Source organism: Carboxylicivirga caseinilyticus (genome assembly GCF_050589785.1).
GTDB classification, from domain to species: Bacteria; Bacteroidota; Bacteroidia; order Bacteroidales; family Marinilabiliaceae; genus Carboxylicivirga; species Carboxylicivirga caseinilyticus.
The window spans coordinates 1-57,671 of record NZ_JBNGOX010000030.1; the positions used below are offsets into that span (position 1 = coordinate 1).

The following is a 57,671-nucleotide window of genomic DNA, read 5'->3' on the forward strand; positions in this document are numbered from 1 at the left end:
TCTTACCGAAAAAACCTTCAATTAAATATGAAACAGAGCCAACTTATGGGCAATTAGCTCTGTTTTAAGAATTCTCTTATATCGAACTCAGGTTAATAATATTTATACAAAGGGATAAAAAGATTTGAGTTTAGAATAATCTGTATTGATTTAACAAAATTTTTGCTGGTAGTATTTTTATTCCTTATTTCAACGATTTGATACTCATTTGAATTCTCATTCTCGCTTGTGATTTCTATATTTGCATTTTATTTAACGGAACTGTTAAGACAAACGCGACCCAAATATTACTCCGTAAAACCAAGAACAAAAATTATAAACATGTTACCAAGTATTAATCCAACTACTACTAAAGCGTGGAAAGCGCTTGAAGAGTATTATGCTGAGTTCAAAGACACTCAGATGAAAGATTTGTTTGCTGCAGATGGTCAACGTTTCGACAAATACTCATTGCGTTTTGAAGATATTTTGCTTGACTTTTCAAAAAACCGTATTGATGATAAGGTTTTGAGTCTTTTGATTCAACTGGCCGAAGAATGTGGTTTAAAAAGTGCTATCGATGCTGAATTTGGTGGAGACAAAATTAATGTAACCGAAGATCGTGCTGTATTACATGTGGCTTTACGTAATAGAAGCAATACACCTATTATGGTGGACGGCGAAGATGTGATGCCAAAGGTAAACGCTGTTTTAGATCAGATGAAAGCTTTTTCTGAGAAGCTTATCTCAGGTGAGTGGAAAGGTTACAGTGGAAAAGCTATTACTGATATTGTGAACATTGGTATTGGTGGTTCCGATTTGGGTCCTTTAATGGTTACTGAGGCCTTAAAGCCTTTCAAAAAGGAAAACATCAACCTTCATTTTGTATCCAATGTTGATGGTACTCATATTGCTGAAGCATTGAAAAAAGTGAATCCTGAAACAACGCTTTTCATCATTGCTTCTAAAACATTTACAACACAGGAAACAATGACCAATGCCAACTCAGCTAAATCATGGTTCCTAGAAGCAGCTAAAGATGAAGCTGCCGTTGCAAAACATTTCGTGGCTTTATCAACTAATGCCAAGGCTGTTTCTGCTTTCGGTATCGACACTGCTAATATGTTCGAATTCTGGGATTGGGTAGGCGGTCGATATTCGTTATGGTCGGCTATCGGATTAAGCATTGCTTGTGGTATCGGTTTCGATAATTACCAGGCTTTATTAGAAGGAGCTCATGCAATGGATCAACACTTCAGTACTGCATCTTTCGACAAAAACCTTCCGGTTATTTTGGCTATGATTGGAGTTTGGTACAATAACTTCTATGGAGCTGAAACTGAAGCTATCTTACCTTACGATCAGTATATGCACCGGTTCTCTGCTTATTTCCAACAAGGCAACATGGAAAGTAACGGTAAATACGTTGATCGCAACGGTGAAAAAGTTACTTATCAAACAGGTCCTATTCTTTGGGGTGAACCTGGAACTAATGGTCAGCATGCGTTCTATCAGTTGATTCACCAGGGAACAAAACTGATTCCTTGTGATTTTATGGCAACTGCAAAGTCTCATAACCCATTAAGTGATCATCATCCAAAGTTGTTGGCTAACTTCTTTGCTCAAACCGAAGCAATGATGGTTGGTAAAACTGAGGAGCAGGTTACAGCTGAATTAAAAGCTGCCGGAAAATCTGACAAAGAAGTTGCTGCTTTATTACCATATAAAGTATTCCTTGGTAACATTCCAACCAACTCAATTCTAATGCAACAGTTGGATCCACGCACTTTAGGTGCATTGATAGCCATGTACGAACACAAAATTTTTGTACAGGGTATCATCTGGAATATTTACAGTTTCGATCAATGGGGTGTAGAATTGGGTAAACAATTAGCAAATGCAATTTTACCTGAGCTAGTTAATGATCAGGTTGTTACTTCACACGATGCTTCAACCAATGGATTGATTAATGCATACAAAGCAATGAAGTAATTTATTCATTAATGATATTTTTAAAAGGCTGCTCGTTGGAGTGGCCTTTTTATTTATTTTTAATGTCTGTTGTACTAACCTTATTTTCATTCTGATGAAAACATTTGAAAGATTGGCTTTTGTTTCATTCTGGATTCACATTATATATGTTCCTTTGATAATGATAGGATTTCCTGTTTCTGTTGTTTTAGTGGCAAAAGGCTTGATTATAGAAAGCTTTTTTGAGAAGGGTTGGTTTCCTGTTATACATTCTGTAATGGCAATCTTCATTTTCTATTTTGTCTTATATTGTTTTTGGTTCTGGTACAAATTTGATAGATATTCTCACGCCATTTTACTTCTGTTTTTTCTAAATACATTTTATGCCCCATATTATTTCTATCAGGTAAAGATTAAAAAGAGACCACTAAAAAATAAAAAGCCTAAAGAAGAGTATGTGCCATTTATAAAGATTGAAAAAGGAGAAGAAATTGAGGAGAGTGATTATGGAGAATTAACCAGAAAAAGTTTAATTGGAATTGTTGAGCTTTGGTCAAACAAGGATGAGCAATTAAACTATCAGAAAGAGAATCCGGATTTCAATATTACTGAGGAGCTTTTTGTTCAGTGGGAAGATTTATTTTCTCAGTGGGAAAATATTTCTATGTTTTTTACCAAAGAGGAACAAGACCAACTTGTAGAATTTGACATAGCCATTAAGAGTAGTCAGGCTAGTTTAAAGCCATTGTATCCACCTTGGGATATATTTATGAAACAATCAGAATGGAATACTATTAACAAAATAGCTATCAGAATTAGTGCACATTTGAATTTTGAAGGTCAAAAGGATTAAATTAAACAAAGTTTCATATGCCATTATTTCCATGATTCGGTATAATTTTTGTAATATCTTTGATTTTATTAAAAGGTAAAAGTATGTTGAGATTACAATTATTCCTTTTTGCATTATTAGTTGGATTTGTTTCCAAAGCACAGGAAACATCTATGATTGCGATTACCTCCGATTCAACTAAGTTTTCTTCAATAGACTCTTTACTTTATAACCGATTTGTACTCGGACATAATCAATCAATGGACACTTTGCCGAATCCATTTCACATGGGTGTTGAAGTTGGTACCAGTGTTTCAACAGATTTTAATGGTGGATTTGGAACAAACCTGTATGTTGCTCCGCAATTTTGGTATGTACCCAATGAGAAATGGCAATTTAATATTGCACCTGTGTTAAGCAGAAGTACTTTTCATGATATGCCGGTCTGGATTGCCCCGGGTTATGTTGCATCTTTTGATGGAACAGCAACTCATATCGGGCTTTATGCGCAAGGTTCATACAATATTAACGAAAAGCTTTATGTAGGAAGTTCTGTAATGGGGAATATCCAGATATTTGAGCAAAACTTATCAGGTCAGTCAATCCCTGATTTAAACAGTATTGCTACATCGGCATTTGTAGGATATAAATTCTCCAATGGTTTCAGGGTAGAAGCTGAATTTGGCATTGGACGAAATTTGTATGGTTTCTATAATAGCTGGTCATCACCCATGACCCCTTACATGATCACTCCACGAACACGTAATCCGTACGATAGATTTTAGATCAGGAGTTCTTACTGATCATCTTTAATGAATCCATTTTAAGGATCGAAATCTGGCGGCCATCAAGCTGAATAATATTATCCTTTTCAAATTCTTTCAAAAATTTAATGGCACTTTCACTGGTGATTGAGGCAAAATCAGCAATATCCTGTCGCGACATGTGTTCAAAAACATTAACCCCTTCAGCCTCAAATTTCGATAAGTAAATAAGGGTTGATGCTAATTTACCGCGCATTTGCTTGTATGAAATATTGCTTATGATTTCAAGATAGCGATTCTCAATTTCATAGTTACGTGAGGTAATTTTTAAACCAAATTCAGGATTGGAAACAAGCAATTCTTTTAACGCTTCCTTATCGACCATACAAATGATTGAATCTTTTAAAGCTACAGCTGAGTAGGGGTATACTTCATCACCAAAAACAGCTGAGAATGCCATGAAGTCGCCCTGTTTTTTAAGCTGTAGGTTGATCTGTTTGGTTCCTGTCGTTTGCAAATAAACACGAACCAATCCATCCACAACAAATAAAACATGAGTTGCGAATGCTCCTTGTTTCATTACATTTTCACCTTTCAGGTAGGTAATACGGGCTTTTTTGTCCTGTAAAAGTTTTAATTCTTCATCAGAAAGAAATTTAAAACACTCTGTAGTTTCTTCTATGCTTTTTCCCAGCTCCATATTATTGCTACTTTATTAAGTCTACAAAAATAAAGGAAAGATTTAGTTGATGATGAATGATTTTAAGTTAATTGAAAGGTTATTCTCAATTCTAAGAACAATTGAACTACTTATTTTAGACGATAGATTATTTTAACCTAAATAAAAATCCCGCCGAACTTCGACGGGATTCCATATTGTAATGATTAACGATTCTATCCAAAAATTGAGTAAGCAACAGTTAAACCGGCCATCACAACCGATACCATTGTCATTAATTTAATTAAAATATTTAAAGAAGGTCCAGAAGTATCTTTAAATGGATCTCCCACTGTATCGCCGGTTACACCAGCTTTGTGAGCCTCACTTCCTTTGCCGCCATGATGTCCTTTTTCGATGTATTTTTTAGCATTATCCCATGCTCCACCGGCATTGTTTAACATTACAGCCAATGTAAATCCGGCTGTTAATCCTCCGGCCAATAAACCTACAACACCGGCAACACCCAAAACAAGTCCTACCAAAATAGGAACGATGATGGCCAGTAACGAAGGTACAATCATTTCACGTTGTGCTCCTTTGGTTGAAATAGCAACACACTTGGCATATTCTGGAGTACCTGTTCCATCCATGATTCCAACAATTTCTTTGAACTGACGACGAACTTCTTCAACCATTGAGCCAGCTGCACGTCCAACAGCTTTCATGGTCATTGCACAAAAAACAAATGCCATCATAGCTCCCAGGAATAAACCACCCAGCAACATTGGATTGAATAATGAAAGATCGTAGAATGAAACAAAATCTTTAATGTTGGCATCTGCATAAGATGTTAAGCCTGTTGCTTCCAAAAAAGCTTGTCCTTTTTCCGGCACTTTACCAAGCCATAATCTGATTTCTTCCATATAAGCTGCTAAAAGAGCCATGGCAGTAAGAGCTGCAGAACCGATGGCAAAACCTTTACCCGTTGCAGCAGTAGTATTACCTAACATATCCAATGCGTCGGTACGTTCACGAACCTCTTTTGGAAGATGTGACATTTCAGCGTTACCACCCGCATTATCAGCAATCGGGCCAAAAGCATCGGTTGCCAATGTGATTCCTAATGTTGATAACATACCAACAGCAGCAAAACCAATACCATAAACACCTTCTGAGAAATTAGTAAAACCACCTGCAAAGCCAAATGCAGCAATAATACCAGCCACGATGGTAACAACCGGAATCCAGGTACTGAACATACCTACAGCAATACCATCGATAATGGTAGTAGCATGGCCTTGTACAGCCTGTCCGGCAATACCTTGTGTTGGTTTGTACTCATCAGAAGTGTAATATTCTGTTCCCTGACCAATGATAACACCTGCTGCCAAACCAGCAATTACAGATCCGAAAATACCCCAGGTAATCCAGTCCATATATGCCAAAATGGCTATTGCAATCAGAATAAGCACAGAACTTCCTCCTGTACCAATCAATAGGGCGTTCAATAGATTCTTCTGAGTTGCCGATTCTTTGGTACGTACCATAAAAACCCCAACGATAGATAGAAGAATACCTATGGCAGCTACAATCATAGGAGCCATCACCGCTTTTAACTGTAAATCACCTGTTAAACCAGGTAGTGCTGCTCCCAGAGCAGCAGTTGCTAATATCGAACCACAATACGATTCATATAAGTCGGCACCCATACCAGCCACATCACCCACGTTATCGCCAACATTATCAGCAATGGTTGCAGGGTTACGAGGATCATCTTCAGGTATTCCGGCTTCTACTTTACCTACAAGATCGGCACCAACGTCGGCAGCTTTTGTGTAAATACCTCCACCAACACGTGCAAATAATGCCTGAGTAGAAGCACCCATTCCAAATGTCAGCATGGTGGCAGTAATTTCCACCATTTTATGATGTTCCGTTGTGCCGGCATGAACGAAGTCTAATCCCAGAAAACTGAATCCATTCACAAGATGATCAGGGGTAAACACAATCTCGTTCAGGAAATAAAACCATAATGCAATATCTAATAATCCAAAACCTACAACTACCATTCCCATTACAGCACCACTTCGGAATGCAACTTTTAATCCTCTGTTAAGAGAGTTGGATGCACCGTGAGCAGCACGGGCAGAAGCGTAAGTGGCAGTTTTCATGCCCAGATAACCACATAAACCTGAGAAGAAACCTCCTGTTAAAAAGGCAATGGGTACAAACGGATTTTGCACACCCATGTATGCCAACACACCTAAAAGAACTACCAATACAATAAAAACTTTTCCAACCACCTTGTATTGGCTCGAAAGGTACGCCATCGCTCCGTCACGCACATGTTGTGCAATTTCTTTCATTTTATCGGTACCCTCGGACTCTTTCATCATTGATTTGAAGAATATCCAGGCAAAAATCAAAGCTATCAGCGATGATACTGGAATCAACCAAAAAATTGAACTCATAATAAACTTGGTATTTTAGTTAGTAAATGATTTAGCCAAATTTCGTTTACTAAACGACGATGAAGAACCGTTATCACACGAAAGAAATGGTTTTCTTTAACTGTGATAAAAAGTAGATCTGACAAAGAAACTGAGTAGTTAAGAAGTTTCATAAGGATCGTTTAGCGAATCACATCTCCTGTCCCTTAAGCATCTGTCCCACACTACCAAGATAACAAATTTGATAAGAATTCCGAGTGGTGAAGCATTATTTATTACCTGTATAAATTACCATCCGGCCAGAATATTCAGTCCAAACTGGCCTGGTTTGAACTCTCCCTGATGGTAAGGAAATGCGTAATAAGGTTCAATAACCATTGCTCCGAAAAGATTTATCCGATATGCCAGTCCACTGCTGAAAACAGGGATTCTTTCACTGACAGAATGAGTAGTTAAGCTTAAAACAGGGTGACTTTCCTGGTTCCAACTCACACCTGCATCGATAAATAATGCCAACTCGCTAAATAAAATACCGGAAGAGATCATAGCCAGTTCTCGTGGTCCGGTAAAGGGAACACGCCACTCAACATTAGATACGAGCAGTCGGGTACCAATGAGTTGGTTTAAACTGATGGTGTTTCCATCTTCTGTTTCGTTGCCATAGAACTCGCCGGTATCATAACCTCTCACATACCACGGTGAACCCAGAAATAATTCAGTCATCCGATCGCTGTCAGAATCGTTTCCGTATCTTCCGTAGTGGTATATTCTGAAAGCCAGACTGTAAGGTTTGATAAAAAAATATTTTCTATAATCAACTAATAATGTTTGCATCTTCATATGATGCAGATAATGTTCTGCCTGTATTCGTAACCGCTTTCCTTCAACGGGTGAAGCCAATCCCATTTTTGCATTGTCAATTACAAAGGCAAAATCAAGGATAGCAGTTCCAAATCCCGATGGGGCTGGCATTTTTTCTTTCTCAGAAGCATAAAACTGGTTGTATGAACTCAGGTTTTTAAATTTCTCTATTCGATAATTATAAAGAGCATATGAAGCTCCTAACTCAAACCGTCGTGTTTTATTGATGGGAATAAAGGTGAAAACAGATACTTTATCCTCAAAAGTGCGTCTGAAGAGATAACTAAGGCTTTTACTGGTTGATCCGTCTTCGTTTTCAATAATATCATAAGTAAAACTGCCATATCGGTATGGAATATGTGATAAACTGGTACCAACCTTTATCCTTTTTTGCTGATTGATATAGGCAACCTGTCCGCCAAAGTCATATACCTCACCATTAATGCTTATTGCCGTGTAAAGCATGTTCTGTCCCAAAATATCACTAAACAGTGCTTCCATACTGCCGGCCATTCCGGCGCCAAACCTTCCTGCCATAACTCCTCCCTGGATATTGCCAAGGTAATCGAGTTTAAATTTTCTCTTTATCTGATCATTAAAGAAGCTATCAACAGAAAGGGTATAAGGTTGGCGATTAAAGTATAAGTTGGTTTCCACCTGCGATGGGATGGGAGAGAAAGGAACCAGGCGTGAGGAGGCCAGATTCATCTGTTTCTCTTGAACCTCTTTTTTATTTCGGTTGATAAACTTTGTGTTGGTTTTATAAATAGAAAACTCACCGTCCCAAAGCATGGTATAATATAAACATTGTCCTGATACGGCAAGAGCGGGAGAGTATTCTGTCATACCAATGATACCTGTTGGATATTCGGTAATTCTGAATATTTGATTATTGGTTGTATTCAGAAGGTACAAATTTCGCCGACCGTCAAAATCGGATAAAAAGAATACTTCATCAGGAGACCCTAACTCAACAGGATTCAGGTTTTTTGCTCCTTCAAAAGTGTTAAAAACCTTATGCTTGCCTTCCTTGTCTGTATAGGCAATATTGAAAAATCCCCTTGAATTGGGTATGTGTTTCTCCGAAGGCTCATCGGTGCTATAATAAATATGTTGTCCGTTTTTCGACCACGAAGGTTGCATGCAGGCAAATTTGTTATTAGTCAAATTGCGTAATTCTTTCGATTTAAGATGAAAGATGTATATGTCTGATTGAGCCTCTTTCAAGCCTGCAAAGGCAATCTCATCACCATCGGGCGACCATGCCGGCCAGTTAATATCATCCACCTCTTCGAAACTTATTTCATTGATAATTTGCTTTTTCTTTGTGTCAAAAACCATACAGGTGGCTTTACCTTTTGCAAATGCTATAAATGCAAAATACCGACTATCTGGCGACCAGCTTCCCGATGTTTCAAGATAATTAAGTGCATCAATCTCATCATGACTGGTGGCTGTATATAAACGCGACTCAACATCGCCGGTATTTGCATTGGCCAAAAATAAATCGATGGCATACAGATCTCTCTCCGATAAAAACACGATGTGTTTGCCATCAGGACTCACTGCAGGATTCAGATTGTAACGTCCGCTGTTTTTTTTGGATAATATTCGTTCTCCAATGATGGTAAAGGTTGAATCAATTGAAGCATTTATTAAATGATCCTTTATTGTTTTCTTCCACAACACCGATAGTGAATCGGTTGAAAGCATCAAAACGTCACCTATTGCTTTTTCGTAACCTTCTCTGGCAGTGGCTTTGAATAATCGGGGTACATATTGTTCTCCGAATTTATAAGAAATAAATGCCCAGAATGAATGACCGAAGCGGTATGGTGAGTAACGATAATCGTAGGTCATTTCTTTTAATGAAGGGAAATGATTATTTATCAATGCATCGCGCATCCATAAGTTTGTTTGGCTGTTAACACTACCTATTGAGAGGTATTCAGCCATTCCTTCCACCATCCACAAGGGGATATTGCCAATGGACATCAGACTTATCTCCGGGTCAACTTCCAGCATGTGATACTGAAAAGCATGTACCAGTTCATGCCCCATTACATGATCGGTCTGATGCTGGCTATAGGTTACAGGTAATACCACCCTATTTTTCATTCCTTCGGTTACACCTCCGGTGCCTACGTCAATGCGACTGCCAATTGCTGTGGTTTGCTGAAAATCGGCATGATTGGAATACAGGATAATTGGGTTTCTTGTATAAAAAGTGTCGATTAAAACCTGCTGATGATAGTAATACCATTTCTCTGCCAGTTCACCTAAGTCCTTAACTAATTCAGGATTTTTGAAGTAATGGTATAATTCAAAATGAGGTGTTTTAAAGAGTTGGTAGTTTAACTCTTTATAGGCTGGCTTATTTTGACCAAAATATTGTGCATATCCATTTATCATGAATACCAAAAGCATGGATGATATGATAAGCAATCTTTTCATTCACCTATTTTTAGTCGTCAGAAGAATTAATAATATACGACTATTTAAGATGAATGATGCAGAATTTTTTGATTTTAAGATTAATAGAAACAAAAAAAGCGGCCATTGGCCGCTCTGTATTATTATTTTTGAACTTTCTAACTTGCCTTAAGACGGGCAATGTTGGCACGTTCTATTTTCTTTTTAGCATAGTCGAGGTTAATGATTAGCTCTTTGTCTTTGCCTGAAGGTGCATTAAACATTGAATCAATCATGATCGTTTCGCAAATGGAGCGTAATCCTCGTGCACCTAATTTAAATTCTACTGCCTTGTCAACGATATAGTCCAGAACTTCATCTGAAAATACCAACTTAATCTTATCAATTTCAAACAGCTTCTCGTACTGTTTGATTATCGAATTTTTAGGTTCGGTAAGAATACGTCTTAGAATATCACGGTTTAAAGGTTGCAGATAAGTTAATACAGGTAAACGACCAATAATCTCAGGAATCAAACCAAATGACTTCAAATCCTGTGGAGCGATGTATTGCAGCAGGTTATCTTTATCAATCTTCTCGTTTGATTTACTGGCTGTATATCCAACCACCTTTGTATTTAAGCGCTGTCCTATTTTGCGGGTAATACCATCAAAGGCACCACCACATACAAACAGAATGTTTTTAGTATCAACCGGAATCATTTTTTGTTCAGGATGCTTACGACCGCCTTGAGGTGGAACATTAACAATTGAACCTTCCAGTAATTTTAAAAGACCTTGTTGCACACCTTCTCCGGATACATCGCGTGTGATTGATGGATTATCGCTTTTACGGGCAATTTTGTCGATCTCATCAATAAATACAATACCTTTTTCCGCTGCTTCCACATTGTAATCGGCTGCCTGCAATAAACGAGTTAAGATACTTTCAATATCTTCCCCAACATAACCGGCCTCAGTAAGTACAGTTGCATCAACAATGGTGAACGGAACATGCAACATACGGGCAATAGTGCGGGCAAGTAAAGTCTTACCAGTTCCTGTTTCACCAACCAGAATGATATTAGATTTTTCAATCTCTACCTCATCGTTGGTGTTTTTTTGCATCAAACGCTTGTAGTGATTGTATACTGCAACGGAAAGATACTTCTTCGCTTCATCCTGTCCGATCACATACTGATCAAGAAATTTTTTTATTTCAAGCGGTTTGAGAAGAGTGATCTCATCAACGTTAAATGAGTTTTTCTTCTTGAACTCTTCATCCAGAATTGAATGAGCCTGTTCGATACAATTATCACAAATATGTCCTGAAACTCCAGCAATTAACAGGTTTGTATCTTTTCTTTCTCTACCACAAAAAGAACACTTATCCATACAGTTGTTTTAAACACGAATGCAGAGTCAACCTCAAAGGCTGATTCTGCATCGCTATATTTTAAGTCAATATTTACTTAGGATTACGAACCAATACTTCATCAATCATTCCGTATTCTTTCGCTTCCTCAGCTGTCATCCAATAATCACGGTCAGAATCTTTTTCAACCTTTTTGTAGGTATTACCCGAGTGATCGGCGATAATGGTATACAATTCTTTCTTCAGCTTTAAAATTTCTCTTGCAGTAATTTCAATATCCGAAGCCTGTCCTTGTGCACCTCCCATTGGCTGATGAATCATTACTCGTGAATGCTTCAGTGCAGAGCGTTTCCCCTTGGTTCCTGCTGTCAATAATACAGCTCCCATTGATGCTGCCATACCTGTACAAATGGTAGCTACATCTGATGAGATATATTGCATGGTATCGTAAATACCTAAACCGGCATGTACCGAACCTCCAGGTGTGTTAAAATAGATAGAGATGTCCTTTGAAGGATCAGCTGACTCTAAATACAGTAACTGTGCCTGAATAACATTGGCCACATAATCATCAATAGGTAAGCCAAGAAAAATAATGCGGTCCATCATCAAACGTGAGAAAACGTCCATGCTGGCCACATTTAACTGACGCTCTTCAATAATAGTTGGTGAAATGTAACTATTTGTAATTGAAGTATATTGGTCAAGAACCAGGCTGTTTATACCTAAATGCTTTGTAGCGTATTTTTTAAAATCTTTTGGATCAATCATCTTCAAAAATTTTTATTTGATATGCTAAATTAGTAATTAAACAGCCCGATCGGCATGTCTGTTCTATTATTTTTCGAATAATTTATTAAAATCTTCTCTTGAGATTTCTTTATCTTCGATTTTAACTGACTCTTTGATGAAGTCCATCACCTTGTCATTGATAGCTCCTTCAGCCATTTGACGACGTTGTTCTTCTTTCTGAATCATTTCTTTAGCATAGTTCTCTAGGTGCTCATCAGGCACATTGTTCAAACCATACTGCATAAACTGAATACGAGCTGATTTTTTTGCGTATTCAACTACGTCAGCTTCTTCAATTTTAATTTCATTAGCTTTAATAATTGAATTACGGATCAACTGCCATTTCAGATCCTCTAAGAAACGAGGCATTTCATTCTCCAAAGTTTGCTCATCCAACTGCTCGTTTTCACGATTAGTAGCTAACAACCATCTCTTTAAAAATGCTTCAGGAAACTCAACGTCAACTTTACTCATTAATTTTTCTTTGGCATCAACAGTGAAACGATAATCAGTTTCCATAGCCAACATATTAGCAAAGTCACTTTTAACTTTTTCTTTGAATTCTTCTTCTGTTTTTACTTCACCTTCACCGAAAGCTTTGTCAAACAATTCCTGATTCATTTCAGGTTGTTTAAACTCTGTTACTTCTGTAATGGTAAATTGAAAATCACTTGTCAATGTCTCAGCAGCTTCCTTTTCAATTCCTAACATGTAAGTAATCTCAGTTTCGTTAGGGAAAGCTTTTTTAGGATTGAAAGTGATTACATCACCTGCTTTAGCTCCAACTAATTTTGCTTTTTCTGCATCGTCTTTGATGATTTGTAGTGAGATAACAGCATTTTCTTTAGTTATGCCTTCTTCAACTACTTCACCATTTTCGTTTAATTCAGCAAAGCTACCTTTCACCATTGATTTCTCGGTTACTTCATCAACTTTTTCAGTTGTACCGAAACGACCTGCGATAGAATCAACTTGGGTAGCAAGCATCTCGTCAGTTATCTCAATGCTATATAGTGGTAATTTTTCACGCTTGGTTAATTTCACTTCCACCTCTGGAGCAATGGCTACATCAAATGCAAACTCGAAGCTGTCAGCAGTATCAAAGTCAATTAACTCTTGTGATTCAGATGGAAGTGGTTCGCCCAACAAATCTAAGTTGTTTTCAACAATGTATTGGTGAATGCTTTCTGATACAAGTTTGTTAACCTCATCAGCAATAACAGCTTTACCATACATTTTTTTTACCACTCCGGCAGGTACCTTACCCGGACGGAAACCAGGCATATTCACGCGCTTACGATAATCTTTCAAGACATCGTCCACCTTTTTTGCATAGTCCTCTTTCTCAACAGTTAGTTTAATAACCGCGTTTAATGCATCAATGTTTTCCTTTGAAATGTTCATCTGCTTTGATTTAAAGTGAACTCACCTCTTCTATAAAAGCGAATTTGTATCCGAGGGAAAGAAATATTAAAAATTACAATTTGTTTTAACTAAAAAAAACCGCCTCATCGTCGATTTGACTCGATCTATGAGGCGGTATTCTGTGCGGATGAAGGGACTCGAACCCCCACGCCTCTCGGCACTAGATCCTAAGTCTAGCGCGGCTACCAATTACGCCACATCCGCATTTTCGTGTTTCGCGGTGCAAAGATAATAGCTTTTTTATTACCGCAAAATATTTTTTTCAAAAAAAATCTACTTGGCAAAGTCGCGACGCTTCAGCTCAAAGTCATCACCAAGGTACAGACGTTTCACATCTTCGTCTAAGGCAAGGTCTTCCGCTGTTCCGGCTTTTAAAATTTTACCTTCGAATAATAAATAGGCCCTGTCGCAAATCGCTAAAGTTTCATGAACATTATGGTCTGTGATAAGGATTCCAATGTTTTTAAATTTAAGTTTTGCAACAATTTCCTGGATATCTCTCACCGCAATTGGATCGACACCTGCAAAAGGTTCGTCGAGCAAGATAAATTTGGGGTTAATGGCCAATGCACGGGCAATCTCTGTTCTACGGCGCTCTCCTCCTGATAACTGAATGCCCTGACTTTTTCTGATGTGGGTTAATGAGAATTCCTCAAGCAATTCTTCCATTCGTTCTTTCTGATATTGCTTACTGTAATTGGTCATTTCCAATACCGATCTGATATTATCCTCAACACTTAGCTTACGAAATACACTGGCCTCCTGTGCCAGATAGCCAATGCCTTTTTGTGCTCTTCTGAAAACAGCATCGTTAGTTATTTCTTCATCATTCAGGTAGATCTTACCACTATTTGGTTTAATAAGACCTACAGTCATATAGAAGGTAGTTGTTTTACCCGCACCGTTAGGGCCAAGCAATCCAACAATCTCGCCCTGTTCCAAACTAACCGAAACTCCCTTTACTACAGTTCGGTTCTTATATTTCTTAATGAGGTTATCGGTATGAAGCTTTAATTTCTCTTCCATGTTGCATTAATTATTTGCCATTTGTTTTGCTCGCTTGGCTTCAATTCTTCGGGCTATCACAATCCCTGACTCGTACAATATAATCAAAGGAATACATACTAACAATTGACTGATCACATCCGGAGGAGTTATCACGGCAGCTAAGATCAAAGCCAGTACAATTGAGTGTTTCCTGTATTTTCGCAAAAACTCAGAGCTTACAATTCCTACTTTAGCAAGGAAATATATGAAGATGGGTAATTCAAAAATAATACCTCCGGCCAATACGATTGATGTAATGGTACCTATATATGAACCCAGATTAACAATGTTCTCAACTTTTTCACTTACTTGGTAGGTTCCCAGAAAATGAACCGACAGAGGACATATTATATAGTAAGCGAATAATATTCCAACAGTGAAAAGGATTGAAGTAAAGAAAATTGCTCCTCTTGAATGCTTAACTTCTTTAGAATACAATGCAGGCTTAATAAAACGCCAGAATTCCCAAAATACATAAGGAAAGGCTACAACAATACCGGCAACAAAAGAAACCCAGATGTGAGTTGTAAACTGACCTGACATTTTGATATTCTGAAAACTTAGCGGTTCCTGGTTGATGCAAAGTAATGGCATATCCAATTCGGTGGATAACCAACACAAAAGCCTGTTAGTAAAGAAATCAGGATCGGATGGGGCTAATATAACGGTGTCAAACACAAAGCCTTTGAATATAAAGGCCAGCACAGCGAAAATGAAAACACCAGCAAAAGCCCTTACCAGATGCCAACGAAGCACCTCCAAATGGTCCAGAAACGACATTTCACCGGAAGAATTATTGCTCATCTCTTTTAAGATTGAATTTTTATTGATTCAGCGCCGACAAATTTAGTTATTCAAATTGTTAAAAATACTTAAACGAATTAGTCAGGATTACTATAATCATGCGCATTGCGAAGATAATATTCACAATCTGTTTTGCAAACTTCTTGTTATTGAGAAAGATTATGCATAACTTCAATTTATAAGATTTTATTTAGCTAATTATTAATTGATTAATAGTGCAATTGGTAAACTGGCTTCTAAACTAAAGACATTAAACAAAACATACCTTCGAATTGATATTGACAAAACTGTTTCATTATCTTTCTAATAGGTTGAACAATTATTTAAGATAGATTAAGATTTCAGGGTTGATAAAAACACGGATTTTAAATCTTTAAAAGTTATTTTTGTTTAAAGTCTTGAATTGAGGAAAACATTTCGGGCGGGAACTACCGCCGGAAAGAAATTTAAAAATTGTTATGGCAAAGCAGGTTGATCTAAATGCTCAGTTAAAAAAGCATTTTGGGTTTGATACCTTTAAAGGGAATCAAGAGGACGTCATTAACAATGTATTAAAGGGAAATGATACATTTGTTTTGATGCCAACAGGAGGAGGTAAATCTCTGTGTTACCAACTTCCGGCACTCATTCTACCCGGAACGGCAATTATTATATCGCCATTGATTGCTTTGATGAAGAATCAGGTTGATGCAATGAGAAACTTCAGTGAAGATAACGGTATTGCACACTTTTTAAATTCGTCACTTACCAAAACTGCAATAAATCAGGTTAAAGAAGATATTCTTCAGGGCAAAACCAAGTTGTTATATGTAGCTCCCGAATCATTGACAAAAGAAGAAAATATTGAGTTTCTGAAGCAGATTGATATTTCGTTCTATGCGGTTGATGAAGCCCATTGTATCTCAGAATGGGGTCATGATTTCCGACCTGAATATAGACGTATTCGTCCAATTATAAGTGAAATAGGCAACTCGCCACTTATGGCTCTGACAGCTACTGCAACACCTAAGGTGCAGAATGATATTCAGAAAAACCTGGGTATGCTTGATGCGATGGTTTTCAAATCATCCTTTAACAGACCCAATCTGTATTATGAGGTGAGACCTAAACTTCATCCATCAAAAGAAATTATTAAGATTCTGAAGAATAATGTTGGAAAGTCGGCCATTATCTATTGTTTAAGCAGGAAGAAGGTGGAAGAACTGGCTGAGACATTAGTTGTTAATGGTATAAAAGCGCTTGCGTATCATGCCGGAATGGATGCTTCAACCAGGGCTAAGAATCAGGATATGTTTTTGATGGAGGAAACGGATGTAATAGTTGCGACTATTGCTTTTGGAATGGGTATCGACAAACCCGATGTACGGATTGTGATGCACTATGATATTCCTAAAAGTCTGGAAGGTTATTACCAGGAAACAGGTCGTGCCGGACGTGATGGAGGTGAAGGAAGGTGTATTGCATTTTACAGCTATAAGGATATTCAGAAGCTGGAGAAATTTATGCAGGGAAAACCACTGGCAGAGCAGGAAATTGGTAAACAGTTATTGCTCGAAACAGTTTCTTATGCCGAATCATCTATCTGTCGTCGAAAAACACTCCTTCATTATTTTGGTGAGAAGTATCACGAAGAAAACTGTGAGACCTGTGATAATTGTGTCAATCCTAAAGAGGAGTTTGAGGCTAAAGACAGTGTTGTAAAAGTTCTGAATACCATTGTTGAATTTAAAGAACGCTTTAAATCAGATCATATTATTAATATACTGATTGGAAATAATAATACAGCCGTAAAATCATATAAACACAACGAACATTCTTTGTTTGGTTCTGGTGATGAATTTGATGACAAGCACTGGAATGCTGTTATTCGACAATCGTTGGTGCGTGGTTTTATCATAAAAGATATCGAGACTTACGGTCTGTTACATGTGAGTAAAAAAGGTCATGAGTTTCTGAAAAGTCCGGAATCAATCATGATGACAAAAGATCATGATTTTGATACCATTGAAGAAGAAACCAATACAGGTGGAACAGCAGCCGTTGATGATGCGTTGTTCTCAATGCTGAAGGATTTGAGAAAAAAGATCTCAAAGAAATTGAATCTTCCTCCTTTTGTCATCTTTCAGGATCCTTCATTGGAAGCAATGTCGACCTATTATCCGGTAAGTATTGAAGAATTACAGAATATTCCGGGTGTAGGAACCGGTAAGGCTAATCGATTTGGTAAAGACTTTGTAAAACTGATTGCCGACCATGTTGATGAAAACGAAATTGATCGTCCAATGGATATGGTGGTAAAATCGGTTGCTAACAAATCGAAAATGAAGATTAGCATTATTCAAAGTATCGACCGCCAAATGCCACTTGACGAAATTGCCTCGTCAAAGGGTATGGAGATGGATGAATTAATTAAGGAATTAGAATCAATTGTTTATTCAGGAACCCGTGTCAATATCGATTACTACATTGATCAGGTAATGGACGAAGACATTAGCGATGATATATTTTACTACTTTAAAGAAGAGGCTGAAACAGATGAAATAGATGCGGCTCTTGAGGAATTAGGTGAAGACGCATATTCGGAAGAGAATATTCGATTAGTGCGAATAAAATTTATTTCTGAAGTTGGAAATTAATATATTTGAATGCTTCATAAAATTATTAGGATGAATTTGCGGTGCGAATTTTCCTAATAATTTGAAATCATACATAACGCATAGTCACAAAGCATATTAATCCAAATCTATCCGTGTGATTATGTAAATACTCTTTGAGTCTGTGCAATAATTTAGAATTATTAACAAAGCAATTCTAACAATTTGTTATTAAAAGCTGCAATATTTATTTAAATTTGCAGCTCATTCATAACTTAAATCGTGTACCAATTATGAAAGATGATGTGCTTTTAAAGCAAAAACCCAGCAAGAAGGATAGGAAGGACATGATACAATACATCAACCTTCAGTTAGCATCGTTGGGGCAGCCCTTGTTTTACGACGAATCTGACGCTAAAACAAAATTCTCCAACGCCAAGTTTCTATCACTTACTGAAGGGCTTATCAACAGTTTTAGAGAAAAATCACGTTTGTTATCAGACCACCTTTCCCCTGTTGATACACGCATTCAGAATTTTCTTGATTCTTATCTGGCAGATGTCGAGTTTGATAATTCATTCCGACTACCAAACAAAACATTTGTATTAAACCAAAAAGGTTTGGCTCGCGAGGTGAGTTTACCTCCTAACAAAAATAGTTTTGAAAGTGAATTGGTTAAATCATACCGTGTAAAACAAGGTATCTTAAATAATCCGTTCAATGATAAAAGAACCACAAAAGGTACTTTTCATATTGTAGAAGGAGGATTGCCTGTTCCACTTGATAAAAAAGAAGTGCCAAAAATAGCTTTTGCACACATGTTGCATGCAGCTATGAATCCTTCAGAGGAGATGAATGTCCTGCCTTTTACAGCAATGCAGGAAGACAAAGCCAAAATAATGGTTTCTCTTTTGCTTCGTCCGGTTGTGTGCCCCGAAGTTAAAGGTGTAATCAGCGAAAAAAGTATGGAAGTACGCTTTTTCGCTCCTGGTAGTTTGGTGAGTAATCTTGATTTTGTTGAAAATATCTTCGGAAACGCAGGTGACCACAACTTAGCAGAAAATGACTCAGCTTTAGATATTGAACACTGGACAGGTACTACAGGATGTATCATTCTTGCACCTCAGTTAACGAAGCTGAAGAAAAAAGATATGGGTCTTCCACACTACGATGACGCTACAGAAAGACAGCGTAAAGATGGAATGTGTTGGAAAGATGCCGATGAATTATATAACGAAGGAGGTGCTTTTAAAGTAACTTGTCGTGATGAACGTGGAGTTGTTGTAACGCTTATTGCAGATAACTACTACGGATATTCTAAAAAGGAAATTAAAACCCAGATTGGTTATTCTGCCAATATTTATGGTTTGGTAGAAGAAGAGCATGCGGGTGGTGCCATTGCTTTTCCTCGTGGGATCATGGGTGAAAGTGTTTATGGAGAATTATTCTCATCCAAATTAGGCCGGACTTATACATTCGAAGAGGCAAAAGCATTATTAGGCGATCGCATTGAGGTTAACACCGAAATGAACTATGCGATTGATAAAAAATATCAGGATATTATCTACATACCTGAAAATGCTGATATTGATATTAATGCCAATAAAGTAAGTTGGGAATATAACGGAAAAGAGCAAAAGTTGAAATTGTCACCGGATAAATTTTATATCCATCCTTCAGGAAACAAATTTCAATTAGCAAAACATCCGGCTCAACCTTTGTGGAGAATTATCAATACTGCTCCTGAAGGTATGTTCTGTCATAAACCATGTACTGTATCAGGTGGTGGTAAATCAGAAATCTCTAAATCAATGCAGAATGCCATTAAATATGGTACCTACAATATCGTTGATTTGGAAGAAGATTTTAAATTGGCCGACATGGTTATCGACTATGATTATTCGACCCGTTGGAAGGATATCAGACCTGATGCCAGTCCGTCTCGTCCATTATTAAGCCCTAAGCGTACATTGGGTTCTGCTGTTAAATTGTTAACTCCATCAGATCAATATAATGATGAATACAATAAATGGTTGACAGAGATTCCTGATCACATTCGTTCATTGGTACTGTTTCTTAAGAGATTGTACCGTAATGATCGTGAGCAAGGAAACTGGAAAGATTATATGTCAGTAGAGTTTATCAATGGCCGTAAAGGAACAACTTTATTGTACAAGCATAATAATGTATTAGCCAGCTATGTTCGTATTGGATTTGATCAGGAAGGAAACTGGTTATTACATAAATTGAGATCTGACTTTGTGCCTAGTCACAAGATACAGATGGAAGATGATATCTCTGCCTCAATTACATTGCCATCAAAGAGTCTGAAAGATTTGAATCCGGAGTATTCAAACAAGAGTTTGAAAATGGTAGCCAACTGTGAGGCTCATCTTTTCCAACGTCCTGATGAGGCAATTCACAGAGGTTATGATGTTGAAGCTGAAGCAGATATTGTTCAGGCCAACACGTTTCTAACCAATTATGAACCTTTAACTTATGAGGATGCGAAAGACTTATTAGAGGATGCGATTAGTTTTGAGCAATATACTCAGCCTGTTAAAGATCTGATTAAAGAGGTAGTTGAGTCTGGGAAAGATGGTTATTTTGTGGTTCCTTCACATCCTCGTATTGTAGATGGTGAGCCAACAAAAAATCCTCGTTACCTGCAAAGGAATATCTATACTGAGGAAACATTGGATAGCTATATGGCTGAAATAGGAATTCGTATGCATCGCAAGATCAAGAACGAAGATCCGGTTATTTATCCTGTAAATGCTGTGCTTCCGGGTAGACGAAACAATCCGGCTGATCGTGCAGCAGGAATCAGACCTTTGGCTGTTTACAATCCAATTCACTACCAGGAGCTTCCTGAGTTGTTTATGGATTTCATCTGTAGCTTAACAGGTAAATCTCCTTCAACTACAGGAGCTGGATCAGAAGGTGCATTGACAAAAGGTCCGTTTAACATGTTGGTTCCAACATCTGACCTTAATAATGCATTGCTTTCTTATATTCTTACCGAATATCAGGGCTTCAGCTCTGCAGCAGGTTATGTGGGTGGCGAAAACAGATTTGACCATGACATCAGTATCCTGATTCCTGAAATCTGGGCACGTTTGGTACCGGAAGACAGAGATCCTAAGACACTGATTGAAAATAAATGTCTTGAGAAACTGGAAGATTTCGAATACAATGGCGAGAAAGTATACGCAAGCCGTTTAGGTTACCGTATTACCAAAAACTTTGCTTTCCGTTGTATGAACCGTTTGTTCGATGAACCTCTGGCTGTATTTAACGAGCATATGTTGAAACCAGAGAAGCAAAATATGGAAGATTTTGTGGATGGTATCAATAATATTGTTGAGGCTCAGAAGAAGGTTGCTCTAAGTTATTTTGAAGATGGAAGTGTTGATGGAGCCATTCCTCCGTTGAAGATTTTGCTTCACATTATGGCTTATGGCGAATATGAAGGAAAAGATATCAGTGATCCTGAATTGAGAAAGTATTTCGAACGTGATTATGTAATCAATAGTGATTGGTATAAAGCTCGTTTGAAGCACAAACAAGAGAAGGATGTGAAGTTCCATGCTGATCAGATTGCTTATCTTGAAGCTTTCAAAGCTAATCCGGATAACAGTGCAATCATAGACGAAATGGATATTGAAACCCGTTTGAAACGTGCAAAAGAATTATTGGCACATGCATCATCTGATGCTTACCTTTCAGAATTGGAAGGAACTATTGGAGCTGATATTTTGTATACGAAATAATTTACAATTGTTGAATAAAAACGAAGGCTACTCATTTTGAGTGGCCTTTTGTTTTTTAAAGGGGTAATGAAATTCGAACGGTTGTGCCCATGCCCAATTCAGATTCAAAGAGTAACTGACCATTGTGTTCCTCAATAATCTTTTGAGTTATTGATAATCCTAAACCTGTTCCTTCACCCGATGGTTTGGTTGTGAAGAATGGCTCTGTTAATCGGTTAATATCCTCAGGGCTTATGCCTTTACCGCTATCAATAAAAACAAGCTGAACGTTATCATTATCAACTAATGTTTTAATAATAATCTTACCTTCTTTAGTAATAGCCTGAGCGGCATTATTTAGAATGTTGATTATAACCTGGTGCAGTTGCCCTTCGTTACCCGAAATAATAATAGGCTCATAATAGAATTGTCTTTCAATTTCAATTCTATGTTTTATTTTATTCGAAAGGATATTTAAACAGTTATCAATGATAGTATGAATATTGAAATGTTCTGTTTTCTCATTTTTTTGTCTGCTGAATTGATTTAAACTGGCTACAATATCTGCCGATCGGCTTACACCTTCATTAATTGAATTCAGAAGAATGTTAATTTCTTCAGGTATGTCATTGTAATTGTCTTCAAAATAGGCTTCTAAACCTAATGAGCCGGCCTGTATGTATTGTAAAGGACTGTTTACTTCGTGGGCTATGCCTGCTGACAAAACACCTAAGGTTGCCATTTTCTCCGACCTTAACAGTTTTTCATGAGCACTCTTTAACTCTTCAAGAGTCGTTCTTAATTCCTCTTTTTGGTAAATCAGATCCCCGTTGATTCTCGTTAGTTCATCATTTGCCCGGTGCAAGGCAACAGTTCTTTCTTGTACTAAATCTTCCAGGCGGTTTCTGTAATTATCTAACTGTATTTGTATTTTTTTCTTTTCATCAATATCTCTAACAACAGCCAATAATTTGTTTTGACCAAGAATTCTGGCTTTTTTCATTGATACCTCTATCCAGAATGTTTCCCCATTTCTTTTGGTTGAAAGCCATTCGAAAACGGTACTTCCGTGTTCTATTACTTCCGTGAAATATTTTTTAACTTCCTCATAACCATATCCTTCTTTATTCTTATTCAGTTCTTTCCATTCTATAAACTGTATCTCTTCCCTTATATAACCATACATCTCTAGCATGGCATCGTTTACATCTTCAATATTTCCCTGGTAGTCCATTTTGAAGATAGCATCGGTTGATGAATTAAATATCTCGCGATAACTCTGTTCGCTAAATGTCAGGCTTCTGTTTTTTTGTTTCAGGTCTTGAAGCAGACGAAAAAAGGAAGTATTAAATTGCGTAAGGATAATTAAAATAGAAATGGACACAAATCCTAAAATCAAAAGGGCCAGAATCCATGTCTGTATATGAGAGTATCGTTCAAGGTCGATATCTCTTACGGAGAGATAACCACTAACGTGTAACAGACCCAATAAAACGATGGCGGCAATGGTACTTAAAAAGATAATAACAGAATGTTTAAGGCTAAATGCCATGGTTGAAAAGAAGGGTACCATGATAATCAATGGCAGATACTCTGAATAAATTCCTAGCCAGGCAACATGAAGTATAACAACTGTTATCAGTGCAAATATCAGAATGGACGATTTAATTTTCAGGCTGAGCCTTTTCCTAAATATGGCTACTGATATTGCAAGAGATAACGTAAATGTATTTACTATGTAATTCAGTTTATTAAAATAGTTTGGCACATCGCTAAAGCTAAGCGCAAAAGCGGTAGCATACATCAATCCCCCAACAACCAATGAAATGTTTACAATTCGGTTTTTAAGAGAATCAATCCCGATATTTGATTCTTGTCTCCCCATTTGGTATATCTTCCAACTCCCCCAAAATGCTTTCTGATAATACAGAATAGCATTAGTTATTTAATAATACCTGTTGTTATTTTCCCTTACTAAACACAAAGTTAGTTATTTTGATTCAAACAGTAATCAACTAACTATATATCAACAGTCAGAATTCGATACGTGCGCCACTATTAAAGGTTATAACCTTATGATGAAAAAATTGTTCAAATAATGTAATGGCCTCATCACCTGTGCAGTGATTCAAACCCCATTGATCAACGCGAATGGTTTTTAATCCTTCAATTACATTTTTGATTTCTTCTTCTGATCTTCCGTTTAAGTGTAATCCGCCACCTATAAAACTATATTGATCAATGCCTAGTTGAGATTTAATGGTTTCAGTAATATTTACAATGCCGTTGTGTGCACAACCGCTTAATAAAGCCGTGTGGTCATTTTCTTTTGCAACCACCACCACTTCATCTTCGAACGGATCAGGCATATACTCATTTTCATTTTTATATACCAAGCGCTGGTTTAATATGGGGGTTTGTCCTGCGCTGGTTAAGTTGGTAACTACCCAGAAATCAGTAAATAGTTCCACTGTTTTGTCAATAAATTGAATGCGATCAGCAAAAGTCTTCCATTCTTCTTTCCAGGGAATTCCATTTGACTTAATCATATTGGCTGACCGTGAGAATCGCTCTTTAAAAGCATCGGTATGCATTATTACCTTTGCTTTTGAATTGATTTTTAAGAAGGAGGGCAAGCCGCCGGTATGATCATAATGGCCATGACTAAGAATGACGTAATCAATGTTTTTTAAATCAATTCCTAAAGCGTGAGCATTGTGAATAAACTTATCAGACTGACCTACATCAAACAGCACAGCTTTGTTATTCACTTCCAGATAGGTTGATAATCCGTGTTCGCAGAGGATCTGTTGATCGTGACTTTTGTTTTCGATGACATTTATTATTTTCACTACCTTTCAATTCAATTTTAGAGATAAATCAAGAACTAAATTATGAAGAAATTACTAGCATTAACCCTTTTTGTATTTTTAATTAGCCTTTCGTACGGGCAAAATTCATTGTTGTGGGAGATTAGTGGGAATGGACTTGAAAAACCTTCGTATCTTTTTGGTACTATTCATGTTATTTGTCCCGATGATTTTTTTATGCCGGAGCAGACATCCGAAAAGCTGAACAGCTGTGAGCAACTGATGCTGGAGATGGATATAACTGATCCTACCGTATTGCAAACAGTTCAGCAAGGAATGATGAATCCCCAGATGAAGAATATAAAGAGTGACCTATCGGAAGAAGATCAGGAATTACTTAATAAAGTACTTACTCAAACCCTGGGTGTTGGAATTGATCAGCTGGGAATACTTAAGCCCTGGGCTTTATCAACCATGTTAAGTGTAAAGCTGGCATTAAATTGCGAACAACCTGCTCAATATGAGATGGAGTTTTCTAAAATGGCCGGTGAAGCCAAACTTCCTGTTGTGAGCCTTGAAACCGCCACAGAGCAAATAGCCATTTTTGAAAATATACCCTACGAAAAACAGCTTGAACTACTAATGGATGGTATTATAAATAAGGATGAAGACAAGGCTTTATTTGTTGAGATGGTAGCAGTTTATAAAAAGCAAGATATTAATGCTCTGTACCAATATATTCTGGAAGAAGGTGAGATGGAGGACTTTAGTGAATTTTTGCTGGATAACAGAAATGTGAAATGGGTGCCTGTTATTGCAAAAACAATCAATGCCAAACCAAGTTTTATAGCTGTGGGTGCCGGGCATCTTGCAGGAGAGAATGGACTGATAAAACTTCTAAGAAAAGAAGGATACAAGGTTGAACCTGTTCAATAAATATGAAAAAGCGGAAGACCGGTCTTCCGCTTTATTAAAGTAATCAGAGCTATGTTAAGGCTCAACATAGTGTTGTTAATCTTCCGAAGCAACTACTCTAATAGAGCTTAGCAACTTCATGTCATTTATATTAGTATAGTCGTATTGATAAAAGCCATCTTCTCCAATGGTGAGTAAAATATCGCCCAGTGGAATCACATCAAAAGCATGGATATCATTAAACTGCTTTAGCTGATTGGAAATATCCATTTGTTCGGGCAATGATGCATCAAACACGCGTAAACCGTCATCACCGTCACATACAAATAAGTAATCACCATCAATGCCTAATCCATGCGGATTTGTTAGTACTACAGAATTTTTAAGCAATGGTGTTTCTATATTCCTTATATCAATAACATCCAACTGATTGGTGTTGCCTCCGCAAAAGTTATTTGCACGAAGGGTAACAAAAGCATACTCGTCGTTTACCACAACCGGATCGCAGGCTGTTATGTGGCTGTAACCTGATATATATTCAGGTACTTCAGGATTGCTAAGACTAAAAATCTGCATTCCACTTTGTCCACCAATAAACAACTTATCGTTTTTGATAAATAATGTTTCCGCATTGTTATTGGTATAAAAACCATTTTTTGAGATTGGTGTATCCGGTGATGTTATGTCGAAAACATCAACATACCACCCTTGCTGAATCACGTATAAATAATTCTGATACAACATAAAACGGGCAAGCGATCCAGCTGTTCCTTGTGTGTCTGAACTTTGACCCGATGCTTCAGCTCCAGCCGAATTAAACATGGCATAATCGGCTGTATAAAGGATGTCGTAATAAATGGGGTAATCATTTTCAATTACTTCTTCGCGCACTTCTTTAACAGTCCAATCAACCACTACCCCTTTTGAGTAGTCAATTGAACCTACCCTGTAATCATTCTTTGTTTCAGGTACTGTGTAATTAAAAACACTTTTTATCCGATGTTTTTCAACTGGATTATCGAGAGTTGAAATATCAATAGCCACCAAATCAATATAACTGTCGGCATAAAGCAAATCACCTTTGATAGCAATATCTACATTACCAGGTATTTCAATAAATGTTTTATAAACAGGAGTCTCTGGGTTTGAATTGTCATAAACATGTACGCCCTTCATCAATTCATTGATAAAAATGAAATTGTCTTTAAAATAAATCTTACCCGGCACTTCCAATGGTTGCTCATCAGTTTCTTTGATGCTTTTCCGCAAATCTTCGTACGACATGTAAACAGGTTCGTTTACCAGATATTCTTCATAGGTTTTATCCTGGCATCCACTCAGTGCGATAAGCGATATCAGAAATAAAATGTAGCTGTACTTGATATTCATAGTCAGGTTTTAAATCAGTTTATTATTAGATGGCATTTTATGGTAAAGGTTGCTTTTGAATAAAAATTCCGAAAGGACTATGTATCTTTAAAGCCATAAATGCATTCTTTAATGAGTTCACAAAACCGCTTTGCTGATATTATCCTGCCGGTACCCTTACCCAGGCTCTTCACCTATAGTATTCCTGATGAAATGAATTCTATGGTTGAAGTTGGTAAACGCGTGGTGGTATCATTTGGTAAGAAGAAATCGTATTCGGGTATTGTTTATAAGATCCACAGTGATGAACCCAAAGAGTACGAAACAAAACCCATTGTTAGTCTGCTTGATTCGGAACCCATTGTCAATAAAGAACAACTCCGGTTCTGGGAATGGCTGGCCGAATATTATCAGTGTACCTTAGGTGAGATTTACAAAGCAGCACTTCCTTCGGGGTTGAAGATGGAGAGTGAAACCAATGTAATTTACAATGCCGAGTTTGTAGCTGAGAAACCACTTACGGCTAACGAAGACAAGATTCTTGATATCGTATCTGCTAAAAAAGTTTGCACTATCAATGAGTTGAATCAATTGAGCGGGTTAAAGAATTGTCTGCCAATTATAAAACGTCTGCTTGAATTCAATGCCTTATTTGTAAACGAAAAATTAAAAGAAAGCTACAAAGCCAAAACAGAGAGAGTGCTGTCGTTGCATCACTCACGCCGGGATGAGCAAAGCATGCATTTGGCTTTTGATAATTTATCACGTGCTCCCAAACAACTCGAATTACTGATGTCGTTTCTTTCGCTCTGTGGAGGGATGAATAAAGCCAATAATGGTGCGGTTGTTACCCGCCAGGAGTTATTGAAGAAGAATAATGCATCTCCTGCTGTGCTAAAGGAACTCATCAACAAAAATATACTGGAGGAAACAGAGCGGAGCATCGACCGTTTAGATCTTTCAGAAAAAGAGAAGCATGAAGCACATCCTTTAAATGATGCCCAGGTCGAGGCTCATGAGCAAATTAGAAGAGCATTTGAAGAAAAGGATGTATGTCTGCTGCATGGAGTTACATCGGGTGGTAAAACCGAAATTTATATTCACCTTATAGAGGAACAGCTTCAAAAAGGCAAACAGGTTTTATATCTGCTTCCTGAGATAGCACTGACAACCCAGATTACAACACGACTAAAGAAGCATTTTGGCAATCTGTTGGGTATTTACCACAGTAAGTTTGCCGATGCCGAAAGGGTTGAGGTATGGCATAACCTTTTGGAACAAAAAAATTATCAGATCATACTTGGTGTTCGTTCATCCATATTCTTGCCATTCAAAAATCTTGGGCTAATCATTGTTGACGAAGAACACGAAAATACATACAAGCAGTTCGATCCTGCTCCGCGTTACCATGCCCGGGATGCAGCTATCGTGTTGGCAAGTTTGTTTGGAGCTAAAACCTTATTAGGAACAGCTACACCTTCACTTGAATCGTATTACAATGCGCAAAAAGGTAAATTTGCACTGGTTGAACTAACTCAGCGTTTTGAAGGTATTCAGATGCCGGAGATAATTGCCGTTGACACCCGCGAAGCCCGAAGGAAAAAGAAAATGAATTCACATTTTTCACCCGTATTGCTTGAACATATGGATAAGGCATTGAATAATGGTGAGCAGGTTATTCTTTTTCAGAACCGAAGAGGATTCAGTCCTTTTATTGAGTGTGGACAGTGTGCCTGGGTGGCTAAATGTGTCAACTGCGATGTTAGCATGACGTACCATAAGCACTTTAACCAGTTGGTATGCCATTATTGTAATCATACCCAGAAACTACCAGATGTTTGTCCGGCATGTCATAGTCCTGCCATTGAAACCCGGGGATTTGGAACCGAAAAGATTGAAGAAGAAATGTCGATTTTGTATCCGGATTACAAAGTGGCTCGAATGGATTTGGATACCACCCGGAGTAAAACAGCCTATGATAAAATAATTGGTAGTTTTGAAGAGGGTAAAATTCAGATACTGATTGGAACACAAATGATTTCGAAAGGGTTGGATTTTGAAAATGTGAGTGTTGTTGGAATTTTAAATGCCGACAATATGCTTAATTATCCCGACTTCAGAGCTTTTGAACGAAGTTACCAGTTGATGACACAGGTAAGCGGTCGTGCCGGAAGAAAGCACAGGCGAGGGCTGGTTATACTTCAGACATCTAATCCTCAGCACCCGGTTATAATGGATGTGATCAATCACAATTTTAAAAATCATTTTGAAGGACAGATACAGGAACGGCACCATTTTAAATATCCACCATTCTATCGTTTGATTAATATCACCATCAAGCATAAAGAGCAGCAAACAACCAAACAGGCTGCCTACTTTGTAGCGAAGCAATTGGGAATTGTTTTAGGAAATCGTGTGCTCGGACCACAGGCACCGGTCATTAACCGAATACAAAATCAGTTTATTCAAAAGGTTCTGATCAAGGTAGAAAAGAAAGCCTCACCTGTGAAAGTGAAACAGTTAATTCAGGAAGTAATTTTTTCGATACAAGCCCAACAAGCTTATCGCTATGTTACCTTTCAGATTGATGTAGACCCTGCATAAACTATGAAAGGATGATAACCGTTGCTATCATCCTTTCATTATTAACCTAACCCAAATCTATGAAAAAAAATCTGATAGGATTATTGCAAGACTTGTGCCAAAAGAGGTGATAATAATCTTAATTAATGTTAGAGGTTCTTAAATAATCTCATCCAAAAATTAATGTAAGTATTTGTTTAGTATGCGATTGTCAGTGTGTCTTTGAGAATTCAATCGCAATGTTATTATTGTTTTTTCAATTGTGATAAAATGGGTTTGGGCATAATTCCGGCCTTAAATCATCACTTATCCTTTTTTTTTATCTTTACGCAAATTTTTTTGGTATGACACGGAACGAATTTTCGCAAATATTTGATGGATTTGATAATATGCACATCCTTGTGATAGGAGATGTAATGATTGATTCCTACCTGTGGGGAAACGTTACGAGGATATCACCTGAAGCACCGGTACCCATAATTGCAACTACTCAGCGGGAAGATCGACTGGGGGGAGCCGCCAACGTTGCTTTAAATATTCAGTCATTAGGTGCCACACCCATTCTTTGTTCTGTGGTGGGGAAAGATGATGCCGGGACTATTTTAAGGGATTTGCTAAAGGAAAGAAATTTGCCATCCGATGGCATTATTGCATCCAGTAAGCGCAAAACAACGGTTAAAACACGCATAATTAGTCAGAATCAGCATCTGCTGCGGGTAGATGAAGAAGAAGATAAAGCCCTCTCTACTGATTTAGAACAGAAACTACAGCAGCATATAGCTGATTTATTGGAAAAGTTCAAAATTGATGCCATCATCTTTGAGGATTATGACAAGGGCACACTAACGCCGGCATCAATCAGTTATGCTGTAAACCTGGCTAATGATAAAGGCATACCGGTTTTGGTTGATCCTAAAAAGAGAAATTATAACGATTATCGGCAGGTTACTTTCTTTAAGCCCAACCTGAAGGAATTTTTTGAAGGCTGTAAGCTGGAAATTAATGCTGATGATCAAACAGAAATGTTAAAAGCAGGTAAAGCCTTTTTGATGGAACAGGAGTTTGATCAGTTGATGGTTACAATGGCCCGCAGGGGTGTGATGATTATTGATAAGCAATCACATCATTTTATTCCGGCCGAGATAAGAAATATTGCCGATGTATCGGGTGCAGGAGATACCGTGATTAGCGTAAGTGCCTTGTGTCTGGCTTCCGGTTTGGAACCTTTTTACATTGCATCAATTGCAAACATGGCAGGTGGATTGGTATGCGAATATCCGGGTGTTGTACCCATTGATAAACAGGAGCTTCTTAACGAATGTCTCATTAAATTAGCAAAATAGCAGGTTACGATTGTTCGTAACTTAATGCGAAAAATAATCGTACTCTGCCTAAATGTTTAAGAAAAGTTTAACTTTGGCTTTCGGAAAAAAATTTCCATTTTGCAAGCCTTAACTTCATCACAAAAAAACACCAAAAATATGGGTAAGATAATTGCTCTGGCAAACCAAAAAGGAGGAGTTGGAAAAACAACAACAGCTATTAATCTGGCAGCTAGCTTGGCTGTACTTGAATACAGGGTGCTGATTGTTGATGCCGATCCACAGGCTAACTCAACCTCGGGATTAGGCTTTGATTTGAAGGAGATTGATAATAGTATATATGAGTGTATTGTAGATGGCATCGAACCTAAAGAAGCTATTCTTCAAACCGAAATTGATCATCTTAGTGTAATGCCTTCACACATTGATTTGGTTGGTGCTGAAATTGAAATGCTAAACCTTCCTAATCGTGAGAAAGTACTTAGCGGTGTTTTGGAAAAACTTCGCGATCAGTATGATTTTATTTTAATCGACTGTTCTCCTTCATTGGGATTAATTACCGTTAATGCGCTTACGGCTGCTGATTCAGTGATTATTCCGGTACAATGCGAATATTTTGCTTTGGAAGGATTGGGTAAACTTTTAAATACCATTAAAATCATTCAAAGTCGCCTGAATCCGGAACTGGAGATTGAAGGCTTCCTTTTAACCATGTATGACTCGCGTTTGAATCTATCAAATCAGGTTGTGGAAGAAGTTCAACGTCACTTCCAGGATATGGTGTTCGAAACATTAATATCACGTAATATTAAATTAAGTGAGGCACCTAGTTACGGAAAAGCTGTTGTAATGTATGATGCTACTTCGAAAGGTGCAGTTAACTATTTAAATTTGGCAAAAGAATTGCTGAAGAAAAATAATTTAGCAGTTAAGAAATAAGAACTAATTTAATCAATTGATAAAATAATATGGCGAAAAAAAGTGCTTTAGGACGTGGTTTGGGAGCATTGATTGACAATGCAGATGAGGTAACGCAGGGTAGACCGGCAGCTTCATCTATAAACGAAATTGAAGTTACAAAAATTGAAGCCAACCCATGGCAACCACGAACTAAATTTGATGAAGAACGCCTGCAGGAGCTGGCTGCATCCATCAAAGAAATTGGCATTATTCAGCCATTAACACTTCGCAAAATTGGAAAAGACCGTTATCAGCTGATTGCTGGTGAACGTCGTTTCAGAGCCTCTAAAATTGCCGGATTAGAAAAAGTACCGGCTTATATCAGAACGGCTGATGATGATACCATGCTTGAAATGGCCCTGGTTGAGAATATTCAGCGTGAGGACCTGGATCCGATTGAAGTAGCCATCAGTTATCAACGATTGATTGAAGAATGTAAATTAACACAGGAAAGCATGTCGGAACGTGTTGGTAAAAAACGTTCTACTATAACCAATTATCTCCGATTGTTAAAGTTACCGGCCGAAGTACAGTTAGGATTGGTATCAAAACAAATTGGAATGGGACATGCCCGTGCTATCGTTAGTGTTGAAGATCCTAATGCTCAGTTGAATATTTATGAGCAAACCATTAAAGACGACCTATCGGTAAGAAAGGTTGAGGAAATGGTTAGGGAGCTTAATTCTGGTAAGTCATCCAAAAAAGAGAAGAAAACCAATGCTGGCGATCCTGAAGAATACAGAGAGCTCAAGTCACAACTTTCTACTTTCTTCCAAACCAATATTCAATTCTCACGTACTGAAAATGGAAAAGGAAAGATTGTTATTCCATTTAAATCGGATGATGAATTGGAAAAAATCATTGGGATATTGGATAAAGCCAAGTAGGAATAATAGCTTTACCGAAAAATAATAGCATTGACCTTAACATTTTCTCATCATAGATGGCTGATTTGCCTGATGTTTCTGCTTGGATTCCGGATTTTAGCCGGGGCACAATCCGACACATTGGTGTTACGTAACGACACATCTTATCTGGAAGGAACATCTCTGGAACTGGTGAAAGCCAAAAAGATCCATTCGCCGCATAAAGCATCTTTCTACGCGGCTATTTTACCGGGTATGGGTCAGATTTACAATAAGAAATACTGGAAACTGCCACTTGTCTATGGAGGAATTGTGGCAACAGGATATGCTATTCATTTCAATTCGAAGTATTACAGTAAATACAAATCAGCTTATCGCGATTGGATCATTCAAGACCCGGGAAACAAAAGTTATTTAGAGTTTTTACCGCCAGGCTGGACAGAAGCCAAGCTTTATCAGAACGCTTCTTGGTTTGAATCAGCCTTGGATGACAAAAAACAATATTACCGCAGATATCGCGACCTAAGTTATTTTATCATGGCTGGGGTTTATATGCTTCAGATTGTTGATGCAGCAGTAGATGCTCACTTTTATAATTTTAGTATTAGTGATGATTTAAGTATGCGAATCAGTCCAACTATAATGGAGCCATCACCTGTTGTAGAAACCGTAGGTGTTGGAATGCAGTTGAATTTTAAGTTTTAATATACTATGTGGTTAAAGAAAGGATTACTATCGCTTTCAATAGTGATGATAGGATTAAGTGCAAAAGGACAAACTACAGTTATTGATACAATACCGGATTACAATCCTGAATATCTGGATGAATGCCTCGACAGTTTAGTCAATCAATGGTATGTTAGCAAATCAGCTACCAACCTCGTTCTTGACAGTATACCTGTTAATGATAGTATCTCAAAGTATTCGTTACCTGATTCGGTTTACATTAATCGATTGTCTGAAATCAGCTCTCCGATTAATTACACTTTCAATTCTAAGGTTAAGTCATACATTGAGTTGTATACAATAAAACGTCGCGAACAGGTACAGACCATGTTGGGATTATCGCAATATTATTTCCCAATGTTTGAAGAAGTACTGGATTCGAGACAAATGCCGATTGAACTAAAGTATTTGCCAATTATAGAGTCAGCGTTAAATCCACGAGCCTACTCAAGAGCTGGAGCTTCTGGTTTATGGCAGTTTATGTACTATACAGGTAAGCAGTATGGGTTAAGAATTGATTCGTATGTTGATGAGAGACGCGATCCCTATCGTTCGTCGGTTGCTGCGGCTGATTTCCTTCAGGATCTTTATGACATTTATAAAGACTGGCTTTTGGTAATCGCAGCATATAACTGTGGACCCGGTAATGTCAATAAGGCCATTCGTCGTTCAGGTGGTCACCGCGATTTCTGGAAAATCTATTACCATCTTCCAAAAGAGACCAGAGGTTATGTGCCTGCTTTTATTGCTGCAACCTATACATTTACTTATGCACAAGAGCATAACCTATACGCTGTTGCCTCAGGACTTCCGATTGCAACAGATACCATAATGGTTCAGCAGCCATTACATTTAAAGCAGGTTTCAGAAATGCTAAATGTTAACCTTGATTACCTGCGTGAGTTAAATCCTCAATATCGACGTGACGTTGTACCTGCAAAGAAATATGCATTCCCGTTAAGATTATCATTTAACCTGGCAACTGAATTTGCAGCTTACGAGGATACAATTTATGCTCATAAACGTAATAATTACTTTCCTGGTGGAGCGCTTGTTTCCAATCCTGAATACACTCAATATACACCCTCAGTGCCAAAAGATAAGACTACCGTTTGGTACACTGTTAAATCGGGTGATGCAGTGGGATTAATCGCCGATTGGTATGATGTAAGAACATCAGACCTTCGTTATTGGAATAATGTTCGTGGTAATCTTATTAAGGTTGGACAAAAACTGGCTGTTTATGTTCCAAAGCACAAAGTAGACTACTATAAGAAGATTAACCAAATGAGTTATGCTGAAAAGCAACGTTTAAATGGTCGCTCTTCAGGTTCAACAACAACGGCATCAAAAACTCAGCCGGTTAAAGAGGACAGTAATTACATCTATTATACAGTTCGTTCGGGAGATAGTTTATGGAGTATTGCTCAAAAATACAATGGAGTGAGCAACTCCGATATTATGCGGTTGAATAATTTGTCTTCAGGGGCTAAAATTAAACCCGGGCAAAAACTAAAGATCAAACCTAAGGCATAATTATAGTTCACAGGTCTTTATATAAAAATGTAATTTCTCCCTAATTCTTTTAGTGGAGAAATTTTCTTTTTATTTTGGCATTAAATATTGCAATGAAACAGGCCCTTCGTATACTATTTATTTATTTGATCGTATTAGGTCTGGCTTTTGCTATGGTGCATTTTATACCGTTTCAATTTAATCCCGAGATTTTAAACAAGGCTTCTGTTGAAAACCTGATAATCAATGAAACTGATAGTGCTGAAATCATAACGGCTTTTGATATAGATACTCTTTTAACAGATAGTCTTCTGTTGGGTAAAACGACAGAAATAGAGAAGGATACTGTAATAACAGATCTGTTTCTGAGTTGTCCTACGACCTTTCTAACCAAGCTTCAAAATTTAAATGATCGTTTAAGAAAAGTACATGAGCAAAATGAGGTAATCAGAATATTACATTTTGGGGATTCGCAGATTGAAGGAGACAGAATAACAGCTAATCTGCGTGAAGGTTTTCAAATGCGTTTTGGAGGAAGTGGTCCGGGATTGAATTGTATTCTCGATCCTCAACGGATGAATCCATCTGTCTGGTTGGATAATAATGAAAATTGGGAACTGCAAACCATCTATGACCGAAAAAGAGATCGTAACAGAGATACATATGGTTTATTGGGACAATATGCATTTTTGGAAGCTACTAACATTGGCGAATTTAAGATCTCCCGGTCACCATGGGCTGAGGATCATTCTAAAAATTATCAAAGCATACGACTTTTTATTGCACCTCATAAAGGATCCGTTTTTATTAAAGGATCTATAAAAGATACAGAAGTTATTAACGACACCTTAAATGCTTCGGTAAACCTAACAGAAATTAACTGGTCATTCCCGCAGATATCTCCTTCTTTAGCTTTTCAGGTTAAGAGTGACAGCGCAATTGCAGTATTAGGAGTTGCCTTAGACAGTTTATCTGGTGTAGCAGTTGATAATATTGCCTTAAGAGGACAAAGTTCACCACTCCTGCATCGTACTGATGCTGATTTATTTAAGGCAATGGGCGAACATCTGAATATTGGGATGGTTATTCTTCAATACGGAACCAATATCATACCTTTAGAACGTACTAATTATAATTTTTATAAAAAAATACTCTCCAGACAATTTGATTTGCTGAGTGAATACCTGCCTGATGTTCCCGTTTTATTTGTGGGCATAGCCGATGCAGCAAAAAGTGAGAATGGTGAAACGAATTCATACTCTCATTTGCAAGCACTAAGAAACGCCCAGAAGGAATTAGCTCTTCAATATGGATTTGCCTATTTTGATTTGTATGAGGCGATGGGTGGAGAGGGATCCATCATTAAATGGACTCAATCTGAACCTCCATTGGCATTGACTGATTTTGTACATTTATCAAGATATGGTGGGAAAAGAGCTGCAGATTATATAACCAAGGCACTTTGGCAGCAGATGGATAGATTTGATAGCCTTGCAGATTCATTAACTATATTATCAGATAGTTTACAGGTATGCAACAATTAATAACATGGATAGAAAGCCAATCTGATCTTTTCTTGTTTACTCAAACAGGATTTTGGATTTTCTATGCCATTGTTTTGTTGATCAATGCCGTGGTTTGTAAAAACAGAATCCTGCGAAGTAGTTTTCTGTTTGTAGCAAGTCTGTATTTCTATTACAAAACGGGAGGGTACTTTTTTACCTTACTTATCATCTCTACCATTGTTGATTATAGTATTGGTTTATTTCTGGGGAAAGCACAGAATAAATATCTAAGGAAACTGTTGGTGTTTTTTAGCCTGCTCATTAATCTGGGTGTGCTTGCCTATTTTAAGTATACCTACTTCATTTTAGACCTTTACTCTTCTGTCAGTCATCAACCGATTAAGGTTTTCGATTTTTTGGCAAATGAGATGAATAAACTGGCTGGCACAAGTTTTAATATAGATTCAATAACGCTGCCCGTTGGTATTTCCTTCTTTACTTTTCAAACAATTAGTTATACCATAGATGTTTATCGTAAAGAACTAAAGCCTGTTCGTAATATTATTGATTTTGGATTTTATGTTTCTTTTTTCCCTCAACTAATTGCTGGTCCCATTGTAAGGGCAAGAACTTTTATACCGCAAATTTATAAACGTTTTGTTGTATCAAACAAATGGATGTGGTGGAGTTTTCTATGGATTCTTGGTGGTTTATTTAAAAAGATGGTCATCTCAGATTATATCTCTGTTAATTTTGTTGATCGTGTTTTTGAACATCCGATAGCATACTCAGGCTTTGAGGTTTTGATGGCGGTTTATGGTTATGCTCTTCAGATCTACTGCGATTTTTCGGGTTATACCGATATTGCAATGGGGGTTGCCTTATTACTTGGCTTTCGCTTACCAGTAAATTTTAATTATCCTTATAAGGCCACTTCAATCAGAGATTTCTGGAGACGCTGGCATATCAGTTTATCATCGTGGTTACGCGATTATCTGTACATCCCGCTTGGCGGTAATAAAGGTAATTCAATTCGTACAGGTTTTAACCTGATGCTAACAATGTTGCTTGGAGGATTATGGCATGGAGCTGCCTTGAAATTTGTTGTTTGGGGCGGTTTACATGGCCTGGGTCTGGTTTTCAATCGCATTGTTAATGGTATCTGGAAAATAAATGGCAATAAAATCACACGCTTGATAAGCTGGTTCTTTACTTTTCATTTTGTTGTATTTACATGGATTGTGTTTCGGGTTGAGTCAATTGAAAGTGCTGAGATTTTAATCACCCGACTTTTCAGAGCTTTTATGCCGAATCATGTAATGGATGTTGTTTTATCACAGACCTATTTATTTTTATTGATTTTATTTGGTTTTATCATCCATTTTATCCCTTCAGTGTGGCATCATCGAGGCAAACTATTTTTCTTAAAACTTCCACTTATTGTAAAATTGATTGTCTCTGCAAGTATGATATATATCATTATTCAGCTGCATCAGTCCGATATTTTGCCTTTTATCTATTTCAGATTCTAAAAAGAGCTTTAAAAAGTTAAGGTACATCGTCAAGTGTCTTGTGAAGCTTTCACGAAAAGATTATATTTATCTTGTAATTGACAACCCATGAGAAAATATTTGCTATCAACCATAGTAACGATTTGGTTTAGCTTACAATTTGTTAGTGCGCAGCATTATCATTTTAAACAATACTCCCTCGAAGAAGGTCTTCCTCAATCCGAAATTAACGGGTTAACGGAGGATCAATTTGGATATCTATGGGTTGGAACGAATGGTGGAGGCCTTTGCAGGTTTAATGGAATGGGATTTGAGGTTTTTACCCGTAAGGATGGATTGATGGATAATATTATCCTTGGAATACATCACGATGAAAACTATAATCTTTGGATTGGTACCCCTAAAGGAATTCAGAAGTTTGATGGTAGAGAGTTCAAAAATATTCTTGTGTCGGATTCTACTATCTTTGCTGATCGACTGACATTTTGCGAAATTGGAGCTAATAATCTTTGGTGTCTGACCAGGGATATCTCCGGACTTCAGACTTTATACAAAATTGAGAATGATAGCTTAATAAATTTCTCTGAGCATCTGAAGGAACAAATTACAGAGGATAATTTTATTCTGAGAATTGTTGCCGATGGCGAATCAAATCTTCTTATTTCAACCCTTCATAACTTATTTCGATATGATGGAAGTAAGCTTGAGATTGTTGAGACCCAAGAGTTGGGAATTGACGATGAGGCCGTAAAATACCCATTATTGGTTGACAGAAGTAATCTCATGTGGTGCATGCTTTTTTATCGTAATGAAAAGAGTGAGTTGATTGTGCACAAACCCGGAGGAAAGATTAAAACTATAAGCCTTCCTGAGAAAATTAAAAATAAAGCAATCTTTGATGCCTTTGAAGACCGAAGCGGATCACTTTGGTTTTTAATTGAGAATGGTGGTGTTTTAAACTACAGCAAAAAAGGCTGGCGTATTTTCGATAAGAGCAATGGACTACCAACCGAATTGGTTTTTAAGATTCATGAGGATGCCGAAGGTAATATTTGGTTAGGAACTTTGGGAAGTGGACTTGTGAGATATAGTGGAGATCTGTTCACCTCTTTGAATCATACCAATGGCTTAACCGATGATTTAACCAGAACCATTTTTCAGGATAAAAAAGGAACCTATTATTTTGCCGATGGAGATGGTGGTTTCAGTACTTTAAAAGATGGAGTAATTAAGCAATTTAGAGATGGTGAGATTGCTGATTTTACTGTGATTAGTGCATTCGATGATTTACCGGATGGAAAAACGATGATCTGTTCTCGAAATGGATTGTTTTCTTTTGATGGTAAAAAAGCTTCTCTTATTAACACGCAATATGGCTGGAAAAGCAGAATCCATATTAATGGTGTTGCCCATATTAATGACACTACTTTCTTTGCAACCATTGGTTTTGGACTTATCAAAAGCGTGAAAGGGAAGGCTACCTTTTATAATTCGTATAATTCAAATTTGATAGATAATAATATTACACATTTGTTGGTCGACAGTAAAAGCAGGCTTTGGATTACAACTCCCCGAGGTATTTCGCTTTATGAGAATGGAGCAGTAATAAATTTTGCAGATCAGAAATTACTTTCATCTTCTTATTTCTTGCAAGCGGCAGAAGATGGTGCAGGACAGATATGGTTTGCCAGCTACACTAAAGGATTGGTTCGTTTTAATCAATCTCATTGGTCTACTTTTGACACAAGTAATGGTTTATCTTCTGATAATATATATTCAATTATTGCTGATGATAAAGGAGACATTTGGGCAGGTGCGCAAAACGGAGTGGATAAATTGCTTATCAATAGTGAAGGGGAAGTTAAAGATATTGAATACTTTGATCGACATGATGGGTTTGTAGGGATTGAAAATAACAGTGCTGCCAATTTTAAGGATAAGGATGGGAACTTATGGTTTGGTACTGTTAAAGGAGTAATGCGATATAACCCTAGTGAACGAAGAATCAATTACCTTCCTCCTCCGGTCTATATCAGAAATATAGAACTGTCATATAAAAAGCCTGTTTGGCAAAGTGATGAGTATTTGGCTCGTTATGATTCGTTGGTTCCCTGGTTTGGAATACCAAATCAGTTGTCGCTTCCCAAAGAACAAAATAACATATCGTTTACTTTTGATGCTTTATGTTATACTATTCCTGAGAAGATTCAATACAAATGGCGTCTTGAACCAATAGAGACAGAATGGGTTTATGGTAAAAATAACGAAATAGCTTATCCTTCACTGCCGCCAGGTGATTATACCTTTAGAGTAACTGCCGCTAATAATAACGGTATCTGGAATGATGAAGGTGCTTTTTATAGTTTTAGCATTAATCCGGCATGGTATCAAACATTTGCATTTAAGGTTTTATTGGCCGCATTTGTTATAATCATCATATTAACATTTGTCTTTATCTGGAATCAGAAAATTAGAAGGCTACGTTTTGAGATGGAAACACTGGTGGTTGCTAAAACAAAAGAAATCAGGCTTCAGAAAACTCAAATTGAAGCAAAAAATGAAGAGCTTCAAAAACAGAAAGAACAGATTACAAAGCAAGCCGAATCTATTTCTTCTTCATATAAAGACCTTGAAAAACTGACAGAGATTGGTAAGACACTCACTGCCAACCTGTCAATAAGTCGTATTTTCGATCTTGTTTATAATGCAACCAGTGAAATAATGGACACTTATTTGTTTGGTTTCGGACTTTATAATAAGGAGACTAATTCATTGGATTTTCAGAATATTAATCTTCTGGGAGAAAGAATGCCATTCCTTACTTTCACAATGGATGATACAGAAAGATTATCAATCCATTGCCTGTTAAATGATAAGGAAATTTATATCCGTGATTTTGATAAGGAGTACACCAATTATGTGAATGAAATCAGACCAGTTCCTGGTGATATCAATAGTAAATCAATTATATATATTCCAATTAAAGTAAACTCTGCTCCTTTTGGTGTGATCACAGTGCAAAGTGCTGATATTAATGCCTATTCAAATTATCACTTGAACTTTATGCGGAATATTGGTATTTATACCAGCATTGCTTTGGAAAATGCAAGTACATTCCAGCAATTAAAACAGCAGCAAAGTGATTTGGAGGTTGCAAGTCAAACAGCCATAAGTCAGAAAGAACAGATGCAACAACAGCGAGATGCGCTGGACAGACTTTACGAAGAAAATAACCATCTGATTCGCTTATTTACTACAGAACTCGAACGACCAATTACGTCCTCATTATCCATTGCCAATGCTTTACAAAGTCAGAAAGATGTGAGTGTTGAGGAAATGAATAATGCCTTGGTGAAGATTCTGGAATCATTGTGGCAAATTAAAGATATGCTCAATCAGGTAAGTGAAATAAAGCGATTAGAACAGGATGAATTTCAAATACATGAAAGTAAAGTGCCACTCACATCATTATTGAAAGAAGTGGTAGGGCAATACGAAGAATACCTGAAAAATAAGAACATTGAGGTGCTTTGGGATTTAAGTGACTCTGTTGTTATGTCAGACTATACATTACTCGAAAAGATATTCTCCAATCTTATTTCAAACGCCATTAAATTCTCTGAACCAAATACGAATATAACTGTTAACTCATATGAAGAAGAGAGCAAAGTTACGGTAGGTATCCGTGATGAGGGGCCGGGAATGTCGGAAGAAGATCAGCAAAGGTTATTTACGAAATTCAACAAATTAAGTAATCATACCAATAAGAGCGAAGTTTCTTCGGGGTTAGGACTTTACATTGTGAAGAGATACATAGATGGACTAAAGGGTGAAATAACCTGTACGAGCCATTTGGGTATTGGTACTACCTTTTATGTGCGTCTGCCAAAATAAAAATTGGCAACATTTTTGTAATTCTTTCTTCATAACATTTAAACATTACAACTATGTTCACAAGTCCGTTATTATTTATATTTCTGTTTTTCGTAATTGTGAGCTGGATTGTTAGCTCTAGATTGAAAAGTAAGTTCAAAGCATATTCGAAAGTGCCTATCGATTATGGGATGACAGGTGCAGAAGTGGCTCAAAAGATGCTTCGAGACAATGGTCTGATGAATATTCAGATTAACGCTGTTAAAGGTACCTTGAGTGATCATTATAATCCAACTAACCGAACCATCAATTTAAGTCCGGATGTATATCATGGACGAAGCGTGGCTGCAGCTGCAGTGGCGGCTCATGAAACAGGTCATGCTATTCAGCATGCAAACAGTTACAGTCTGCTTAGCTTCAGGTCCGCGTTAGTGCCGTTGCAAAATGTAAGTGCGCGAATTCTTAATTTTATATTTATAGCCATGTTTTTTGGTGCATTTGCATTGCCAGGCTTATTACCTTTTGATTTGGCTTTACAAATCATCATCGTGTGTTACGGTATCTTTACTTTAGCTGCTTTTGTTACTTTGCCAGTTGAAATTGATGCAAGCAGGAGAGCGTTAGCCTGGTTAAACAATGCAGGAATTACTTCGCACGACACATATGGTAAAGCTAAAGATGCTTTGAAATGGGCTGCATATACTTATGTTGTTGCTGCACTTTCGGCTTTGGCTACATTACTTTACTACGTAATGATCTTTTTAGGAAACAGAGATTAAGAAATATGTTTATTTAATTAGAAGGGCAGCTTACGCTGCCCTTTTTTATTGGTGATAGTAGTTATAATCTTTTAAGATGGTTTTTAGAAATTCCATTGCAGGTTGTTTGGTTTCTATATTCATTTTTTTAATAACTACTTCTTTTGTTTTTAATGCCAAAGGATGAGGTGCACCAATACTATTATATGAGTTATTTTTTTGCGACAGATTTAAAACCTCTTTTATGGTTTGCATGTCCTTCTCATGTAATTTAATAACTTCGGGGTACACAGGTTCATAACCTTGTTCTACTTCAACATAAACGGTGTCATTAAGGTCTCCCTGAGCATCAATTTTTAATACCGCTGTGCCGGCAGCCAAATCGCCTATACGTTTGCCTTTACCATTAATGATGATTGTTAAAAGTGCTCCCAGGCCATAGGTTAAATGAAAATCAACCAACCGAAATATCCATCGAATAAAGCAAGCGCCAAAGTTAAGCTCACCACCGTCAAGTTTAACTACCCTCATCTTCATAATCATTTTACCAAAGGTTTGACCATTCAGAAACAGGTCGCACAACAGATTATAAAATATAATGGGTAAACTTAAAAGACTAACCCACCAGTCAGGTGTTTCAACTATATTGAATATAATTACCCCAAGAATTAAGGCGTAACTAAGCTTAATAAATCCATCGATTAGATGGCCGAGAAGGCGATCACCCACACTGGCAAGTTGAAACTCTATATCAACATTTTGAGTGGTTGAAATTTGTAAATGTTCCATTCGGGTTAAGGAAAATGAATACGTGAATTAACTTTATAAAAGTAGCAAAATAAATTTTTTATGTGTGAAATTTTGAGTTTATTCGTACTGCTCATGACCAAACCTAATGAAAGAGGTAACATTTATTAACCGAAATAAAAAGCGTTGGGAGAAATTTGAAGCGCAATTACAAAAGTCTTCATTGGTTACTCCGGATGAGTTGGCTGATCAGTTTATTCAGCTAACAGATGATTTGGCATATGCACGAACCTATTATCCCAATACACGCACACTAAGTTACTTAAACAGTCTTTCTCAGAAAACGCATCAGGAGATTTACAGGAACAAAAGAGAAAAAGGAAGCCGAATTCCAACTTTCTTTGCGTTCGAACTTCCGTTGATTCTTAATTATGCCCGGCCATATTTTTTTCTTTCATTAGTTGTATTTATAGCTGCCTGGGCTCTGGGAGCAATATCGGCTTATGTTGATCATGATTTTTTGAGAGTGATTGCAGGCGATCAATATGTGAATATGACACTGGATAACATTGAAAAAGGTGATCCGATGGCAGTTTATTCTCAGGTTGGCGAAATGCCTATGTTTATTGGTATTACATTTAATAATGTATTTGTATCGTTTTATGTTTTCGTCATGGGATTACTAACTCCCATCGGTACAATCATCCAGATATTCAGGAATGGCATTATGGTAGGTGCTTTTCAGGCATTTTTTTATCATAAGAATCTGTTAGGCGTTTCAACCTATGCAATAATGATTCATGGAACACTGGAATTATCAGCCATTGTGCTGGCAGGAGGTGCAGGCATAATAATGGGCAAATATTTGTTATTTCCGGGAACATATCCCCGTAAAGATTCCTTCGTTTATGGGGTGAAGAAGAGTATAAAAATAATGATAGGTTTGGTACCTGTTTTTATTGTGGCAGGTTTTCTGGAGGGTTTTGTAACCCGTTATTACAATAGTATGGAAACCTGGATGAATATTTTAATTATTGCCATTTCATTAACTTTTATTGTTTGGTATTTTTTCCTTTATCCGGTAAAAGTGCATAAACGATATTTACAACAAACAGATAGAAATGAATAATACCGATGTTGATTTTAATCTGAAGAGGGATTTCAGTGATGTGATTAACGTTACATTCAGTTTTATAAAACAGGAGTTTAAAACATTAATAAGCACCGTGGCCTTGTATACTATTATTCCCTTATTAGGCTCAGCTGTCTTAAGTGTTTTTTACACCAAGGATACCTGGACAGCCTATTTTCAAGGTATTTTTACGAATGCTCCTGTTGTAGAAACTCCCAATTTTACCGTTCTGATTTTAATGATTGTCATTAATTTTATCTCAACTCTGATGATAATGGGATTAACCTACGAATACATTAATCTTTATAATACGCGTGGTAAAGGGAATTTTACAAGAGCAGACGTGGCTAATGCTTTCGTTAAGGATTTTCTTAAGATATTAGGATATAATATTATTGTATTTATTGTAGTAACACTTGCTTCTCTTTTAATAATACCCGGAATATATTTAGCTGTTCCTCTGACATTTATTACCATTGTTTTAATTGTAGAGAATAGAGGCTTTTCCGGTTCCTGGAGACGTTGTTTTGAGATTATTAAGAATAATTGGTGGCTTACTTTAGCATTGATAATAGTTACCTATATTATTATTTACATGCTCGGAATGGTATTTAATCTACCCTTAGGAATTTATTCAGGTATAAAAGGTTTTACTGCAGCCACAGGAGGTAATTTTGAAATGGATTATGTGGTATTGACATTATTTACAATCCTATCAACTGTTGGATCCTCGTTGCTGATGGTTCTTTTTTACACAATGTTGGCAGCACAGTATTACAGTTTGAACTCAGATAAAACAAAAGCCAGTTCCATTCTGGATCGAATTAATGAAATAGAAGATCGCCCTGTTGAAGATTCATTTTAAATATATATTAGTTTTTGTATTGTTACTTAGTGGGTTTCAGTTAAAGGCTGAGACCGACTCTTTGGCTCTTAATGATAGCATTGAGGCATGGGATAATACTGCTGTTGATTACAGATACCCGTCTCAGGATACAATTGCATACTATAAACAGCACCCAGATTATAATTATATTGAAAAGGAAACTACTGAAAGTCTGCTGGATCGATTTTGGAGGTGGCTGTTATCACTTTTTGTAAATAAAGGAACAACAACTGTATTAGGTTGGGCAATATTGATCTTGTCTATCTTTGCTTTACTGGCAATAGTAATCCGTTTATTTGGTATTCCTATTAAAGGATTATTTGTTTTTGCCCGTTCTACCAAGGTAACTGATTTAACATTCACATCGGTGAATGGAGATCTTGAAAGTGATAACCTTGAAAAGATACTTGAAAGTTACATTAGTAGTGGTGCCTACAGAGAAGCCACACGGATCCTTTTTATGATGACTTTGCGACAGCTTAATCGTAATAAACTGATTAAATGGAGTATTTGGAAAACAGACCGTGAATATTATTACGAATTAAAGGATCAGGATCTTAAAGCTGAATTTTTGGATATTATGCGTCAGTACGAATATGTCTGGTATGGCAAATTTATGCCCGAAGTAGAATATTTCCGAAAGCTTGAAAATCAGTTTAATCAACTAATACATAATATTCAATCACATAAAAACTAAAATGAATAAACAGAAGCCAAATAACATTTTACTTTTTGGGATACCGTCATTGGTTATTATCCTGGCTTTTGTTATTGCCTATGCCCCTAAACCTGTTGATTGGACTCTTAGCTACTCAAATAGAGATGTTAAGCCATTCGGAAGTAAAATGCTTTTCGAACTATTACCGGTATTGATGGGGGATAGTTCCATCATAGCATCGCATAGTAACTTATCAGTTTTTATTGGTGATGATAATCCAATTGGTGAAAACTTTATCTTTTTAAACAACAATGTTGATTTTAATGCAGAGGACCAGTTTAAAATAGAAGAGCTCTTACTAAATGGGAATAATGTATTTATTGCTGCCGAAAACTATGAAGAAGGATTTCTGGATTCGTTAAAAGTTGGAGTAGAAATTACTACGATACCACAATTTGCAAAAGTTGATTCAATCAGTCTTAATCTGGCCAACAGAAGTCTTAAAAAAGGATTGGGTTATTGGTATGAAAAAGGTATTAACGACAATTATTTTACTTCTTATGATACCCTTCATACTTCTGTTTTGGGTATTAACAGTAAAGGGAAGACTAATTTTATAAGGATTAAAAAAGGTGCAGGTTGGTTGTATCTTCATTTAAACCCTATTGTATTCACCAATTATAATTTGTTGGATAAAGATAATGCTGATTATGCATTTAAATGTCTGTCATACCTGCCTCAAGCCAGAACCCTTTGGGATGAGCATTATAAAGTAGGAATGAATCGTCAGAAAACACCGTTAAGTTATATATTCGATAATCCTCCGTTACGACTGGCATATTATCTAACCTGGATTGGAGCGATTTTATTTTTGATTTTCGAATCTGCCCGTCGACAAAGGATGATACCAATAGTGAGACCGCCGGAAAACAGTACTGTTAATTTTGTCGAAACCATTGGCAGGTTGTATTTTAGTAAGAAAAACCATTTGGATATAGCCATTAAAAAATATACCTATTTCAAAGAGTTTGTGCGTTCGCGCTATTATGTCAGTACCTCACCAATCAACGAAGAGTTGTATCAACAAATTGCTGAAAAATCCAATATCCCTATTCGAAGTATAAAACAGCTGTTTGAAATGGGTGAAAGCCTGAAGAAAATTCAACGACTCTCAGAAGCTGATTTGGAACAATTCAACCGTAAGATTGAATTCTTTTATGAACATTGCCAATAAAAAACAACGATATGAATGAAAATGCTCCTTTTGAAAACAGATTGCCGCTTGATGAATTAAATCATGCGGCTTATCGTATCCGGAATGAGATAAACAAAGTAATTGTCGGTCAGGAAAAAGTGCTCGATCTTCTCTTAACGGCAGTAATTGCTAACGGACATGTGTTGCTTGAGGGGGTTCCCGGAATAGCCAAAACCATGATGGCAAAACTTATTTCTAAATCTGTGGCAGCTGACTTTTCACGTATTCAGTTTACTCCCGATCTAATGCCAACAGATGTATTAGGAACCATGGTTTTTAATGCAGGTAATTCGACGTTTGAGTTTAATAAAGGACCGGTTTTCTCAAATCTGGTATTAATTGACGAGATAAACCGTGCTCCAGCCAAAACGCAATCGGCATTGTTTGAAGTAATGGAGGAGCGCCAGGTTACCATTGATGGAGTAACACGGGCAATGGAAAGTCCGTTTCTTGTGTTTGCTACACAAAATCCGGTGGAACATGAAGGAACCTATCGTTTGCCGGAGGCTCAGCTGGATCGCTTTCTGTTTAAAATACAGATAGATTATCCATCACTGGAGCAAGAAGTGAATATCTTATCAAATGCTCAAAAGAGGGAGTCTCTGGATCCTTTGTCGTTGATTTCGGCAGTAATAAGTAAGGAAGAACTGGTAAAATATCAGCAATTAGCAACAAGAGTTGTGGTGGAAGATGATCTGTTGAGATACATTGCTCAGATAGTTGATAAAACCAGAAACAGCAATTCTTTTTATCTGGGTGGAAGTCCGCGTGCTTCATTAGCTATACTGAATGCTTCAAAAGCTTTTGCTGCTTTGGAAGGTAGGGATTTTGTTACACCTGATGATATTAAAACAGTACTGATACCTGTTCTTTGTCACAGAGTTATTTTAACTCCCGAAAAAGAAATGGAAGGAGTAAAACCTGAAGTGATAATTCAACAAATCATCGATACAGTAGAAGTTCCACGTTAACAAAAAAAGTAAATGGCAAAACTCAGGGTCAGAGGTCGCATTTTCTTTTCCAGGCTTTTTTATTATTGTTTGGCAGCAATTATACTAACCATTGCTTTCGGACAGTTTAATGAGTTGTTTTTTATATTGGGTACATTAGGGCTTGGATTATTAGGTGCTGTCATCATTCTGGATATCATTTTACTTTTTTATGTGCAAAGAGATGCCATTGAAGCAAACCGCGAGATTGATGAGAAGTTTTCAAACGGAGATTTAAATAAGATACAGCTGTTTTTTGCCAATAACTATCGCTTTCCGGTTAGATTAAGCATTATTGATGAAATTCCGGTTCAGTTTCAACAGCGTAATTTTAATCTTAAGTTGATGCTGACTCCTGGTCAATCGGAAAGAATCAGTTATGACCTTCGTCCGGTTGAAAGAGGAGAATATCATTTTGGGGCATTAAATATTCTGGTACAGTCACCCCTTCGCATAATTGTTCGTCGCTGGACAAAGGCAGAGAATCAAATGGCAAAAGTATATCCGTCATTCAAAGAAATGAAACAATTTGAAATGATGGCTATTTCTAATCGTTTAACCGAATTTGGAATTAAAAAGGTGCGTAAACTTGGCCATCAGATGGAGTTTGATCAAATCAGAGATTATATCAAAGGCGATGATATAAGAACCATTAACTGGAAAGCTACAGCTCGCAGAAATCATCTAATGGTCAATCAGTACCGGGAGGAGAAATCGCAACAGGTGATCTCAATAATTGATCTGGGACGTGCCATGAAGATGCCTTTTGAAGGGATGACCTTACTTGATTATGCGATCAATACCTCATTGGTAATGTCAAAAATTGCGATGTTAAAAGAAGATAAAGCGGGTCTTATTACTTTTAATAACGAAATACGAACTGTTGTACCACCGCAACGAAGTGGCAAGCAGATGCAAATAATAATGGAGGCTCTTTATAATCAATTAACAGGTTTTCAGGAGCCAAATTTAAGGGCTTTGTATACTACTATTCGCCGACAGGTTCACCACCGGAGTTTACTGATCATTTATACCAACTTCGAAAGTTTAAGTTCTGCTAAACGCCAGATTCCAATGCTTCAGAAAATGGCAAAAGATCATTTGGTGATGGTAGTGTTTTTCGAAAATACTGAACTACGTAAACTAACTGAGGATAAAGCAACAGACATGGAAGGTATCTATGTTAAGACGATCGCAGAAAAGTTTGCTTATGATAAAAAGTTGGTTGTTCATGAGCTTGAAAGGCATGGAGTGCATACTATCCTTACTGAGCCTGGAAAGCTTACTGTTGAAACAATTAACAAATATCTGGAACTTAAAGCAAGGGGTTTGATATAAACTGGTCAAAATCCACTTTTTTAAAATTGACCCCTGAAAATTCAACTTTGTTTACTCCTATTTTTCAAAATCGATCAAAATTACCCTGTTAAATGGATCGTTTTTGGTTAATATTTTAAAAATAGTGACGATCTTACCTCTTTTAACGATCTAAAAATCACCATTATCGACTTTTTTACAAAAAAATTCTGTTTCTTGTATACGTGAACCCGTGCGGCTGTTTGTCTTAGTAATGAAAGATTAACAATAGCCTAAACTGAAATTAATTTAAATGAAATCCCATTAATTTAGTTTTGTAATGATCTAGTATTAACTGTTTAAAGTGTTGTAGCCATGATGACCTTAACCAATTTATCTGAAAAGATAGAGTTAGATGATGTTTTTGATAGTGGTATAATTTCAATAATGACCAAGTCATCAGTTTCTCCTGAAAATTTTTATTTGACAGGATATGAAACCATCAGCTTTAAACGAACACGTGAATTTGCACTTGAAACAGTTTTAGCATCTGTCGTTCCCTTTGAAAAGGATCTTTTAATCATCAGTAATAACATTGATGATCTTCGACTTAAACGACTTTGTTCTTATCATGGTATAAGCAGCCTGATCATTAAAAAGCCAGAAACTCTTGCTGATTGGGAAGAATTCGGTTTAACCGTAGCAAATTACCGTCGTTACTCACATATTCTGGTATCATGTGATGTAAACGATGAATCTGACATGAATCAGTTGAAGAAAATCTCAACTCTTATAGACAATATGAAGATTGGTTTGATTGTTCATTGTCGAAGAAAGCCTATGGAATTAATTGAGGTGAGCAACTTGAATGTGGATTATATGATCTGCAACGGAACCAATTCAGATATCAGTTCAGTTGTGCTTGCACGCCGAAGCCGATTAGTGCAAACTGAAGGTACAAGCCGCGACTCAAAGATGGACTTGTATAACTACTGGCAAAGTACCTTGTACGGAAGAAATTCCTACATTGAACCAATGGCAATTTAACCAAGCTATTAGTATATTACTTACAACCCAATAATCGTTGAAATATAATTGTTCGGCGAATGTTGGGTTAACTTTTTCTTAACCTTCCGAACTAATTATAAATTACTTAGCAGCATTTTAACGATAAGTTTTCTTTGCGCATCTATAATTGCAGTGTATTATTAAACAACTAGATGAGTAAAGAAAAAACACTTTTAAAAAAGGATCTTGATGCCTTGGTTATATCCGATACACACCTGGGAACATTCGGCTGTAAGGCAAAAGAACTCGTAAGTTATCTTAAAACAGTCAATCCAAAGACGATTGTCTTAAACGGCGACATTATTGATGTGTGGCAGTTTTCAACCAATTATTTTCCAAAATCTCATACCAAGGTAATCCGTCAATTGATGAAGATGATGGAGAGTGGTAGCGAGATTGTATACCTGGCCGGAAATCATGATGAAAACCTTAGGCGTTTTGTGGGATTGTCGGTTGGCAATTTCAAGATTGCCAATAAGCTTGTATTGGAACTCAACGGTAAGAAATCATGGATATTTCATGGTGATGTTTTTGATGTGGTGATGCATCACTCTAAATGGCTAGCTAAATTAGGTGCAAAGGCATATGGTATCCTTACCATCACCAATAAAATGGTGAATGGATTGCTATCGGTTTTTGGTAAACGTCGAATCTCATTATCGCGCGACGTTAAAAAGGCTTTTAAAGGAAAAAATAAGAACGAACTGACCACCCGTTTTGAGACTACCGTTGCTGAATTAGCCATTAACAAGGGTTACGACTACGTAATATGTGGGCATATTCACTGGCCTGAAAAAAAGATGATTTCCAATCATGAAGGCGAGGTCGTTTACCTGAATAGTGGTGACTGGGTAGAAAATATGACTGCACTTGAATTCTACAATGGCGATTGGCATCTGGTTTATTTTGCAGAGCAGCAACCATTACAAAATCAAGAGAATGTTTTTATAGCTGATGATATAATTCTTCCTGATGAAAAAGTGCTGTTCAGAGCCATGTTAAATGATGTATTAAGCAGCTAGTCTCGCAACCATCCAAACTTCTTTGACTTATGAAAATACTATATGCTATACAAGGAACTGGAAATGGGCATATGGCCCGTGCCTTTGAAGTGATTCCGGAACTGAAAAAATATGGTAAGGTAGATATTCTTGTCAGTGGTATTCAAACAGAAATAAATTTGCCTTGGTCAGTCAAATACAGGTATTATGGACTTGGGTTTATTTTTGGCAAAAATGGAGGTGTGGATTTTAAATCAACCCTCTTAAAAAGTCGTTTATTTAAATTCTTGAAAGAAATAATGACGGTGCCGGTTTATAAGTACGATTTGGTGATAAACGATTTTGAGCCGGTTGTAGCATGGGCTTGTAAGTTGCGTGGTAAAAGATGTATTGGAATCAGTCATCAAAGTGCTGTTTTGCATCCGGAAGCTCCAAAACCAATTGAAAAAAATACTATCGGAAGATTAATATTAAAGTATTACGCACCGGTAAATCATTTTCACGGATTTCATTTTAAGAATTTGGGTAACCACATTACAACTCCTGTGATCAGGGGTGACATAAGAAATGCAAAAACATCGAATGAAGGGCATTATACAGTTTATCTGCCATCCTATTCAGATGATAAAATAATTGCTGTATTATCTCAAATTCCCTTTATCAAATGGGAAGTTTTTTCAAAGCATAACAGTACTCCGGTTGTAATAGGAAATGTTAGTATTCAGCCGGTTAACAAAGAACAATTCACAGAAAGTTTTTTATCTTGTACGGGTATATTGTGTAATGCAGGATTTGAATCTCCTGCTGAGGCTTTGTACATGGGAAAGAAGCTTTGTGTTATTCCGATGAAAGGGCAATTTGAACAACAATGCAACGCGGCTTTTCTGAGTAGCATGGGTGTAAGAACCATAAATGATTTTGAAACCGGTTTGGAATCGATAAATGAATGGGTGTTTTTTGACAGTGCAATAGCAGTTGATTACCCCAATAATCTGGCGGAAGTGATAGATGATATTTTATTCAGATATACACCTCAATATGATTCTTTACCTCAGTTGGCATTAAGTAGTCAGTTCAAAATTTAAGATATGCTGATTTCAGATCAAAGTTTAAAGGATGTAGGTGTGCCTGTACCAACCAATCCTTTGTTTAAGAAGGCCATTTTTTCTTATCTGCGGGTTAATCGCATCAATCATATTTTAGATGCAGCCGGAGAGAATCAGCAGGGACTTGATTTTATTCAGTCATTGTTGAAAGAGTTAAATATTCATTTTCATATTTCAGAGAGAGAGCTAAGGCACATTCCTGTCTCTGGTCCATTTATATTAATGTCGAATCATCCTTTTGGCTTTCTGGATGGATTAATTATGATGTTGATTGCTGGTCAAAGAAGACCAGATTTCAAAGTTTTAGCCAATTTCTTTTTAAAGCAGTTCAAACCCTTAAGTAACTTTTTTATTGATCTGAATCCTTTTGAATCGAAAAATTCGATGAATATGAAGGGTATCAGAAGTGCATATCATAATATCGCAGAAGGAAGACCAATCGGATTATTTCCTGCAGGAGAAGTTGCAACCATGCAAAAGGGCTTCAGACGGATAGAGGACAAGGTGTGGGATGCCGGGATTATTCGGTTTATGGTCAACTGCAATGTTCCTGTTATTCCAATGTACTTCGAGGGAACCAATAGTCTTAAATTTCATTTATTGGGAAAAATTCACCCTTATTTACGCACTCTAACTATCCCTTCTGAGTTTTTTAAATACGAGAATAAAACAGTTAATGTAAGGATTGGAGCCCCGATTCATCCATCGGAATTAAAAGAATTTGATAATCTTCAAAAAGCTGGCAGATATTTGCGTGCTTCTTTGTTTGGATTAGGTTCGAAAGTGGATGTGAAGCACCATTTCAGGCTAACTAAAAGGCAAAAAGTTCAGGAGCCTGTTATTAATCCTGTTTCAACTGATTTAATAAAAGACGAATTAGAAGGTTTAAGAGCTAATAATGATCTTCTTTTTACAAAATCAAATTACGAGATGTTTTTAGCTGATGCTCATTCCATACCTAATATTATTAAGGAATTAGGGCGACTGCGTGAACATACTTTTCGGGCAGTGGGAGAGGGAACTGGTCATAAGATTGACATAGATGAGTATGACCTTTATTATCTGCATTTGTTTATATGGGACACAAAAGCTGAAGTGATAGCCGGCGCGTATCGTTTAGGCCCAGGTGATAGGATAGTGGATGCTTATGGATCAAAAGGTTTTTATGTTACCAGCTTATTTGATTTGGATAAGGAGCTTAATCCTGTTTTGTCGCAAACATTGGAAATGGGTCGTTCTTTTGTAGTTAAGGAATATCAGCAAAAGCCATTACCACTGTTTCTTCTTTGGCAAGGAATATTGCATTTTCTTAAGCAGAATCATCAGTATAAGTATTTGTTAGGTCCGGTTAGTATCAGTAATGATTTTACACAGTTTTCGAAAGATCTGTTGATTGCTTTTATCAAAAAGCATCACTACGATTATGAGCTGGCTAAATGGGTGCATTCGCGAATGGAATTTGTTGTTAAAACAAATCAGGAAGATATTGAAGTAGTGTTGGAACGGAACTCTGATGATTTGCAGAAACTGGATAAATACATTTCAGCCATTGAGCCGGGGTATATGAAAATTCCCGTGTTATTAAAGCAGTATATGCGTCAGAATGCCAGGATAATTGGCTTTAATGTGGATCCCAAATTTAACAACAGTCTGGATGGTTTAATGATTCTTGAAATCAAAAATCTCCCACAGAGCACTTTTGATTTTTTAAAACCCAAAGAAGAATAAAAAAGAGAAGTTTAGGTGAGGATCTTAAAATTCAATTCTCACCTTAATTATTTCTTATACACAATCGAACCTGCCAAAACTTTTCAGGTTGATGTATGAATAAGTTAATCCTGTTTTTTCGTCAATCATATTATCCTGACGGAATGTCTCTTTCCAACCCAGACTTTTATATTCCGGAAAAAATACATCTACCCCATCAAAAGAATGATGTATTTCAGTTAGATATAATTCATCAGCTTCGTGCAAGAATGCTTTATACACTTCACCTCCACCAATCACAAATACTTTCTGATCATCGCTGCAAAGTGAAATGGCTTCAACCATTGATTTAACAACTTCAGCTCCGGTTGCTTTATAATCTTTCTGACGAGTGATTACAACATTTCTACGATTTGGCAAAGCACCTTTAGGAAGAGCCTCAAAGGTTTTTCTTCCCATAATAATTGTATGTCCGGTAGTTAGTTCTTTAAATCTTTTTAAGTCGGCAGAAATATATGCTAATTGATCTCCGTTCTTTCCAATGCCATTGTTTTGGTCAATGGCAACAATCATTGCTAAAATCATACAGAAATGGCTCCTTTAATATGTGGATGAGCATCGTAGTTCACCAGCTCAAAATCATCAAAAACAAAATCGTCAATATTTTTACGGTCGGGATTGATAATCAATTGAGGAAGTGATTTAGGTTCACGCTCTAATTGTGTTTTAACCTGCTCAATATGATTTAAGTAAATATGAGCATCTCCTAAAGTATGCACAAAAGTGCCTGGTTTTAAACCGCAAACTTGGGCAACCATCATGGTTAATATAGCATACGATGCAATGTTAAATGGCACACCTAAAAAGATGTCGGCACTTCGCTGGTATAACTGACAGCTTAATTTACCATCGGCAACATAAAACTGAAACAGAATATGGCAAGGCGGAAGTTGCATGTCATCAATGGCACCCACATTCCATGCGCTAACAATATGACGACGTGAATCCGGGTTGTTTTTTATACTATTAATCACCTGCTTAATCTGATCGATGTTGCCTCCTTTATAATCGGGCCACGATCTCCACTGATAACCATAGATAGGTCCTAACTCCCCATCTTCCTTGGCCCACTCGTTCCAGATTCGTACACCGTTTTCCTGAAGATATTTAACGTTGGTACTTCCTTTCAAGAACCATAGAAGCTCATGAATAATGGATTTTAAATGCAGTTTTTTTGTTGTCAACAAAGGGAAGCCTTCTGCTAAATCGAATCGCATCTGATGCCCAAATACACTGATGGTTCCGGTTCCTGTCCGATCTTCTTTCGTTGCTCCTTCATCAAGCACCCTCTGCAGTAAATCCAAATATTGCTTCATTATGAGAAATTTTAGCCCAAAAATAGTCTTTTTTTTATTGCTGCCTAAATCCTTTGAAGTAGTCCTCGATGGCATCTACATATTTTGTGTAAGCATCAATCCCAATCTGGGTAATTCTGCAAATAGTTAATGGATAATTACCCCTGTTGGCTTTTATTATATCAACATACCCGGCTTCTTTTAGTTTTGTTAACTGGAAGCTTAAATTACCTTTGGTTGCGTTTGTGTTATCGAGTAAATAGGCAAATTCGGCTGATTCAATTCCAATTAATACCGACATGATGGCCAGTCGTATCTGGGAATGTAAAACCGGATCTAAATCTTTAAACATACTATTTCTGACGTTGCGAATACATTATGTGTCCCGGAATAACAAATGCAATTAACCATCCGAGGGCTTCAATCATTAATTGTTTATCTAAAGGATATAATGAAGCAACATAAGCCATGGCAGCAAAAAATATTCCTCCAAAAATAACAACATTGTATCGTAATATACCTCCTGTAATTACGATGGCAAAAGCTATTAAAACCATAAAGATAGGATGTTGCAATTCAAACGATATACTATGTAAAACATTGAACTGAATCAAATTTATCAAGACCATGCTAACCAGCAAGCCAAACCAAACATACCTTAATGAAGTACTGATGTAAGTTTTAACCTTTTTTCGTGACTGATACATGTAATAGGTTGTATAAAAGAGACCAGCGAACGGTAAAACTATTCTAAGAAGACGGACTACCTGCATTAATGTGTAACCAGGATTGTAAATTCCAACTAAATAGTTTAATGCAAAGTAGTTAAATACTGCTATCCACCCCCATACGATGAATAAAATTCCATCACTTTTAAGTTTCTTTTGCGAAACTTCAATCATTTGTCGGATTACTTGTAATGATTGTTCTTCATTCAAATCATTACTATTTTCTTCATTGGGATTCATAACTTAAAATTTAGTTTGCAATACAAACTTAATTAGGTTTGTAAAACAAACCAAATAAATTCGTCAATTTAACATTCTGAAATTTCAGAATTTAAACTATGAATCAGTAGGTACCTCTTCCTGAAGGTTTATGGTGGTCATAATAGGGTAGTGATCGGAATAATTCACATCTATCTTTTTAAAACCATATGAATTAAATCGTTTGTCATGAAAAATGAAATCAATGCGGAATGAGGGTAGAATGCCGTTATAGGTTCCGCCAAAACCCTTGCCCGATTCAACAAAGGCGTCCTTAAGATCGCCACGCATTTGACGATAAACATACGAAACCGGTGTGTCATTAAAGTCGCCACAAACAATAGCGGGGAATGGTGAATTACTGATGTGTTTACCTAAGCGTTCAGCCTGATCGGCACGATGCTGAAAAGCAGATCTGAGCTTATCGGTTATTTCTTTGACCCCTTCGCGACGTTCTTTATCATTTTTATAATTCAGGCTATCAATAAAATTCAGATGCTTGGGAGTTAAACGAATTGATTCCAGGTGATTATTAAAGACTCTGATTCTTTGGCCGTGCGCTTCAATGTCAGTTTGGATGCTGAAATTTGTAGTGTGCTTAAATTTAACACTTCCTTTTTCTGCAATAGGATACTTGCTTACGGTAATCAATCCAAAATTGCGTCTTCCTCTTTTCCCTGAATGATACTCTATGTGTTTATATTTATATTGATTGAGGCGAGATAAGATGTAGTTTTCGTTAAAGACTCCTTTTGCAGTTGTGCTGTAAAATTCCTGTAAGCATAACACGTCAGGATTTTCTTTTCGTATCAGTTCAAAAATTTTCTCCTGAACATCTTTTTCCCCCGACCAATTATACATATCAAACATCCGAACATTAAAACTCATTATGGATAAAGAGTTTTCCAATTTTTCTTCTTTATCTAATGGAACTGCTTTCCATTGAAAAGTATTGGTCCAGTGACTAAACGTAATAAGTAAAGCAATTGTCGGAAATAAAAACTGCCATCTTTTTCTTACCATCCAGAATATGGCTAAAACTAAATTTAACAACC

At 36.9% G+C, this 57,671-nt stretch carries 43 protein-coding genes and 1 tRNA gene (1 of these 44 running past the window's edge); 26 read left to right on the forward strand and 18 right to left on the reverse strand.

Annotated features, from left to right (window positions below):
• Positions 1 to 321: 321 nt before the first annotated feature.
• From pgi to ACRD62_RS14880, 3 genes are all read left to right on the forward strand, one after another.
• Positions 322 to 1,971, forward strand: coding sequence for a glucose-6-phosphate isomerase (pgi, locus tag ACRD62_RS14870; RefSeq protein WP_430820899.1), 1,650 nt, complete (start codon positions 322 to 324; stop codon positions 1,969 to 1,971).
• Positions 1,972 to 2,065: 94 nt separating this feature from the next.
• Positions 2,066 to 2,803, forward strand: a complete 738-nt coding sequence (locus ACRD62_RS14875; protein WP_430820900.1) for a hypothetical protein — start codon at positions 2,066 to 2,068, stop codon at positions 2,801 to 2,803.
• 83 nt (positions 2,804 to 2,886) lie between these two features.
• Positions 2,887 to 3,567 carry a hypothetical protein gene (locus ACRD62_RS14880; RefSeq protein WP_430820902.1) on the forward strand — a complete coding sequence of 227 codons (681 nt, stop codon included), beginning with the start codon at positions 2,887 to 2,889 and terminating at the stop codon, positions 3,565 to 3,567.
• A 1-nt stretch (position 3,568) separates the two neighbouring features.
• Here ACRD62_RS14880 and ACRD62_RS14885 read toward each other — a convergent pair whose 3' ends face one another.
• From ACRD62_RS14885 to tatC, 9 genes are all read right to left on the reverse strand, one after another.
• Entirely contained in the window at positions 3,569 to 4,246 is a 678-nt protein-coding gene (locus tag ACRD62_RS14885) for a Crp/Fnr family transcriptional regulator (RefSeq protein WP_430820903.1), read from the reverse strand.
• Positions 4,247 to 4,440: 194 nt separating this feature from the next.
• Positions 4,441 to 6,678, reverse strand: a complete 2,238-nt coding sequence (locus ACRD62_RS14890) for a sodium-translocating pyrophosphatase (RefSeq protein WP_430820904.1) — start codon at positions 6,676 to 6,678, stop codon at positions 4,441 to 4,443.
• 267 nt (positions 6,679 to 6,945) lie between these two features.
• Complete coding sequence (locus ACRD62_RS14895; RefSeq protein WP_430820905.1) at positions 6,946 to 9,972, reverse strand: TolB family protein; 3,027 nt, start codon at positions 9,970 to 9,972, stop codon at positions 6,946 to 6,948.
• A gap of 137 nt (positions 9,973 to 10,109) precedes the next feature.
• Positions 10,110 to 11,324, reverse strand: a complete 1,215-nt coding sequence (gene clpX, locus ACRD62_RS14900) for an ATP-dependent Clp protease ATP-binding subunit ClpX (protein WP_430820906.1) — start codon at positions 11,322 to 11,324, stop codon at positions 10,110 to 10,112.
• A gap of 73 nt (positions 11,325 to 11,397) precedes the next feature.
• Entirely contained in the window at positions 11,398 to 12,075 is a 678-nt protein-coding gene (gene clpP, locus ACRD62_RS14905) for an ATP-dependent Clp endopeptidase proteolytic subunit ClpP (RefSeq protein ID WP_321406866.1), read from the reverse strand.
• A gap of 66 nt (positions 12,076 to 12,141) precedes the next feature.
• On the reverse strand, positions 12,142 to 13,500 hold the full coding sequence (gene tig / locus ACRD62_RS14910; RefSeq protein ID WP_430820907.1) for a trigger factor: 1,359 nt from the start codon (positions 13,498 to 13,500) through the stop codon (positions 12,142 to 12,144).
• A 143-nt stretch (positions 13,501 to 13,643) separates the two neighbouring features.
• Positions 13,644 to 13,725: transfer RNA gene (locus tag ACRD62_RS14915), tRNA-Leu, on the reverse strand.
• A 69-nt stretch (positions 13,726 to 13,794) separates the two neighbouring features.
• Complete coding sequence (gene lptB / locus ACRD62_RS14920) at positions 13,795 to 14,547, reverse strand: LPS export ABC transporter ATP-binding protein (RefSeq protein ID WP_430820908.1); 753 nt, start codon at positions 14,545 to 14,547, stop codon at positions 13,795 to 13,797.
• 6 nt (positions 14,548 to 14,553) lie between these two features.
• Positions 14,554 to 15,372: a twin-arginine translocase subunit TatC gene (tatC, locus tag ACRD62_RS14925; protein WP_430820909.1), complete on the reverse strand. Its 819-nt coding sequence runs from the start codon at positions 15,370 to 15,372 to the stop codon at positions 14,554 to 14,556.
• Between the two features lie 458 nt (positions 15,373 to 15,830).
• Between tatC and recQ the strand changes: the two genes are divergently transcribed.
• Complete coding sequence (gene recQ, locus ACRD62_RS14930) at positions 15,831 to 18,008, forward strand: DNA helicase RecQ (protein WP_430820910.1); 2,178 nt, start codon at positions 15,831 to 15,833, stop codon at positions 18,006 to 18,008.
• A 251-nt stretch (positions 18,009 to 18,259) separates the two neighbouring features.
• Positions 18,260 to 21,739 (forward strand): PPi-type phosphoenolpyruvate carboxykinase family protein, encoded by a 3,480-nt coding sequence (locus tag ACRD62_RS14935; protein ID WP_430820911.1) that lies wholly within the window; start codon positions 18,260 to 18,262, stop codon positions 21,737 to 21,739.
• A 55-nt stretch (positions 21,740 to 21,794) separates the two neighbouring features.
• Here the strand turns inward: ACRD62_RS14935 and ACRD62_RS14940 are convergent, their stop codons facing one another.
• Together ACRD62_RS14940 and ACRD62_RS14945 are read right to left on the reverse strand one after the other, a co-directional pair.
• Complete coding sequence (locus ACRD62_RS14940; RefSeq protein WP_430820912.1) at positions 21,795 to 23,603, reverse strand: sensor histidine kinase; 1,809 nt, start codon at positions 23,601 to 23,603, stop codon at positions 21,795 to 21,797.
• Between the two features lie 148 nt (positions 23,604 to 23,751).
• Positions 23,752 to 24,570, reverse strand: coding sequence for an MBL fold metallo-hydrolase (locus ACRD62_RS14945; RefSeq protein ID WP_430820913.1), 819 nt, complete (start codon positions 24,568 to 24,570; stop codon positions 23,752 to 23,754).
• Between the two features lie 42 nt (positions 24,571 to 24,612).
• Between ACRD62_RS14945 and ACRD62_RS14950 the strand changes: the two genes are divergently transcribed.
• A complete protein-coding gene (locus ACRD62_RS14950; RefSeq protein WP_430820914.1) occupies positions 24,613 to 25,464 on the forward strand; it encodes a TraB/GumN family protein in 852 nt (283 codons plus the stop codon).
• 75 nt (positions 25,465 to 25,539) lie between these two features.
• Here ACRD62_RS14950 and ACRD62_RS14955 read toward each other — a convergent pair whose 3' ends face one another.
• Entirely contained in the window at positions 25,540 to 26,832 is a 1,293-nt protein-coding gene (locus tag ACRD62_RS14955; RefSeq protein WP_430820915.1) for an LVIVD repeat-containing protein, read from the reverse strand.
• A 111-nt stretch (positions 26,833 to 26,943) separates the two neighbouring features.
• On the opposite strand from ACRD62_RS14955, the gene priA reads away from it, so the two are divergent.
• From priA to ACRD62_RS15005, 10 genes are all read left to right on the forward strand, one after another.
• Positions 26,944 to 29,415 carry a replication restart helicase PriA gene (gene priA, locus ACRD62_RS14960; protein WP_430820916.1) on the forward strand — a complete coding sequence of 824 codons (2,472 nt, stop codon included), beginning with the start codon at positions 26,944 to 26,946 and terminating at the stop codon, positions 29,413 to 29,415.
• Positions 29,416 to 29,738: 323 nt separating this feature from the next.
• A complete protein-coding gene (locus ACRD62_RS14965; RefSeq protein WP_430820917.1) occupies positions 29,739 to 30,737 on the forward strand; it encodes a bifunctional heptose 7-phosphate kinase/heptose 1-phosphate adenyltransferase in 999 nt (332 codons plus the stop codon).
• A 138-nt stretch (positions 30,738 to 30,875) separates the two neighbouring features.
• On the forward strand, positions 30,876 to 31,655 hold the full coding sequence (locus ACRD62_RS14970; RefSeq protein ID WP_321406885.1) for a ParA family protein: 780 nt from the start codon (positions 30,876 to 30,878) through the stop codon (positions 31,653 to 31,655).
• A gap of 29 nt (positions 31,656 to 31,684) precedes the next feature.
• Positions 31,685 to 32,563, forward strand: a complete 879-nt coding sequence (locus tag ACRD62_RS14975) for a ParB/RepB/Spo0J family partition protein (protein ID WP_321406887.1) — start codon at positions 31,685 to 31,687, stop codon at positions 32,561 to 32,563.
• Between the two features lie 30 nt (positions 32,564 to 32,593).
• Entirely contained in the window at positions 32,594 to 33,247 is a 654-nt protein-coding gene (locus ACRD62_RS14980; RefSeq protein WP_430820918.1) for a DUF5683 domain-containing protein, read from the forward strand.
• A gap of 6 nt (positions 33,248 to 33,253) precedes the next feature.
• Positions 33,254 to 34,804 carry a lytic transglycosylase domain-containing protein gene (locus ACRD62_RS14985; protein WP_430820919.1) on the forward strand — a complete coding sequence of 517 codons (1,551 nt, stop codon included), beginning with the start codon at positions 33,254 to 33,256 and terminating at the stop codon, positions 34,802 to 34,804.
• A gap of 92 nt (positions 34,805 to 34,896) precedes the next feature.
• Complete coding sequence (locus ACRD62_RS14990; protein ID WP_430820920.1) at positions 34,897 to 36,327, forward strand: SGNH/GDSL hydrolase family protein; 1,431 nt, start codon at positions 34,897 to 34,899, stop codon at positions 36,325 to 36,327.
• Complete coding sequence (locus ACRD62_RS14995) at positions 36,315 to 37,820, forward strand: MBOAT family O-acyltransferase (protein ID WP_430820921.1); 1,506 nt, start codon at positions 36,315 to 36,317, stop codon at positions 37,818 to 37,820. Before ACRD62_RS14990 ends, ACRD62_RS14995 begins: the two co-directional genes overlap by 13 nt.
• 87 nt (positions 37,821 to 37,907) lie before the next feature.
• Entirely contained in the window at positions 37,908 to 41,693 is a 3,786-nt protein-coding gene (locus ACRD62_RS15000) for a sensor histidine kinase (protein WP_430820922.1), read from the forward strand.
• 53 nt (positions 41,694 to 41,746) lie between these two features.
• Positions 41,747 to 42,451, forward strand: coding sequence for a zinc metallopeptidase (locus tag ACRD62_RS15005; RefSeq protein ID WP_430820923.1), 705 nt, complete (start codon positions 41,747 to 41,749; stop codon positions 42,449 to 42,451).
• 45 nt (positions 42,452 to 42,496) lie between these two features.
• Here ACRD62_RS15005 and ACRD62_RS15010 read toward each other — a convergent pair whose 3' ends face one another.
• Positions 42,497 to 43,219: an RDD family protein gene (locus tag ACRD62_RS15010; RefSeq protein ID WP_430820924.1), complete on the reverse strand. Its 723-nt coding sequence runs from the start codon at positions 43,217 to 43,219 to the stop codon at positions 42,497 to 42,499.
• A 106-nt stretch (positions 43,220 to 43,325) separates the two neighbouring features.
• Between ACRD62_RS15010 and ACRD62_RS15015 the strand changes: the two genes are divergently transcribed.
• The 10 genes from ACRD62_RS15015 to ACRD62_RS15060 all read left to right on the forward strand — a co-directional run bounded on the left by ACRD62_RS15015 (position 43,326) and on the right by ACRD62_RS15060 (position 54,296).
• Positions 43,326 to 44,306, forward strand: a complete 981-nt coding sequence (locus ACRD62_RS15015) for a stage II sporulation protein M (protein ID WP_430820925.1) — start codon at positions 43,326 to 43,328, stop codon at positions 44,304 to 44,306.
• Positions 44,299 to 45,174: a hypothetical protein gene (locus ACRD62_RS15020; protein ID WP_430820926.1), complete on the forward strand. Its 876-nt coding sequence runs from the start codon at positions 44,299 to 44,301 to the stop codon at positions 45,172 to 45,174. The genes ACRD62_RS15015 and ACRD62_RS15020 overlap by 8 nt, the downstream gene beginning before the upstream one ends.
• Positions 45,158 to 45,892, forward strand: a complete 735-nt coding sequence (locus ACRD62_RS15025) for a hypothetical protein (protein ID WP_430820927.1) — start codon at positions 45,158 to 45,160, stop codon at positions 45,890 to 45,892. The genes ACRD62_RS15020 and ACRD62_RS15025 overlap by 17 nt, the downstream gene beginning before the upstream one ends.
• A 1-nt stretch (position 45,893) precedes the next feature.
• Complete coding sequence (locus tag ACRD62_RS15030; RefSeq protein ID WP_430820928.1) at positions 45,894 to 47,087, forward strand: DUF4350 domain-containing protein; 1,194 nt, start codon at positions 45,894 to 45,896, stop codon at positions 47,085 to 47,087.
• A gap of 11 nt (positions 47,088 to 47,098) precedes the next feature.
• The gene (locus tag ACRD62_RS15035; RefSeq protein ID WP_430820929.1) at positions 47,099 to 48,079 is read left to right on the forward strand and encodes an AAA family ATPase; all 981 of its coding nucleotides are present in this window, start codon (positions 47,099 to 47,101) and stop codon (positions 48,077 to 48,079) included.
• Positions 48,080 to 48,091: 12 nt separating this feature from the next.
• Positions 48,092 to 49,435, forward strand: coding sequence for a DUF58 domain-containing protein (locus ACRD62_RS15040; RefSeq protein ID WP_430820930.1), 1,344 nt, complete (start codon positions 48,092 to 48,094; stop codon positions 49,433 to 49,435).
• Positions 49,436 to 49,768: 333 nt separating this feature from the next.
• Positions 49,769 to 50,440 carry a hypothetical protein gene (locus ACRD62_RS15045; RefSeq protein ID WP_430820931.1) on the forward strand — a complete coding sequence of 224 codons (672 nt, stop codon included), beginning with the start codon at positions 49,769 to 49,771 and terminating at the stop codon, positions 50,438 to 50,440.
• Between the two features lie 173 nt (positions 50,441 to 50,613).
• Positions 50,614 to 51,483 carry a UDP-2,3-diacylglucosamine diphosphatase gene (locus tag ACRD62_RS15050; protein WP_430820932.1) on the forward strand — a complete coding sequence of 290 codons (870 nt, stop codon included), beginning with the start codon at positions 50,614 to 50,616 and terminating at the stop codon, positions 51,481 to 51,483.
• 29 nt (positions 51,484 to 51,512) lie between these two features.
• Entirely contained in the window at positions 51,513 to 52,547 is a 1,035-nt protein-coding gene (locus ACRD62_RS15055) for a glycosyltransferase family protein (RefSeq protein WP_430820933.1), read from the forward strand.
• A 3-nt stretch (positions 52,548 to 52,550) separates the two neighbouring features.
• Positions 52,551 to 54,296 (forward strand): bifunctional lysophospholipid acyltransferase family protein/GNAT family N-acetyltransferase, encoded by a 1,746-nt coding sequence (locus tag ACRD62_RS15060; protein ID WP_430820934.1) that lies wholly within the window; start codon positions 52,551 to 52,553, stop codon positions 54,294 to 54,296.
• A gap of 54 nt (positions 54,297 to 54,350) precedes the next feature.
• On the opposite strand, the gene ACRD62_RS15065 is transcribed toward ACRD62_RS15060, so the two are convergent.
• From ACRD62_RS15065 to ACRD62_RS15085, 5 genes are all read right to left on the reverse strand, one after another.
• Positions 54,351 to 54,860, reverse strand: coding sequence for a dihydrofolate reductase (locus tag ACRD62_RS15065; protein ID WP_430820935.1), 510 nt, complete (start codon positions 54,858 to 54,860; stop codon positions 54,351 to 54,353).
• A complete protein-coding gene (locus ACRD62_RS15070; RefSeq protein ID WP_430820936.1) occupies positions 54,857 to 55,651 on the reverse strand; it encodes a thymidylate synthase in 795 nt (264 codons plus the stop codon). Before ACRD62_RS15070 ends, ACRD62_RS15065 begins: the two co-directional genes overlap by 4 nt.
• Positions 55,652 to 55,685: 34 nt before the next feature.
• Positions 55,686 to 55,982, reverse strand: a complete 297-nt coding sequence (locus tag ACRD62_RS15075) for a winged helix-turn-helix domain-containing protein (protein WP_430820937.1) — start codon at positions 55,980 to 55,982, stop codon at positions 55,686 to 55,688.
• Position 55,983: 1 nt separating this feature from the next.
• Positions 55,984 to 56,598, reverse strand: coding sequence for a hypothetical protein (locus tag ACRD62_RS15080; protein ID WP_430820938.1), 615 nt, complete (start codon positions 56,596 to 56,598; stop codon positions 55,984 to 55,986).
• Positions 56,599 to 56,694: 96 nt separating this feature from the next.
• Positions 56,695 to 57,671, reverse strand: partial view of an endonuclease/exonuclease/phosphatase family protein gene (locus ACRD62_RS15085; protein ID WP_430820939.1) — the 3' portion only. The gene runs 142 nt beyond the window's last position; only the last 977 of its 1,119 coding nucleotides appear in the window; its start codon lies beyond the right edge, outside the window; its stop codon occupies positions 56,695 to 56,697.

Bases quoted from the DNA above. Each gene is read 5' to 3' on its own strand.
- ACRD62_RS15050 (WP_430820932.1), top strand. From the start codon at position 50,614: ATGAGTAAAGAAAAAACACTTTTAAAAAAGGATCTTGATGCCTTGGTT.
- priA (WP_430820916.1), top strand. From the start codon at position 26,944: ATGAGTTCACAAAACCGCTTTGCTGATATTATCCTGCCGGTACCCTTA.
- ACRD62_RS14995 (WP_430820921.1), top strand. From the start codon at position 36,315: ATGCAACAATTAATAACATGGATAGAAAGCCAATCTGATCTTTTCTTG.
- ACRD62_RS14965 (WP_430820917.1), top strand. From the start codon at position 29,739: ATGACACGGAACGAATTTTCGCAAATATTTGATGGATTTGATAATATG.
- ACRD62_RS15070 (WP_430820936.1), bottom strand. From the start codon at position 55,651: ATGAAGCAATATTTGGATTTACTGCAGAGGGTGCTTGATGAAGGAGCA.
- ACRD62_RS14880 (WP_430820902.1), top strand. From the start codon at position 2,887: ATGTTGAGATTACAATTATTCCTTTTTGCATTATTAGTTGGATTTGTT.
- ACRD62_RS14890 (WP_430820904.1), bottom strand. From the start codon at position 6,678: ATGAGTTCAATTTTTTGGTTGATTCCAGTATCATCGCTGATAGCTTTG.
- ACRD62_RS14935 (WP_430820911.1), top strand. From the start codon at position 18,260: ATGAAAGATGATGTGCTTTTAAAGCAAAAACCCAGCAAGAAGGATAGG.
- ACRD62_RS15010 (WP_430820924.1), bottom strand. From the start codon at position 43,219: ATGGAACATTTACAAATTTCAACCACTCAAAATGTTGATATAGAGTTT.
- ACRD62_RS15065 (WP_430820935.1), bottom strand. From the start codon at position 54,860: ATGATTTTAGCAATGATTGTTGCCATTGACCAAAACAATGGCATTGGA.
- ACRD62_RS15080 (WP_430820938.1), bottom strand. From the start codon at position 56,598: ATGAATCCCAATGAAGAAAATAGTAATGATTTGAATGAAGAACAATCA.
- ACRD62_RS15045 (WP_430820931.1), top strand. From the start codon at position 49,769: ATGATGACCTTAACCAATTTATCTGAAAAGATAGAGTTAGATGATGTT.
- ACRD62_RS15060 (WP_430820934.1), top strand. From the start codon at position 52,551: ATGCTGATTTCAGATCAAAGTTTAAAGGATGTAGGTGTGCCTGTACCA.
- tig (WP_430820907.1), bottom strand. From the start codon at position 13,500: ATGAACATTTCAAAGGAAAACATTGATGCATTAAACGCGGTTATTAAA.
- ACRD62_RS14970 (WP_321406885.1), top strand. From the start codon at position 30,876: ATGGGTAAGATAATTGCTCTGGCAAACCAAAAAGGAGGAGTTGGAAAA.
- ACRD62_RS15035 (WP_430820929.1), top strand. From the start codon at position 47,099: ATGAATGAAAATGCTCCTTTTGAAAACAGATTGCCGCTTGATGAATTA.
- ACRD62_RS14895 (WP_430820905.1), bottom strand. From the start codon at position 9,972: ATGAAAAGATTGCTTATCATATCATCCATGCTTTTGGTATTCATGATA.
- ACRD62_RS15005 (WP_430820923.1), top strand. From the start codon at position 41,747: ATGTTCACAAGTCCGTTATTATTTATATTTCTGTTTTTCGTAATTGTG.
- ACRD62_RS14990 (WP_430820920.1), top strand. From the start codon at position 34,897: ATGAAACAGGCCCTTCGTATACTATTTATTTATTTGATCGTATTAGGT.
- ACRD62_RS15075 (WP_430820937.1), bottom strand. From the start codon at position 55,982: ATGTTTAAAGATTTAGATCCGGTTTTACATTCCCAGATACGACTGGCC.
- pgi (WP_430820899.1), top strand. From the start codon at position 322: ATGTTACCAAGTATTAATCCAACTACTACTAAAGCGTGGAAAGCGCTT.
- ACRD62_RS14875 (WP_430820900.1), top strand. From the start codon at position 2,066: ATGAAAACATTTGAAAGATTGGCTTTTGTTTCATTCTGGATTCACATT.
- ACRD62_RS15015 (WP_430820925.1), top strand. From the start codon at position 43,326: ATGAAAGAGGTAACATTTATTAACCGAAATAAAAAGCGTTGGGAGAAA.
- ACRD62_RS14975 (WP_321406887.1), top strand. From the start codon at position 31,685: ATGGCGAAAAAAAGTGCTTTAGGACGTGGTTTGGGAGCATTGATTGAC.
- ACRD62_RS14885 (WP_430820903.1), bottom strand. From the start codon at position 4,246: ATGGAGCTGGGAAAAAGCATAGAAGAAACTACAGAGTGTTTTAAATTT.
- tatC (WP_430820909.1), bottom strand. From the start codon at position 15,372: ATGAGCAATAATTCTTCCGGTGAAATGTCGTTTCTGGACCATTTGGAG.
- ACRD62_RS15055 (WP_430820933.1), top strand. From the start codon at position 51,513: ATGAAAATACTATATGCTATACAAGGAACTGGAAATGGGCATATGGCC.
- ACRD62_RS14950 (WP_430820914.1), top strand. From the start codon at position 24,613: ATGAAGAAATTACTAGCATTAACCCTTTTTGTATTTTTAATTAGCCTT.
- recQ (WP_430820910.1), top strand. From the start codon at position 15,831: ATGGCAAAGCAGGTTGATCTAAATGCTCAGTTAAAAAAGCATTTTGGG.
- lptB (WP_430820908.1), bottom strand. From the start codon at position 14,547: ATGGAAGAGAAATTAAAGCTTCATACCGATAACCTCATTAAGAAATAT.
- ACRD62_RS15040 (WP_430820930.1), top strand. From the start codon at position 48,092: ATGGCAAAACTCAGGGTCAGAGGTCGCATTTTCTTTTCCAGGCTTTTT.
- ACRD62_RS15000 (WP_430820922.1), top strand. From the start codon at position 37,908: ATGAGAAAATATTTGCTATCAACCATAGTAACGATTTGGTTTAGCTTA.
- ACRD62_RS15030 (WP_430820928.1), top strand. From the start codon at position 45,894: ATGAATAAACAGAAGCCAAATAACATTTTACTTTTTGGGATACCGTCA.
- clpX (WP_430820906.1), bottom strand. From the start codon at position 11,324: ATGGATAAGTGTTCTTTTTGTGGTAGAGAAAGAAAAGATACAAACCTG.
- ACRD62_RS15020 (WP_430820926.1), top strand. From the start codon at position 44,299: ATGAATAATACCGATGTTGATTTTAATCTGAAGAGGGATTTCAGTGAT.
- ACRD62_RS14985 (WP_430820919.1), top strand. From the start codon at position 33,254: ATGTGGTTAAAGAAAGGATTACTATCGCTTTCAATAGTGATGATAGGA.
- clpP (WP_321406866.1), bottom strand. From the start codon at position 12,075: ATGATTGATCCAAAAGATTTTAAAAAATACGCTACAAAGCATTTAGGT.
- ACRD62_RS14940 (WP_430820912.1), bottom strand. From the start codon at position 23,603: ATGGGGAGACAAGAATCAAATATCGGGATTGATTCTCTTAAAAACCGA.
- ACRD62_RS14955 (WP_430820915.1), bottom strand. From the start codon at position 26,832: ATGAATATCAAGTACAGCTACATTTTATTTCTGATATCGCTTATCGCA.